This window comes from Sporichthya polymorpha DSM 43042, from assembly GCF_000384115.1.
GTDB lineage: Bacteria > Actinomycetota > Actinomycetes > Sporichthyales > Sporichthyaceae > Sporichthya > Sporichthya polymorpha.
In genome coordinates this window covers 1,250,012-1,307,364 of the sequence record NZ_KB913029.1, presented here as the reverse complement: position 1 = coordinate 1,307,364, position 57,353 = coordinate 1,250,012, and the positions used below count along the sequence as shown (strand labels likewise).

Here is a 57,353-nt window from a genome sequence, read left to right as displayed (position 1 = left end):
AAGGCGCTCGAGGTCGAGGAGGACGACGGCGCGGGCCTCGAGGCGGATCCAGCCGCGGCCGGCGAAGTCGGCGAGGGCCTTGTTCACGGTCTCGCGGGAGGCGCCGACGAGCTGGGCCAGTTCCTCCTGGGTGAGGTCGTGGCCGACGTGGACGCCGTCGTCGGACTGGACGCCGAAGCGGCTCGACAGGTCGAGCAGGGCCTTGGCGACGCGGCCGGGGACGTCGGAGAAGACCAGGTCGCCGATGACCTCGTTCGTGCGGCGGAGCCGCGACGAGATCTGCTTGAGCAGCGACAGCGCGACCTCAGGACGGCCCGAGACCCAGGTGGTGAGCTCGGTGTGCCCGAGCGCGAAGATCTGCGTGTCGGTGACCGCGGTGGCGGTGGCCGTCCGGGGACCCGGGTCGAACAGCGACAGCTCGCCGAACATCTCACCCGGCCCGAGGATCGCCAGCAGGTTCTCGCGGCCGTCGCTCGACGTGCGGCCCAGCTTCACCTTGCCGTCGGCAACCACGTACAGCTTGTCGCCGGCGTCCCCTTCGCGGAACAGCACCTGGCCGCGACCGAGGTTGATCTCCGCCATCGAACGACGCAGTGCCCCGGCGGCCTCGTCGTCGAGGGCCGAGAACAGCGGCGCCTTACGAATCATGTCGTCCACGGCACGCCTCCTCTTCCTCCCGCAGCGTAGTGCCCAACGGGGTTGTTCTCGCAGGTGGGCGGCTCCGTGATCCGGTGTCAGTATCCCGAACTACTCTGACGAGGTGCCGCGAAAGTTCGCCGGCGAGTCGCCCCTCGCCCTCACCCGCCGTGCCCGGCGGATCTCGCGCGTGCTCGCCGAGACCTACCCGGACGCGCACTGCGAGCTCGACTTCACCACTCCGCTCGAACTTCTCGTGGCCACGATCCTGTCCGCTCAAACCACCGACGTCCGGGTCAACCTCGTGACGCCGGTGCTGTTCGCCAAGTACCGGACCGCCGCGGACTACGCCGCCGCCGACCGCGCGGAGCTGGAGTCGATCGTCGCCTCGACCGGGTTCTTCCGCGCGAAGACGAATTCGGTCATGGGCATGGCCCAGGCCCTGTGCGACCGCTTCGGCGGCGAGGTGCCCAACCGGCTCGAGGACCTGGTGACCCTGCCCGGCGTCGGCCGCAAGACCGCCAACGTCGTCCTCGGCAACGCGTTCGGGGTCCCCGGCATCACGGTCGACACCCATTTCGGCCGGCTCTCGCGCCGCTTCGGGTTCACGACCGAGGACGACCCGGTCAAGGTCGAGCACGCCGTGGGGGCGCTGATTCCGAAGAAGGACTGGACCGACTTCTCCCAGCGGATGATCTGGCACGGCCGCCGGATCTGCCACGCCAAGAAGCCGGCCTGCGGGGCCTGCCCGGCCGCGGCCCTGTGCCCCGCCTACGGCGAGGGCGAGACCGACCCGGAGAAGGCGGCCAAGCTCGTCCGGACCTCGGGCCCCCGATGAGGCGCGCGCTCGCGGCGGCCCTGTCGGCGCCGCTGCTGCTCGCCGCGTGCGGCGGCGACGGCGGAACGGCCGCGAGCGGCCCCGGTGGCGCCCGGGGGGCCGATGCCCCCGTCCTGACCTGCCAGGGCCTCGACAGCCCCCTCCCAGGTGCTGCTCAGCCCTCGCCGCGACCGTCGGGGAACACGACCGCGCTGCCGAACCTGACGCTCGACTGCCTCGGCGGTGGCGACCCGGTCGGACTGCGGACGCTGCGAGGGCCGATGGTGATCAACGTGTGGGCGAGCTGGTGCAAGCCGTGCCTCGCCGAGCTGCCGTACCTCACCGAGGCGCACGCCGAGCTGGGGGAGCGGGTCCGCTTCCTCGGGGTCGCGGTCCAGGACGCGGACACCCCGTCCCGGGAGTGGCTCTCGTACCACGGGGTGCCGTGGCCGTCGCTGGCCGACCGTAAAGGATCGGTCCGCGGTCCGCTGCGGATTCCCGGCCCGCCGGTCACCCTCTTCGTCAACTCCGCGGGGAGAATTGCCGCGGTCCACTATGGTGCGTTCACGAGCGCACGCGCCGTCCGGGACGCGGTCGCGGAGCACCTCCAGGTCTCCTGAGGGAGCGGGGTCCGAGGGGACGTGGGTGAACAGGGTCGAGCTGCCGCAGTGGTTGGCTCCCCTCGTCGACCTCGCCGGGACGATCCAACCTGCTGACTTCGGTCCCCTCGTGCCGGCGCAGCCGATGTCCGGCGCCCGGGCCTCGGCCGTGCTCCTGCTGTTCTGGGAGGACACGTCCCAGGGCACTCCCGGCACTCCCGGGGACATCTGCATCCTGCTGATCCAGCGCGCGCCCGACCTGCGCAACCACGCCGGCCAGCCGGCCTTCCCGGGCGGGGCGGTCGACCCCACCGACGCCGACGTCTCGGAGGCCGCGGTCCGCGAGGCCGTGGAGGAGACGGGCCTGGACCCGACCGGGGTCGAGGTGTTCGCGACCCTGCCCGAGGTCTCGGTGCCGGTCAGCGGCTTCACGGTGACGCCCGTCCTGGCCTGGTGGCGCGAGCCGAGTCCGGTGCGCCCGGCCGACCTCGCCGAGGTCGCCTCGGTCCACCTGGTCCGCATCGCGGACCTCGTCGACCCGGCCAACCGTCTCACCGTGCGGCACGTCTCGGGGCGGATGTCGCCCGCCTTCGACGTCGACGGCATCCGGGTCTGGGGGTTCACCGCCTTCGTGCTCGACCGGGTCCTGCACCTGGCCGGCTGGGAGCGGCCGTGGGACCGGGGCCGGATCGAGGAGATGTCGTGAGCGTGATCGACGTCGTTCTCCTCGTTGCCTGCGTCTCCTTCGCGGCGGCGGGATACCGGCAGGGCTTCATCATCGGTCTGACGGCGTTCGTCGGATTCCTCGCCGGCGGCATCCTCGGGGTCTTCCTGGCCCCCGAGATCGTGCAGGTCCTCGACGACGAACTCGGGCAGGCGATCTTCGCCGTCGGCATCGTGCTGACGATGGCGACGGTGGGTCAGTTGATCGGGGCCGCCGCGGGTGCGTACCTCCGCGGGCTGGTGACGTGGCATCCCGCCCACGCGATCGACGCCGGCGCCGGGGCGGTGCTCGGCGTCGTCTCGCTGCTCGTCGTGTCCTGGTTCGTCGGGTCCGCGCTCGCGAGCGCGCCGGTGTCGGACCTGTCGCAGAAGGTGCGCGAGTCCGAGGTCCTCGCGTTCGTCGACGACTACATGCCCGACAGCGCCGACCGGCTCTACGCCTCGCTGGCGCGGGTGCTCGACAAGAACGGCATCACGCAGGTCTTCGGGCCGTTCGACAACGAGAAGATCATCCCGGTCGAGGAGCCGGACTCCGGCCCGCTCGCCGCCCCCGCGATCCGCGCGGTCAAGCGCAGCATCGTCAAGGTCGAGGGCGCCGCCCAGTCCTGTCGCAAGGCGCTCGAGGGCACCGGCTTCGTCTACGCCCGCGAGCGGGTCATGACGAACGCCCACGTGGTCGCCGGCGTCGACGAGCCCACCGTGTCCGTCGGCGGCACCGAGACGCGTCTGCAGGGCCGCGTCGTGCTCTTCGACGAGGACCGTGACGTCGCGATCATCTACGTCCCCGGCCTGAACGCCCCGGCGCTGTCCTTCGACACCTCCGGCAAGCGCCGGGACTCGGCCGTCGTGGCCGGCTTCCCGCTCAACGGCCCGTACCACCTGGAGAAGGCCCGCATCCGCGAGGAGATCAACGCCCGCGGCCCGGACATCTACAACGCCGGCGTCGTCGAGCGGAACGTGTTCTCGATCTTCGCCCGCATCGAGCCCGGCAACTCCGGCGGTCCGCTGCTCTCCCCGGAGGGCAAGGTCTACGGCCTGATCTTCGCCAAGAGCGTCCAGGACTCGCAGACCGGCTACGCCCTCACCGCCGCCGAGGTCGCCGAGGACGCCCGCAAGGGCATTGCCACGACCGCCAAGGTCTCCACCAAGGAATGCGTCTAGACAGTCGGGGGGCTCCGCCCCCCGACAACCCCCCGAGAACGTCCCGTCAGGAGCTCTCGAGCCAGTGCAGTAACAGCCTGGTGACGGTCTCGGGAGATTCCTCGTGCGGGAAGTGCCCGACCTCGGGGACGACCGACCAGGAGTACGGCGCGGCGACGTAGCGGCCGGACCCCGCGGCGGTGCTGGGGCGGACCACCGGATCCCGTGCGCCGTGCAGGTGCAGGACCGCACGGGGGATCGGCGTCCGCATGCGCCGGGCGTACCGGAGGCCGTCCGGCCGGGCCAGGGAGCGGAACGCCCATCGGTGGTACTCCAGCGCGCAGTGCGCGACCGGCTTGACCCGGATCGCCCGGCGGTAGATCCGCTCGGTCTCGGCGTCGGGCCAGGCGGGCGCGGCGCCCCAGGCGTGGAGCAGCTCCCCGACCGCGGCCGCGTCGTCGGCGATGAGCTTCCGCTCCGGGATCCAGGGCCGCTGGTAGCCGAGCAGGTACGACGACGCCGTCAGTTGCCGCCGGTCGAGGACGGCCGCGCGCATCCGCCGGGGGTGCGGGGCCGAGACGGCTGCGAGGCGCGTGACGACCTTGGGCTGGAAGACCGCGCTCGTCCACGCGAGCAGCCCGCCCCAGCCGTGGCCCACGATCGTGGCCTCGGCCTCCCCGAGGGACTGCACGACGCCCGCGACGTCGCCGGTCAGCGTCATCGGGTCGTACCCGCGGGGTGTCTTGTCGCTGCCGCCGTAGCCGCGCAGGTCCATCGCGACGGCGCGGTAGCCGGCCTCCGCGAGCGCGACGAGCTGGTGCCGCCACGTCCACCAGAACGTGGGGAAACCGTGGAGCAGGAGGACGAGCGGTCCCTCGCCGATGTCAACGACGTGGAACCGGGCTCCGTTCGCAGCGATCTGACGGTGCGTCCACGGGCCCTCCAGGGCCCAGGCGACGTCGGCCGGACTGCTGCCGTCGCTGCGCACTCACGCGTCCGCGGGCTGTTTCTTGCCCCGGCTCTTCAGCGTCGCGACGGTGTCCTTGATCGTCCGCTGCGTCCGCTCGGGCGGGCCCATCTTCTTCAGCGACTTCAGACCGATCCCGGCCAGGATCCCCGCGAGGAGCAGGTACGCGCCGGCGACGATCAGGTAACAGGCCCACAGGGGGAGCGAGGTCTGGTCCAGGCCGTAGACGGCGCCGAACGAAAGGAAGATGAACCCGAAGAAGCCGAACAGGCCCGCCCCGCCGAACATGCCGCCGCCGAGGGCCGCCTTCTTCGCCTCGGCCGCGAGCTCGGCCTTGGCCAGCTCGATCTCACTGCGGACCAGGATCGACGCGTTCTGGCTCGCCGCCGCGACGAGCTCGCCGAGCGACGGCTCCCGCAGCGACCCGTCGCCCGTGGGCGCCGCGGCGGAGCCGTTGCGGATCTCGGCCATGGGGTCCTCCCGAATGCTGGTTCGCCCTACGAGGCGCCACGGTCGCGCTACCGGGCAGCGCGGTGGTCACACAGTCTGCCCGGTTTGTCCGTCGGCACGCTCCCCGCCCCGCCGCCGGACGTGCCGCTCCCGGAACCGCAGCTGCACGACCGCGATCGCGGCGGCCACCAGGGAGGCGGCCAGCACCGCGACCTTGACCGCCGCCGACCGGGTCGGGTCCTCCCCGTAGGCCAGGTCGCCGATCAGCAGGGAGACCGTGAAGCCGATGCCCGCCAGCGTCGCCACGGCCGCCACGTCGCTCCAGGCCAGGTCGGGGCTGAGCTGGGCCCGCGTCCAGCGCGCCGCCGCCCACGTCCCGCCCAGGACGCCGAGAAACTTGCCGACGACCAGCCCGACGGCCACGCCGGCCGCCACCGGGTCCTCGGCCGCCGCCCGCAGGTCCCCGCCCGAGACGGCGACCCCCGCCGCGGCGAAGGCGAAGATCGGCAGCACCAGGCCGGCCGAGATCGGCCCCAGCCGGTGCTCCAACCGCTGCGCGGGCGAGGAGGCCTCGCCCTCGTCCGGCCGGACCCGCGTGAGCAGCCCGAGGGCCACGCCGGCCACCGTCGCGTGTACGCCGCTGTCGTGAACCAGCCACCACACGCCCAGCGCCAGCGGGACGTAGACCCACCAGGCCCGGACCCGACGGCGCTGCAGGACGGCGTAGGCCGCCAGGGCCGCGATCGCGCCGGCGAGGGATCCGAGCTCGATCTGCTCGGTGTAGAAGATCGCGATGATCGTGATCGCCCCGAGGTCGTCGACGACCGCGAGCGTCAGCAGGAACGCCCGCAGGGCGGTCGGGAGCGACGACCCGGCCACCGCGAGCACCGTGAGCGCGAACGCGATGTCCGTCGCGGTCGGGATCGCCCAGCCCTCGCCCGCCCCGGGCTCCCCGAGGCTGACCACCACGTACAGCAACGCCGGTACGGCCATCCCGCACCCGGCGGCGACCACCGGCAGCAGGGCCGTCGCCGGCGTCCGCAGCTCGCCGACCACGAGTTCGCGCTTGAGCTCCAGGCCGGCCACGAAGAAGAACAGCGCGAGCAGGCCGTCCGACGCCCAGTGGGCCACGGTCAGGTCCAGCCCGATCGAGCTGGGCCCGACGTGGCTGTGGAGCAGCTCGGCGTAGGCGTCGGACCAGGGCGAATTCGCCCAGACCAGGGCGACCACGGCCCCGGCCAGGAGCAGGAACCCACCCACGGTCTCGTCGCGCAGGACGTGCGCCAGGTAGCGGGCCTCGCGGGTCGGCAGGCGGCCGAACAGGACGCGGGACGCAGCGGGGCGGGGCGCGGGCGGCGGCCCGGGCGGGGTGAGAGACAAGGAGACTCCGGGGTCGGGAACACGATCGCCGACCAGACTTCCCGGCACTCCTGATCGATCAGTCTAGGCGTGGCCTCACAATCGTGCTCGACGACCCGATCGGTACGGCCGAGTACCGCCCCGCGTCACCCACCCCACCAGCGCACCGGTTCTTCGTCCACCGGTCCGGAACAAGGAGCACCACCATGGCCCGACCCCGCCGCCGCACGGCCGCCTTCCGGGCGGTCGTGGCCGCGTCGTGCGCGGTCCTCGTCCTGAGCGCCTGCGCGAACGACGACGACGACAACGAGGCGGTCAGCACGCCCGCCGCGACCGCCTCCGCGAGCGCCACTCCCGAGCCCACGCCGTCGGCGTCGGAGGCCGACGTCGAGGCGCTGACCACCCTGACCGTCGAGATCCTCACCACCGACGACCTGAAGCGGAAGTGCGAGGAGCTCGCCACCTCCGGGTTCGTGCTCGCCGTCTTCGGCGGCCAGGAGAGCTGTCAGGAGGAGGACGACGACTCCGACGACGACAACGACCCGACCGGCGCCGAGCTGAGCGACGTCGTCGTCACCGGCGACTCCGCCTCCGCCGTCGTGGCGATCAAGGGCGGCAGCACCGACGGCGCCGAGGGCGCGTGGCGGTTCACCAAGGACGCGACCGGCTGGCGTCTGTCCGAGTGGAGCATCGACTACCTGCGTTCGGTCCTCGCCACCGGGTTCGGGACGAACTACCAGGAGGGCGAGGGCGGCCCGATCGACGACCCCGACGTCCGCAGCTGCTTCGTCGCCAAGCTCCAGTCCCTCGACGACCAGAACTTCCGCACGACGATGTACACCCTCATCGCCGGCCGCGACGACGCCGACCAGTACATCGGCGAGACGCTGATCGCCTGCGGTTACGAGGAGGACGGCGGTTCGTCGGGCAGCGGCAGCGAGACCGCCAGCCCCTCTGGGACCTGACGGGCCGTTAACGGTCACGGCCCCCCGCCCGGCTGAGCCGGACGGGGGGCCGCGCGTGCACCCCCGAGTGGTGCGCGACTAGCTCGTTACATCTTGCTCGCGGCGTACTTCACAGCCTCGCGGATGCGGGGGTAGGTGCCGCAGCGGCAGACGTTGCGCAGCGTGTCGAGGTCGGCCTCGGAGATCTTGCGGCCGGACTTCTTCACACGGTTGATCAGCGCAGTCGCGGCCATGATCTGGCCGGGCTGGCAGTAACCGCACTGGGCGACGTCGTACTTGATCCAGGCTTCCTGGACCGGGTGCAGGCTGCCCTTGGCCGTCTTGGCGAGGCCCTCAATCGTGGTGATCCGGTCGGAGGACTTGATGTCCGAGACCGGAACGGAGCACGGGTTGAAGTGCTTGCCGTTCAGGTGGGAGGTGCAGGCCTGGCACACACGGATACCACAGCCGTACTTCGGGCCGGTCACACCAAGGACGTCACGCAAAACCCACAGCATGCGGACGTTGTTCTCGATGTCAACGCTGACCTTCTTACCGTTCAGGACGAACGAGTGCTTAGGCACGGATCTCTCCTTTCTTCGTAGTCAGGTCAGCGCGCGAACCGACGGCCATTGACGGGCGACTGCGGGATCGGCGGAACCTTGGGCTTGACCACGAACCCGAGGGGGTCGTTGAAGTTGACCGGGTTGATGGTCGGGAGCGTGCCCTTGGCGCGGCCCCACGCGATGGAGGCAGCCGCCTGGCCGGCGGCCACACCGGTCTCGCCGGCGCCACCACCGATCTCACGGTTGTCCGGCATCAGGTGGCACTCGAAGACGTAGGGAACGTTCCACTGCCGGGTGTACCGGTAGTTGTCCCACGACGCCTCGAGCGGCAGGCCGTCCTCGATGTGGCAGCTGGCGGTCAGCGCCTGCGCGATGCCGTCCATGCAGCCACCCATCATGTTGGCCTGGAAGTTGCGCGGGTTGATCACGCGGCCCGCGTCAACGGCCATGATCGCCTTGGTGATACGCGGACCGGTGTAGGCCTCCCGGATCTTCCGGTTGACCATGGCCGGCCGAGCGTCGATCTCCATGAAGCAGGCGACCTTGCACTGGTACTCACTGTGCAGCGCGATGGCCTGGGCAGTGCCCTCCGGCATCGTGCGGCCCCAGTTACCGGCCTCGGCGGCCTTGTCGAGCACCGCACGCCAGCCGTCGTCCTTGGCGAACGCACGACGGAACTCGTAGTCGTCCATGCCAAAGGCGTCAGCCACCTTCGAGACGTGGATCTCGCGGGCGCAGCCGGTGTCCGGCGAGTACACGTTGCGGACCGCGGAGGTCGGCAGCGTGTCGTACGCGAAGATCTCGTTCAGGTAGACGGCCGTGCTGCCGAAGTTGTACGGCACGCTCGTCACGAGCTGGTAGAAGGCCACGGCTATCGAGAGGTTGCCGATCTCCTTGTTGCCGGAGAAGCCAAGACGCGGGTCCTGGGCGGTCGCCGAACCGGAGATGATCTCGCCGAGACCGTGGGTCCAGTCGCAGGCGCTGGAAGCGCTGCTCATGGTGAAGCTGGTGATGCTGTTGCCGTTCTTGGTCATGCGAACCCGGTTGACCATCATCGGGTGCATGCGGCCGTGGCGAGCGTCGTCCGAGCGGTGGTACATGAGCCGGACCGGCTTGCCGAACAGCTTGCTGGCCTCGACGGCCTCGTAGGAGGCGTCCGAGAACAGGTGCCGACCGAAGGAGCCACCCGCGGTGGTGCAGTGCACGACCACGTTGTCCTCGGGGATGTTCAGCATCAGCGCGATGCGCTGGAGGGTGACGATCGGCATGTTGTGAGCGGCCCACACCTCAGCGGTGTCGCCACGCACGTCGGCCACGGCGCAGTTCGTCTCCAGGGGAGAACCGCTGCGGTAGTGGTAGACGTAGTCCTCTTCGATGACCTCGTCCGAGGGGAGGGCCGGGGCGATCGGAAGGAGGACCGAGGCCACCTTGGCGGTGAGCGACTCGTTGTTCTCGTTGTCGATGGTGCCGGCGCCCCACGTGACCTTCAGGGCGCGGATGGCGTCGATGCACTGACCGAACGTGCGCGCACGGACGGCCACACCGCGGGAGATCGCGCCGACGTCGGTGACACCCGGCATCGCCTTGACCTGCTCGAGGTTCTCGATCGACTGCACGGTGCCGTTCAGTGTCGGCGGACGGCAGACCATCGTCGGCATCGCGTTCGGGACCTTGAGGTCCATCGCGAACTGCTTCTTGCCCTGCACGATGTCGAGAGCGTCGACGCGGCCGATGCTCTGACCCATGTACTTGCCGGGCTTGCTCTTGAGCTTGACGTCGAGCGGCTTGGTGACGCGCGACGCGGCGAGCTCGGAGAGGGAGCCGTAGGTGGCCATCTGACCGTCGGGGCCGAACACGGCGCCGTCACGGGTCTTGACCGAGGACACCGGAACGCCCCACTTCTCGGCCGCGGCGGTGGCGAGAGCGGTACGGGCGGTGGCGGCCATGGTCTTCATGGGCATCCACAGCGAGAAGTGCGACGTCGAACCACCGGTCAGCATGTTGAAGACCAGCTCGGGACGGGCGTCCTCGAGGGTGCACACGACGTTCTCGATCGGCATGTCCATCTCGTCGGCAATGACCTGCGCGAACGAGGTGGTGATGCCCTGGCCGGCTTCCTGGCGCGGAATCGCGAAGTGCGCCTTGCCGTCAGGCGTGACGTCGATCTTCAGGTGGTGGTTCGTCGGAAGGCACGAATCCCGGTACGCGTCCAGGAAGTCGTAGTTGTCCGAGAGGGTCGGGTTGCTCGGAATGGGCGATGCACCGGCTGCGTGGGCGGTGCTGGGGGCGGCGGTCTCCCAGGCGACATCAGCGGTGACGGCCAGCGTGGTGCCGGCCAGGACGTATCCGACGAACTGACGACGGGTGGTACCCCTCGGCGTCTCGACGGGTGACTCAGCGATGGCCGCGGAGTCGGGGCTGGGTGTTGGTGACATGAACCGTTCCCTTCACGCCGGCTCGGGGGAGACCGGCATCAGGCTCGTCGCGGTGTACGGGGAGGTTCGCTCCGCCGGGCGACGAGGTGGATAGGAGCGTGCAGCCCTCCGGGCGAAGGGCTTGGTGACGTATCGCTCCGGATGTGTCCGATGTAACAGGGGCTGAACACGGACATGGAACTTCCGGGGCGGGACGCCTCCAACCAGGACGGTTTCTCAGGAAAGTCCGGACGGCAATGTCGGACATTCCTGGCATCGACGAGCGGTAGGTTTTTGCGCCGAACGGGGGGTGTGGCGTACATCATTTGTACGGACGAACAAGTATTGACCGCTTTCCCCTCAAAACGGTGGTATCCGCGGCGGTTTTGCTCGCACCTGCGAGCACGGTGCGCTGAATCACGCCGAGATGCGGCCGTGACCCAGGTCTCAGGCTCGCGGCTGCGGTCCGCGAGACGATCTCTTGACGTCGAGACGTATTCCCGCGCTTCCTGAGAAAGATCGTCCACTGGGCGCAGGAAACGTGACCATTCGTCGTAACAGACGGCTCGCCCAACGGGCGCGGAGCACCGTCCGGCGCACGTATGGGGCGCGCGAACGTTTGGCCGTTGCGACAACGGTCACAGCGTGATGCAGCGCACCTAAGGTGTCGCGCGACCCCGCACGAGTGCGAACAACCGCGACAAAGGGAGTACCCCCGTGGCCCAAGTCGATGAGCCGGGCCGGTCGCCGACCGGCATGGACCGCGAACACGAAGCCATCTACAACGACCCCGAGTTCGCCGAACTGAGGCGCAGATTCAAGCGCCTGGTCTTCCCCCTCGTGCTGGGCTTCATGGCCTGGTACTTCCTGTACGTCATCTGTGCGACGTACGCCCACGACTTCATGGGCGAGGAGGTGCTCGGCCACATCAACGTCGGGCTGATCTTCGGCCTGCTGCAGTTCGTCTCGACGTTCGGCATCGCGTACTTCTACGCGAAGCGCGCTGAGGTCGAGCTCGACCCGCGCTCGCAGGGCCTGCTCGCCCGGCACACCGGGGGAGGTGCCCAGTGACCGGTACCGAGACCCTGACCGTCTGCCTGTTCGGCGCGGTCGTCGCGCTCACGCTCTACATCACGATGATCGCCTCGCGGCAGAACACCGCGGCCGGCGACTTCTACCACGGTGGCCGCGGGTTCAGCGGCTTCCAGAACGGCCTCGCGATCTCCGGCGACTACATGTCCGCCGCGAGCTTCCTCGGCATCTCCGGCGCCATCGCCCTCAACGGGTACGACGGCTTCCTCTACTCGATCGGCTTCCTCGTCGCGTGGCTGGTCGCGCTGCTGCTCGTCGCCGAGCTGCTGCGGAACACCGGCCGCTACACGATGGCGGACGTCCTCTCCTACCGGATGAAGCAGAAGCCGGTCCGGACGGCGGCGGCGACCTCGACCGTCGTGGTCTCGATCTTCTACCTGCTGGCGCAGATGGCCGGCGCGGGCAAGCTCGTCGCGCTGCTCATCGGTGCCGAGAGCGACGCCGCGAAGAACCTGACGATCGTCGCCGTCGGCGCGCTGATGATCGTCTACGTCACCGTCGGTGGCATGCGCGGCACGACCTACGTGCAGATCGTCAAGGCGTGTCTGCTCATGACCGGCACGATCATCGTCGTCTTCCTGACGCTGCTGAAGTTCGACTTCAACATCTCCCGCATGCTCGCCGAGGCCTCGGAGCGGGACGCCCAGGAGAAGTTGGGTGACGGCTTCAACGCGGCCGCCGCCGAGGTGCGCGAGTTCCTCTACCTCGGTGGTGGTGCGCAGTACGGCCTCACCGGCACGACGAAGATCGACTTCATCTCGCTCGCGCTGGCCCTGGTGCTCGGCACCGCCGGTCTGCCGCACATCCTGATCCGCTTCTACACCGTGCCGACCGCCAGGGACGCGCGGACCTCGGTCCTGTGGGCGATCGGGATCATCGGCTCCTTCTACCTGATGACCCTGGTCCTCGGGTTCGGTGCCGCGGCGCTGCTCGGCCGCAACGCGATCATCGCGGAGGACTCCTCCGGCAACCTGGCCTCACCACTGCTCGCGGAAGAAGTCGGTGGCGGTGAAGGCAGTGCCGGTGGCGCGATCCTGCTGGCGTTGATCTCCGCGGTCGCGTTCGCGACGATCCTCGCGGTCGTCGCCGGCCTGACCCTGGCGTCCTCGTCGTCGTTCTCGCACGACCTGTACGCCAACGTCATCAAGAGCGGGAACTGCTCCGAGCAGGAGGAGGTCCGGGTCGCCCGGATCTCGGCCTTCGTCATCGGTGGCGTGGCCATCGTGCTCAGCCTGTTCGCGCAAGACCTGAACATCGCGTTCCTCGTCGCCCTGGCCTTCGCGGTCGCGGCGTCGGCGAACCTGCCGTCGATCCTGCTCAACCTGTTCTGGCCCCGCTTCAACACGCGAGGCGCGACCTGGGCGATCTACGGCGGTCTCATCGTGTGCGTCGGCCTGATCGTGTTCTCGCCGAACGTGTCGGGCAACGCCACTGCCCTGTTCGAGAACAACGACTGGTCGTACTTCCCGCTGAAGAACCCGGGCATCATCTCGATCCCCGCCGGCTTCCTCTTCGGGATTATCGGCACCCTCACCTCGAAGGAGCCGGAGACCATCGAGAAGTACCGCAACTTCGAGGTCCGCGCGCTCACCGGCGCCGGTGCCGAGAAGGCGGCCCAGCACTAGGCCTGCCCCGGCGGCCCTCGTGCTTCGTTCACCGCGGCTCTCCCGGTGCCCCAACGGCGGGGTACCGGGAGGTCGCGGTCGCCGGCAGCGCCTCGCTGCCGGATCCACAGTTGTGCCCCTTGTACGACCCCGGAGGACCCCGACGTGAGCTCAGACGCCCTGTCCAACCTGATGCACGAGAACCGGCGCTTCGAGCCGCCGGCCGAGTTCGCGGCGGCGGCCAACGCCCAGGCCGACCTCTACGACCACGCCGCCAAGGACCGCCTCGCCTTCTGGGCCGAGCAGGCCGACGCCCTGGCCTGGGAGCAGAAGTGGGACTCGGTCCTCGACTGGTCCGGCGCCCCGTTCGCCAAGTGGTTCGTCGGGGGCAAGCTCAACGTCGCCTACAACTGCGTGGACCGGCACGTCGAGGCCGGCCACGGCTCGCAGGTCGCCTTCCACTGGGAGGGCGAGCCGGGCGACACCCGCACCATCACCTACTCCGACCTCCAGCGTGAGGTCAGCAAGGCCGCGAACGCGCTGATCGCGCTCGGCGTGCAGACCGGTGACCGGGTCTGCATCTACATGCCGATGATCCCGGAGACGGTCGTCGCGATGCTCGCCTGCGCGCGCATCGGCGCCCCGCACTCGGTGGTCTTCGGCGGGTTCTCCGCGGACGCGCTCGCGTCCCGCGTCCAGGACGCCGACGCGCGGGTGATCATCACCGCCGACGGCGGCTACCGGCGCGGGGCCCCGGCCGCGCTGAAGCCGGCCGTGGACGAGGCGCTCACGAAGTGCCCCGACGTCCGCAGCGTCCTCGTCGTCCGGCGCACCGGGCAGGACGTCGCCTGGACCGAGGGTCGCGACGTGTGGTGGCACGACGTGGTCGACTCCGCGTCGGACCAGCACACCCCGGAGGCGTTCGACTCCGAGCACCCGCTGTACCTGCTCTACACCTCCGGCACGACGGGGAAGCCCAAGGGCATCCTCCACACGACCGGTGGCTACCTGACGCAGTGCGCGTACACGCACAAGTACGTCTTCGACATCAAGCCGGACAGCGACGTCTACTGGTGCACCGCCGACGTCGGCTGGGTGACCGGGCACTCCTACATCGTCTACGGGCCGCTCGCGAACCGGGCGACGTCGGTGATGTACGAGGGCACGCCGGACACCCCGCACCAGGGCCGCTGGTGGGAGGTCGCCGAGAAGTACGGGGTCACGATCCTCTACACCGCGCCCACCGCGATCCGGACGTTCATGAAGTGGGGCGACGACATCCCCGCGAAGTTCGACCTGTCGAAGATCCGTCTGCTCGGTTCGGTCGGCGAGAACATCAACCCCGAGGCCTGGATCTGGTACCGCCGGGTCATCGGCGGGGACTCGGCCCCGATCGTCGACACGTGGTGGCAGACCGAGACCGGGGCGATCATGATCAGCCCGCTCCCGGGCGTCACCGCCACGAAGCCGGGCTCGGCCATGCGGCCGCTGCCGGGCATCGGCGCCGACGTCGTCGACGACAACGCGAAGTCGGTCCCCAACGGGCACGGCGGCTACATGGTCCTCACCGAGCCGTGGCCGTCGATGCTGCGCGGCATCTGGGGCGACCCGGAGCGGTTTCGGGAGACCTACTGGTCCCGCTTCGACGGCCTCTACTTCGCCGGCGACGGCGCGAAGAAGGACGAGGACGGCGACGTCTGGCTCCTCGGACGCGTCGACGACGTCATGAACGTCTCCGGCCACCGCATCTCGACCACCGAGGTCGAGTCGGCACTCGTGTCGCACGAGAAGGTCGCGGAGGCCGCCGTGGTCGGCGCGACCGACGCCACCACCGGTCAGGGCATCGTCGCCTTCGTGATCCTGCGCAAGAGCGCCGGCGACGGCGGCGCCGACGTGATCGCCGAGCTCCGGGCCCACGTGGCCAAGGAGATCGGCCCGATCGCGAAACCGCGGCAGATCATGGTCGTCCCCGAGCTGCCCAAGACGCGGTCCGGGAAGATCATGCGCCGCCTGCTGCGCGACGTCGCCGAGAACCGGGACATCGGCGACGTGACGACCCTCGCCGACTCGTCCGTCATGAACCTGATCTCCGAGAAGCTGCCCAGCGCGGCGAGTGAGGACTGATCCGACCATGGAAGACACCGTGCGGGGGCGTGAGGAGACGCCCCCGCACGTCTCGGCCCGAACCGGCACGTCGGACGCCGGCCACCCGATCCTCGGACTGATCCGATCGATCGCGGCCGAACGTCCCGAACTGCTGGGTGGCCCGGTCGCCACGCTGCGTCGGATGGACTCCGCGGGGCGGTCGGACTACATCCGCTCCCTGCGTGCGTTCTTCGACCACGCCGGCGACGTGCCCAAGGCCGCCGAGGCGTTGCTGCTGCATCCCAACACCCTTCGATACCGCCTGCGGAGGATGCAGGAACTGACCGGTCTGGACCTCAAGGACCCGACCGACCGGCTCGTCGCCGAGCTGCAGCTCCACATCCTCGAGCACGCCGACGAATCCCCCGCGTCGCAACCGCCCCCAGCGCAACCCGGACCCGCCGACCGCGGATAGTTTGGCGGGCATGTCACCACGCTCCCCGCTGCTTGCTCCTGAGGTCTTCGACTACGTCGCCGCGCACGCGCCCGCCCCGGACGACGTCCTGCGCGACCTCGCGGCCGAGACTGCGGCGATGGGTGGAATCTCGAGCATGCAGATCTCGCCCGACCAGGGCGCGTTCCTCGGCCTGCTCGCCCGCCTCGTCCGTGTCCGGTTCGCGGTCGAGGTCGGCACGTTCACCGGGTACTCGTCGATCTGTCTCGCCCGCGCGCTCTCCCCCGGCGGCCGCCTGCTGTGCTGCGACGTCAGCGAGGACTACACGGCGACCGCACGGAAGTACTGGGACCGCGCGGGCGTGGCGGACCGGATCGACCTGCGCATCGCGCCGGCGATCGAGACATTGCAGTCGCTGCCCGCCGAGGAGTCGATCGACCTCGCCTTTATCGACGCCGACAAGCAGGGCTACGCGGGCTACTGGGGCGAGATCGTGCCGCGGCTGCGGCCGGGCGGACTGGTGCTCGTCGACAACACCTTGTGGTCGGGGAAGGTCGTCGACCCGGCGGTGACCGACGCCGACACCGAGGCGCTGCGCGCGTTCAACGACGCCGTCCTCGCCGACGAGCGGGTCGAAGCTGTGCTGCTCCCGGTGGCCGACGGCCTGACGGTGGCCCGCAAGCTCTGACGAACCTCAGGCGGAGAGGATCAGCGGCGGAAGTCGCCGCGGTCCTGCCCCAGGCCCTCCGGGACATGCAGGCGGACCATGATCCGGTGCACGTTCGATGGAATATGACTCGGGGTCAGAAGTGAGACCACGATCATCACGACGAAGGCGATCGGGACCGTGAGCGCCGCCGGCTGGGCGAGCAGGGCGCCGGGCCAGCCGTCGTAGGGGCCACCGATGACGGTCGCGAGCACCGCGATGCCCGCGAGGACGCCGCCGACGACCATCCCGGCGGCCGCACCCACCGTGGACAGCCGGCGCCACCACACCCCGAGCACGAGCAGTGGGCAGAACGTCGACGCGGCGACGGCGAACGCCAGGCCGACCGCGTCACCGACCGGGATGCCGCCGGCGAGCAGCGCGAACGCCAGCGGCACCAGCGTCGCGGGCAGGGCGGAGAGCTGGAAGGTGCGCACGGCGCCGCTGCGGAACACGTCCTGGGACAGCACGGCCGCCGCGGACAGCGTCAGGCCGGCCGCGGTGGACAGGAACGCGGCGAACGCGCCCGCGGTCACGAGCGCGAACAGCAGGTCACCGGCGACGCCACCGATCATGCGGGACGGCAGCTCCAGGACGACGGAGTCCACCCGTCCGGTCAGCAACAGGTCCGGGGCGTAGATCCGCCCGAGCGCCCCGAACAGGGTCGGGCCCAGGTAGAAGAGCCCGAGCAGCGCGAGCACGGCCAGCGTCGTGCGCCGGGCGGCGCCGCCGTCGGGGTTCGTGTAGAAGCGCACGAGGATGTGCGGCAGCCCCATCGTCCCGAGCATCGTCGCGATGATCAGTGAGTACGTCGCGTAGAGCGAGTGCTCACGACCCTCGGTCAGCGGCTCGGCCCAGTTCTTGTCGGTGGCCGTGGGCAGGTCCTCCTGCACCGGCACCGGGGCGTCGGCAGGGAAGTCGAGCCGCGCGCCCCGTTCGACGGTGTGTGAGCCGGGGGCGAGGACGGCGACGCCCCCGATGTAGCGCTGACCGTCGATCACCCCGGTCACCCGCGGGACGACCGGTTGGGTGACGACGATCCGCAGGTCCTCCGGGACGGTGACCGTGGTGGCCTCGGCAAAACGCGGTTGCGAGTCGCGGGTGAGCGGTGGCGAGCCGTCGGACTGCCACGACAGGAAGAGGAACGCGGCGGGCAGCAGGATCGCCGTCACCTTGAGCCAGTACTGGAAGGCCTGGACGAAGGTGATCGACCGCATGCCGCCGGCCGCGACGGCGGTCACGACGACGACCGCGACGATGACCTCGCCGACCCAGCGGGGCGCGCCGGTGACGGTGCGCAGGGTCAGACCCGCGCCCTGGAACTGCGGCATCAGGTACAGCCAGCAGATGCCGACGACGAGGATGCTGGCGATCATCCGCAGCCGGGTCGAGCTCAGCCGCAGTTCGGCGAAGTCGGGGAGCGTGTAGGCCCCCGAGCGCCGCAGCGGAGCCGCGACGAGCACGAGCATCATCAGGTACCCGCCGGTGAAGCCGACCGGCAGCCAGAGCAGGTCCGCGCCGTAGGCGAGGATCAGCCCCGCGACGCCGAGGAACGACGCCGCGGACAGGTACTCGCCGCCGATCGCCGAGGCGTTCCACAGCGGCGAGACGGTGCGGGACGCGACGTAGAAGTCCGACGTGGTGCGGGAGATCCGCAGACCGAACGCACCGATGACGACGGTGAGCGCGGCGACGAGGGAAATCGCGGCGATGCCGTACGTCTCGTTCACGGGAGCCGGACCTTCAACGGCGCTCGACGAGGTCGGCGAACTGACGCTCGTTGCGTTCGGCTGCGCGCACGTAGGCCCAGCCGCCGAGGATCAGGGCCGGGTAGGCGAGGAAGCCGAGGGCCAGCCAGGGCACCCCGAGCCCGAACACCCGCGCGCTGCGGGTGGCCGGCCAGAGTTCGAACAGCAGCGGCAGGCCGGCGACGACGACGAGCACGCCGAGGCACACCGTCAGGGCGAGACCGAGCTGGGTGCGCATCAACGACCGGAGGTACACCTCACCGACGGTCGTCTCCTCGTCGAGGTCGAGCGCGCGCTGCACGGGGCCGGTCACCCGGGCGCGCGGGCTGGTGACGATGACGCGGCCGGACTTGTCGACCTCGTTCACCCGCGCGCCTCAGGACGTTCGGTCGAGGTGTTGTTGGCGGCGGCCGCCGAGCCCACCGAGCCCGACGAGCCCGACCCTGACGAGCCGGCTGACGAGGACGTCGGCCGGGAGCGGCGGACCAGAACCTCGCGCAGGTCGCGGGTGTGACGCCGGCTCACGGTCAGCTCCTCGTTACCGAGGACCACGCTGGAGCGGCCTGTCGCGAGGCGGACCTCGGTGACGTGCGCGAGCGAGACGAGGTAGCTGCGGTGGATGCGGATGAAGCCCGCGTCGCGCCAGCGCTCCTCGAGCGTCGCCATCGGGACACGGACCAGGTGGGTCGCGTCGGAGGTGTGGAGGCGCGCGTAGTCACCGTGCGACTCGACGTAGCGGACGTCGCTGCGCGAGATGAACCGCGTGACACCGCCCAGCTCGACCGGGATCGTCTCGTCGTCGGGCGTGGCCGGGGTGGCGGCCGGGGCGGGGGCGGCCGGGGCGTTCGCGGAGTTGACCCGCGCGACGAGCCGCCGCACCGCCTCGGCGAGCCGCTCGGGGCGCGCCGGCTTGAGGACGTAGTCGACGGCCTTGAGCTCGAACGCGTCGACGGCGTGCGAGTCGAAGGCGGTCACGAACACGATCGGCGGCGGGTTGCGGAACTGGGCGAGCACGGTGGCCAACTCGACGCCGGACAGGCCGGGCATCCGGATGTCCATGAAGATGCCGTCGATCGTGTGGAGCCCGAGCTGCCGCAGCGCTTCCGCCCCGCTGTCGGCCGAGAGCACCGTGCCGATGTGCGGGTCCTGCCGCAACAGATACACGAGCTCGGACAAGGCGGGTGCCTCGTCGTCGACGGCGAGCACGGTCAGCTTGCGGTCGCCACTGGCGTCGGTGGTCACGCATGCACTCCCGGCTGGAACTTGGGCACCCGAAGACTGACCTTGGTGCCCGCGCCGGGCGCAGTCGCCACCGTCAGGCCGTAGGCGTCGCCGAAGATGGTACGCAGTCGCTCGTCGACGTTGCCGAGACCGACATGGTCGGAGCCCGGTTCGCCGGACAGAGCCTCCCGGACGCGCTCGGGCGCCATGCCCACCCCGTCGTCCTCGACGCTGATCAAACAGTGGGCACCCGCGTCCTCGGCGAGGATCGTCACCGTTCCCTGTCCGTTCTTCGTCTCGAGCCCGTGGCGGACGGCGTTCTCCACCAACGGCTGCAGGCACAGGAAGGGGATGGAGACCGGCAGGACCTCGGGCGCGACCCGGAGGGTGACGCCCAGTCGCTCGCCGAATCGTGCCCGCTCCAGCAGCAGGTAACCGTTGATCGCGCGCAATTCGTCGGCCAGCGTCGTGAAGTCGCCCGCCCGGCGGAACGTGTAGCGGGTGAAGTCGGCGAACTCCAGGAGGAGTTCGCGGGCACGGTCCGGGTCGGTACGCACGAACGAGGCGATCGCGTTCAGCGAGTTGTAGATGAAGTGCGGCGAGATCTGCGCGCGCAGCGCCCGCACTTCGGCCTCCGCGACGCGGGTGCGGGTCGCGTCGAGCTCCGAGAGCTCGAGCTGGCCGGAGACCCAACTCCCGACCTCGTCGACGGCGCGGATCAGGTTCGCCGAGCTGGAGTCGACGTAGGCCGCGAGCGTGCCGATGACGGTGGTGCCGGAGACCAGGGGGGTGACGACGACCTCGCGGATCGGCTCGCTGTTCGGGCACGCCGCCATCAGCACCTGGCTGCGGCCGGTGTCCATGACCGCCTGGGCGTGCTCGACGGCACAGCTGCCGAGGGAGTCCTGGGCGGCGCCGTCCCACGCGAGCAGCCGCTGCCCGTCGGTGATGGCGACCGCGCGCGAACCCAGCAGGGCCCGGAGGTGCTTGACCGCCCGCGTCGTGCCCGCCTGCGTGAGCCCGCCGCGGAGCGCGGGCGCGGCGAGCGAGGTGAGGTGGAGCGTCTCGTACGCCGCGCGGTCGGCGGTCGTGCCGAGGTCGGGCCGCCACCAGTTGAAGCGACGCAGGCCGAGCACCGCCACCGCGACCGCTGCTGCGGCGATCGCGAGGGTCAGAGCACCCGTCAGGTCGCCCACGGACCTGAATCTAATTTGGTCGGCACTCCTGCGTCAGCCTGCGCCGCGCGGGCTCCCATCGAAGGTGGGCACGTCGGTCGCGTCGGCGGGCCCGCTAGCGTGACCGCTCGTGTCCGTCGCCGACCCGTTCGCAGCAGTTGCCGCCCTCCCCGGGGTCGCCGAGCTCGGCCTCCGCGCCCGGGCCGCGGTCGACCGCCTGGCCGGCCTGCCGGCCCTCAAGCTGCGCGGCCCCGAGGTCGTGGCCGTGACCGCGCTGCGCGGGGCACGGGCCTCGGCCGCGCTCTCCGGCGTCGACGTCAGCGAGGAGGACCTGCGCTCGGGATCGGCGCTGACCGACCCCGCGGCCGGCTCGGTCGCGCGCGGGGCCGTGCGCCTGTCGACCGAGATCGGTCTCGTCGCCCCGGTGTGGGAGAAGGCCCCGCTGCAGGCCCTCGCCCGGCTGCACGCGGTCGCCGCGGCGGACGTCGACGTCCCCACGGACTCGCTCGGCCGACCCGCCACCGCGGCGGCCGCGGCGCGGCTCGACGTCCTCGCCGACGCCCTGACCTCGCCGACCCGTGCACCGGCGATCGTGGTCGCCGCGATCGTCCACGCGGAGGTGCTCACAACCGAGGCGTTCGGCCCGTGGTCGGGCCTCGTCGCGCGGGCCGCGGCCCGCTGTCTGCTTCTCCAGCGCGGCCTCGACGCCGGGGGTGTCGTCGCGCCCGAGGTGGGTCACCTCGAGCTCGGTCTGACGGAGTATCAGATTGCGGCGGCGGGGTACTCGTCCGGGACGGCCGAAGGCGTCGCGAGCTGGGTCGTGCACTGTGCCCGTGCGCTCGAGATCGGAGCCGGCGACGCTCTGCAGGTGTGCATCGCGCACGGCTGAGAGCTCTTCAGTGGACCGGCCGTAAGTTACTGATGGTTCGTCAGGTAGTAGACGTGGCAGCGAACATGCGAACGGCGCCCCTGTCTCCAGGGACGCCGTCGCGAAGGGTGCGTCGAAACGGGCTACCAAGCGTGCAGTTCCGAAATCGCCGGACCAGGACCAGCCTGTCTCGGCGGCCCGTACATGGGCAGGTCGCCGCGTGGGTACCCGAGTGGCGCTCGATGAAATCGGGTCGGACCCGTCGCGCGACCGGTGTCCGGTCCAACTTCATCGAGTTCAGGTCTACCCCTCTTCGCGCCCGGACGGAAGGGTGAACCTGCCTTCTTTGCAAAGGATCTCGGCGTGGCGCGGGTGAACTTGCGACGGTGTCCGATTTGTCGGCCCGGTCGCGAGGTTCGCTCGCGGATCGACTGGGCTCGACTCAGGCGCGACGGCTGACCCAGAGCACGGCGGCCGCGGCCGCCGCACCCGCGGCGACGGCCGTCGCGGCGACCACCGACCGCGACGGCTTGGGGATCGACGGCATCCGACTGCGCATCGACACCGGCTTGCTGAACACCAGGACGGGCCAGCCGCGCGTGCCGGCCTCCTTGCGCAGGGCGCGGTCCGGGTTGACCGCGTGCGGGTGACCGACCGTCTCGAGCATCGGGACGTCGGTCTCGGAGTCGGAGTACGCGTAGGAGCGCTCGAGGTCGATGTTGTGCCGCTCGGCGAACTCGCGGATCGCCGTCGCCTTGTGCTCACCGTAGGCGTAGAACCCGATCTCGCCCGTGTACCGACCGTCGTCACCGACAGCCATTCGGGTGGCGATGACATGGTCGGCCCCGAGCATCTCGCCGATCGGCTCCACGATCTCCGAACCGGACGTGCTGACGAGGACGACGTCCCGCCCGGCGAGCCGGTGCTGCTCGAGGAGTTCGGCGGCCTCGTCGTAGATCAGCGGGTCGATCAGGTCGTGCAGGGTCTCGCCGATGATCTCCCGCACCTGCGCGACGTCCCAGCCGACGCAGAGCGAGGACAGGTACTTCCGCATCCGCTCCATCTGGTCCGCGTCGGCGCCGCCGGCGAGGTAGACGAACTGCGCGTAGGCGCTCCGTAGCACCGCGCGACGATTGATCAGACCGCCCCGGTAGAAGGGCCGCGAGAACGCCAGCGCACTCGACTTCGCGATGACCGTCTTGTCCAGATCGAAGAACGCCGCGGCGCGGGGCACCGGCTGGGGCAGGGACGCGGACACGGCGTCGAGGATAGGTCGGCGGGTGAAGTTTTTACGCACTCACGTCCGGCCCCTGTTTACGAGACATACCCAGGGGGTACACCATGTGTGGTGCCGGTCGATATGACCGTGCCTATCCCGGTTCGGCTCCTCCCCCCCGAGTCGGACTGTGGTGACGGCCCCCGCTCTCCCCCCCGGCGGGGGCCGTCCTTTTTAACCGGCCCGTTTTGACCGCCCCGTTTTGACCGGCCCGTTCTGACGAGTCCGTCCGACTCTCGTCCGGACCGCGGGGGTGGCCCGTTGTCCACAGGTCGGCACACCCCCGAAGTTGTCCACAGGTCGCCCCGGTGAGGTCTGCCCCGGGGTCCAGGGTGTGGTGCCACGCACCGACCTGGGGAGGCCCGCATGTCACTCGACCCGTCCCTGTCCGGATCGCCGGGGGAACCCGACCGGCCCCTGATCGTCACCGGCGACCCACTGCTGCTGGAGGACCTGCTCCGCCTGGCCGGGGCGGCCGGCAGTGAGCCCGAGGTCGCCGTCGACGTCGGGGCGGCGCTCGTGTCCTGGCGGTCCGCGCCGCTCGTTGTCGTCGGCGCCGACCGGGTCGCCGAGGCGGCGCGGCGGGAGCTGCCCCGGCGGCCGGGCGTCGTCGTCGCCGGGTTCGATCCGGTCGACCCCGCGGTGTGGCGGCCCGCCCTCGCGCTCGGGGCGGAGCAGGTCGCGCTCCTCCCCGACGGCGAGACCTGGCTGACCGACCGGTTCGCGGACGCGATCGACGGACCGCAGGCGGCGGGCCGGGTGGTCTGCGTCCTCGGCGGTCGCGGGGGCGCCGGGGCGAGCACCCTCGCCGCCGCGCTCGCGGTCACGGCCGCGAGCCGGCACGTCCCGACCGCGCTCGTCGACGGCGACCCGCTCGGTGGCGGCCTGGACCTGCTGCTCGGCGAGGAGCAGGCCGAGGGACTGCGCTGGCCCGACCTCGCGGCGATCCGCGGCCGCGTCACCGCCACCGCGCTGTCCCGGGCGGTGCCGCGGTTCGGGCCGCTGAGTCTGATCTCGTGGGACCGCGGCCGTGTGCTGCACGTGCCGCCCGAGGTCATGGCAACGACCCTCGCCGGCGTCCGCCGTGGGCACGACCTCGTCGTCGTCGACCTGCCCCGGCGCCACCCCGACCGCACCGTGGAGGCGGCGCTCGCGGCCGGCGGTCCGGTGCTGGTGGTCGTCCCGGCCGACGTGCGCTCGGTGGCCGCGGCGGGCCGCGTCGTCGCGACGCTGGCGGGCCAGCCCAACGACCGCTGGCTGGTCGTCCGTGGCCCGTCGCCGTCCGACCTCGCGCCGGAGGTCATCGCGAACACGCTGGGGATCCCGCTGCTCGGAGCCGTCCGGCCCGAGCCCCGGCGGGCGGTACGGCAGGACTGGGGCGAGCCGCCGGGGATCGGGCGGCGCAGCCCGCTCGCCGGGCTCTGCGGCCGGTTCCTCGACTCGCTCGCGCTCGGGGTGGCCGCGTGAACGCGCCGGCCGGGGCGCTGGAGCCGCTGCTGGCCGAGCCCGGCGTCACCGACGTCCTCGTCAACGGTCCCCAGGAGGTCTGGGTCGACCGCGGCGCCGGACTGGTCCGGGTCGCGGTCGACCTCGGCGACGAGGCGGCGCTGCGCCGGCTCGCGCAGCGGCTCGTGGCGGCGGCCGGGCGGCGGCTCGACGACAGCTGCCCGTTCGCGGACGCCGTCCTCCCCGACGGGACCCGGCTGCATGCCGTGCTCGCGCCGGTCGCGGTGCGGGGCACCGCGCTGTCGCTGCGGGTGCCGCGGCGCAGCCGGTTCACGCTCGCGGACCTCGTGGCCGCCGGGACGATCCCGGCCGACGGGATGCGCTGGCTCCGGGCGCTGGTCGAGGCCCGGCTCGCAATCCTGGTCTCGGGTGGAGCCGGGACCGGGAAGACCACGCTGCTCGCGACGCTGCTCGGGCTCGTCGCGCCGGACGAGCGCATCGTCCTGGTCGAGGACACGCGCGAGCTCGACCCCGACCACGCGCACGTCGTGCGGCTGGAGGCGCGCCCGCCGAACGTCGAGGGCGCGGGAGCGATCGGGCTCCGGGAGCTCGTCCGCCAGGCGCTGCGAATGCGGCCGGACCGGCTGGTGGTCGGGGAGGTCCGCGGCGGGGAGGTCATCGACCTGCTGGCCGCGCTCAACACCGGTCACCGCGGGGGTGGGGGCACCGTGCACGCGAACGAGGCCGCCGCCGTGCCGGCCCGGCTGGAGGCGCTCGCCGCCGCGGCCGGGATGAGGCGGGACGCCCTGCACGCCCAGCTCGCCGCCGGGATCGACGCCGTCGTGCACCTGGAGCGGGAGGAGGACGGCCGCCGGGTCACCGGCATCGCGGTCCCGCGACGGGGCCCGGACGGCCTCGTCCGGCTGGTCCGGGCGGTCGGGTTCCGGCGCGGCCGGCGTGGCGGAGAGGTGGTCGTCGGCCCGGCTTATCCACAGCTCGGGGCGCTGCTGGAGGCCCGCTCCATCCCGGTCCCGGAACCCCGGTGACGGTTCTGGCCGCCCTCGCCGCGGCGGTGGCCGCCGCGCTCGCGTGGCCGGGGTCCGGGCGGGGCCTGGCCCGCCTCGATCCGGCCGAACGGTCCGGCCCGGGATCCACGGCGTGTCGGCGGCCGCGGGCCGCCTGGCCGGGCCGGTTCGCCCGTCCGAGTGATCTTGGTCGCCGGCGTGTTCTCGAGGCCCGCCGGACCGCGGTGGTCGAATTCGCGGGCGCGCTCGGGTCCGAGGTCCGCGCCGGGCGGCCCCCGCGGGCCGCGGTGGTGGCCGCCCTGGCCGAGCTGCCGCCCGGCGGCGGGGACGACGGGGCGGGCGACTGGGTGGGGGAGGTCCGGGACGCCGCGACGGGCGACGGGGACGTCGGTGCGGCGCTGCTCCGCGCGGCCGCGCAGCCCGGCGCCGGCGACCTGCGGGACGTGGCGGCGTGCTGGGAGGTGGCCGAACAAACCGGTGCCGGCCTCGGCGGGGCGCTGGACCAGGTCGCCGCGGCGGCGGGGGAGCGGGTCGTCCACCAGGCGCGGGTGCGGGCCCAGCTCGCCGGCGTCCGCACGACGGGCTGGCTGCTCGCGGGGCTGCCGCTGGTCGGGATGGTGCTGGCCGCGACGGCCGGAGCGCACCCGTGGCGGGTGCTGCTGGCTACGCCGTCCGGGTTCGCGCTGCTCACGCTCGGTGTCGGCCTCGACGCCGCTGGAGTGGTGTGGCTGTACCGGCTCGCGCGCCGGGTCGAGGAGACGCTGTGAGGGCCGGCCGGACGGTACGGGCGAGTGCGCGGGACCTCGCCGAGGCGGCGGCGCTGGCCGACCTGCTCGCCGCCTGCCTCGCGGCCGGGTGCGCGCCGCTCGACGCCGCCCGCGCGGCCGCCCGCGCCCGGCCGGGGCCGGTCGCCGCCGCCCTGGCGGAGGCCGCCGCCCGCGTCGCGGGCGGGGCCGACCCGGCGCGGGCCTGGCGCGAGCTCGGGGAGCGCCCCGAACTGGCCGGCCTGGGGCGGGCCCTCGCCCGCACCGCGGAGTCCGGCACCGCGGCCGCGGCGGCCGTGAGCGCCGAGGCCGCCCGGCACCGGGTCGCGCGTCGCCTCGCCGCGGAGGCCGCTCTCGCGCGGGTGGCCGTGCTCGCGGCTCTCCCGCTCGGCCTCTGCTTCCTGCCGGCGTTCCTGTGCCTCGGGGTCGTCCCGGTGGTGCTCGACCTCGGCGGCGGGCTGCTCTCGAACTGACGCAATGTCAGAAGCATCGATCAACACACACTCAGGGGAAGGGATTTCCATGAAGCTGCGCAGGCCGCGATGGGTGCCGGAGGACGACGCCGGCATGAGCACGGTGGAGTACGCGATCGGGACGCTGGCTGCGGCCGCGTTCGCGATGGTGCTGATGAAGGTCCTGACGTCCGACGCCGTCGGGGCGCGGATGAGCGAGTTGGTCACCCAGGCGCTCTCCGGGTCGTTCTGAGGTGGGCGGGCGCGCTCGGCGGGCCGGAGACCGCGGCGCCGTGACCGTCGAGGTCGCGCTCGCGGTGCCGGCGCTGGTCGCGGTGCTCGGCCTCGCGCTGTGGGCCGTCGCCGCGGCCGGGCTCGCGATGGACTGCACCGACGCGGCCCGGGCGGGGGCCCGCGCCGCTGCCCGCGGCGACAGCGAGGCTGTGGTCCGGGCGCTGATCGCGCGGACCGGACCGGACGGTGCCGCGGTGACCCTCGAGCGGGCGGGCGACCTGGTGACGGTCACGGTGCGGGCGCGCACCGCCTCGCCCGGCCCGGTCCCGCTCCCGGCTCTCACCGTCCGCGGGTCCGCGGCCGCGCAGGTCGAGCGGTGAGGTCGGACCGGGGCGCGGGCATGCTCCTCGTCCTGGCGGCGGTGGCGGTCGTGGCGTTCGTGGGATTGGCGGGGGTCACCGTGACGCGCGCCCTGACGGTCCGTCACGAGGTCGCCGGAGCCGCGGATCTGGCCGCGCTGGCGGCCGTCACCGACGGGTGTTCCGCGGCCGCGGAGGTCGCCGCGGCGAACGGGGCCGATCTGCGGACGTGCGTGCCCGAGAACGGCACGGTCCGGGTCGAGGTGGTCCGCCGGGTCGTGGCGTGGGGCCGGGCGACGCTCGTACGCGCCGCGGCCCGCGCGGGCCCGTCAGCCGGCCGCGGCGAACTCGACGCCGTCGGCGGTCTCGGTGTCCTCGGCGGCACCGGCGGTCTCGATGCCGTCGGCTTCGGTGAGGACCCGGTCGAGGAGCCGGACCGCACCTGCCTTGTCCAGGGGGTTGTTGCCGTTGCCGCACTTGGGCGACTGCACGCACGACGGGCAGCCGGTGGCGCACTCGCAGGAGGCGATGGCGTCACGGGTGGCGCTCAGCCACTGCTCGGCCGCGGCGAAGCCCCGCTCCGCGAAGCCGGCGCCGCCCGGGTGGCCGTCGTAGACGAAGACCGTCGGCAGCATCGTGTCCGGGTGCAGGGCGGTCGAGACGCCGCCGATGTCCCAGCGGTCGCAGGTGGCGAACAGGGGCATCAGGCCGATCGAGGCGTGCTCGGCGGCGTGGGCGGCGCCGGGCAGGTCGGCGATCTCGACCGCGGCCTCGGCCACGGCGTCGGGGGTCACGGTCCACCAGACCGCGCGGGTCCGCAGGTGCCGCGGCGGCAGGTCGAGCGGGGTCTCGTCGAGAACCTCGCCGGTGACCAGACGCTTCCGCAGGTACGAGACGACCTGGTTGGTCACCTCGACCGTGCCGAAGCAGACCTCGACCGCGTCGCCCCAGGAACGGCGGTGGACGGTGTCGACGATCGCGATGTCGGTGACCTCGCGCGCCGAGGTCGAGTAGTCGGGCTCGGCCGGCTCGACGAGGGCGACGCACTCGGCGAGGTCGAGGGAGCGGACCAGGTACTGGCGGCCCTGGTGCAGGTAGACCGCGCCGGTGTGGGCCTGGGTGTGGGAGGCGGCGCCGTCCACGGTGCCGAGCAGGCGACCGGTGTCGACCTCGCACACCCGGATCTGTGCGCCGCCGGTGCCCCGGATGTCGGCGAGGGCGGACGCCGGGTCGCGGCGGGTCCAGAACCAGCCGGCCGGGCGCCGCCGCAGCAGGCCACGTTCCTCGAGCGTCGGGAGCAGGAGCTCGGCGGTGGGCCCGAACAGGTCGAGGTCCCGCTCGGTCAGCGGCGACTCCGACGCGGCGGCGCACAGGTGCGGCGCGAGCACGTAGGGGTTGTCCGGGTCGAGCACGGTCGCCTCGACCGGGCGGCCGAACAGCGCCTCGGGGTGGTGGACGAGATAGGTGTCCAGCGGGTCGTCGCGGGCGACCAGCACGGCGAGCGCGCCCTGCCCGGCGCGCCCGGCCCGCCCGGCCTGCTGCCACATCGACGCCCGGGTGCCGGGGTAGCCCGCGAGCACCACGGCGTCCAGACCGGCGACGTCGATGCCGAGTTCGAGCGCGTTGGTCGCGGCGAGCCCGCGCAGCAGGCCGGCGCGCAGACGGTGCTCGAGCGCTCGGCGTTCCTCGGGCAGGTAACCCCCGCGGTACGAGGCGACCTGCCCGGCCAGCGCCGGGTCGACCTCGGCGAGGCCGTCGCGGGCGAGGAGCGCGACCACCTCGGCGCCGCGCCGGGAGCGCACGAACGCCACGGTCTGCGCGTCGTTCAGCACGAGGTCGGTGAGCAGGTCCGCGGTCTCGGCGATCGCGGTCCGCCGGACCGGCGCGCTGCCCTCGCCCGTGTGGTCGGTCAGCGGCGGCTCCCAGAGCACGAAGGCCGCCTCGCCGCGCGGGGAGGCGTCGTCGGTGACCTCGGCGACGGGCAGGCCGGTCAGCCGCCCCGCGGAACCGGCCGGGTCCGACACCGTCGCCGACGTCAGGACGAACACCGGCGAGGACCCGTACCGGGCGCAGACCCGGCGAAGCCGCCGGAGCACCTGGGCGACGTGGGAGCCGAACACGCCGCGGTAGGTGTGGCACTCGTCGACGACCACGACCGACAGGTTCTTGAGGAACCGCGCCCAACGGGCGTGTCCGGGCAGCAGCGTCCGGTGGAGCATGTCGGGGTTCGTCAGCAGGTAGTTCGCGTGGCTGCGGATCCAGTCGCGCTCCGCGTACGGCGTGTCACCGTCGAAGCAGGCCGGGCGCAGCGCGGGGCCGAGCTGGAGCCGCGTGAGGTTCGCGAGCTGGTCGGCGGCCAGCGCCTTGGTGGGGGAGAGATAGAGGACGCCGGGGCACGCGGTGGCCGGGCCGTCCGCCGCGTCGAGGACCGCGGTCAGGGCCGGGAGCAGGTAGGCCAGCGACTTGCCCGACGCCGTCCCGGTGGCCAGCACCACCGACCGCCCCGCGTGGGCGTGCTCGGCCGCCGCCACCTGGTGGGCCCAGGGCCGATCGATCCCGCCGGCACCCCACCGCTCGACCAGCACCGGCGGGGTCCAGGCCGGCCAGTCCCCGGGCCGGGCCGTCCGGGCCGGAGCCCGGTGGACGTGCGTGATCCGTTCCCGCCGACCCGGGGCCAGCAGCAGCCCGGCGAGGAGCTGGTCCGCCCGGCCGGCGGAGTCGGTCACGTCGAGGGCCACGGGGGCAGTGTCGCAAACCGGTCCGACGGGTAGTGGGGAGCCGCAATGGTTGAATGACCGGGTCGACCCCCGGCAGCAGCAGGAGGACTCGTGGACCTGTCCCTCACCACCCGCGACGAGGGTGACCGCACTGTCGTCGCCGTCGGCGGAGAGATCGACGTGTACACCGCCCCGAAGCTGCGCGAGCAGCTCGTCGACCTGGTGAATGCGGGCCGCTACCACCTGATCGTCGACATGGAGGGTGTCGAGTTCCTCGACTCCACCGGTCTGGGTGTCCTGGTCGGCGGGCTGAAGCGGGTGCGCGCCCACGACGGTTCGCTGCGCCTGGTCTGCACCCAGGAGCGCATCCTCAAGATCTTCCGGATCACCGGACTGACTAAGGTCTTCCCCATCCACGACACGGTGTCCGAGGCACTCACCGCCACCGGGTGACCGGGCCGGGGATCCCACCAGTTCCGACTTCCGAGACCGGGGGCAACGCCGTGCCCACCGTGCATCTGCGGTTCAGTGCGCTGCCGGCGCACGTGCGTACCGCGCGCCTGGTCGCTGCGACCGTGGCGCGCCGCTCCGGCGTGGACGACGACCTGCTCGACGAGGTCCGCCTCGCCGTGGGCGAGGCGTGCTCCCGCGCCGTCGGCCAGCACGCCCGCTCCGGGCTGCACGAGCCCGTGTCGATGAAGCTGCACACCGAGGACGGGCGCTTCTGCGTCGAGGTCGCCGACGTCGTGCCGATCGGGCTCCCCCTGGCCGAGATGCTGCCGGAGATCACGTCCCCGGCCGACCTGCTCGACGCCGACCCCGCCGACATGGACACCTCGCTCGGTCTGGCCCTGATCTCCGGCCTCGTCGACGACGTCGCCGTGGTCCCGGGCTCGGACGGCACCGTCGTCCGGATGACCTGGCCCGCGACCTCGCTCTGAGTCGCACGCCCTCACCCGGGCCGGGCGTTTTCGCTTTTGCACAAACCCCGGACGCCCACGGTGGGCCGCGTCACTTTGGGCAGATCCACTTGCGTAGACTCCGCAGCGCTCCATAGCCGCGGGCGCGCTCGCCCCGTTTAGTAGAGCGACCCGACGGCCTCCCCTCGTGTGTGTCGGCCTGGTCCGGCGCCGTCCCGGAACAGCAACGTTGCTGCTCCACATCTAGGAGGACTTGATGTCAGGGATCAACCTCGCCGCCGAGAGCGGCGAGACGGTCTCCCTGTCGGGCGGGAACCTGACCATCGTCGTTGTGGTCGCGCTCGTCGCCGTACTCGCGTTGGGTGTCGCGGGCTTCCTGGTCAAGGAAGTTCTGCGCGCCGATCAGGGCACGGAGAGAATGCAGGAGATCGCGGGTGCCGTGCAGGAAGGCGCCGCCGCTTATCTGACCCGTCAGTTCCGGACGCTGGGCATCTTTGCCGTCCTGGCGTTCTTCGTGCTGTTCGCCCTGCCGGCCAACAGCACGAACGAACGCATCGGGCGGTCCATCTTCTTCGTGGTCGGCGCGGTGTTCTCCGCGATCACCGGCTACGTGGGCATGTGGCTCGCCGTCCGTGCGAACGTGCGTGTCGCCGCGGCCGCTCGCGTCGGCAAGGCCGGTGAGCTCCCCGCGACCCGGATCGCGTTCCGCACCGGTGGCGTCGCCGGCATGTTCACCGTCGGCCTCGGTCTGCTGGGTGCCGCGACGGTCGTGCTGATCTACGAGGACGAGGCTCCGAAGGTTCTCGAGGGCTTCGGCTTCGGCGCCGCGCTGCTCGCCATGTTCATGCGTGTCGGTGGCGGCATCTTCACCAAGGCCGCCGACGTCGGCGCCGACCTCGTCGGCAAGGTCGAGCAGGGCATCCCCGAGGACGACCCGCGCAACGCCGCCACCATCGCCGACAACGTCGGTGACAACGTCGGTGACTGCGCCGGTATGGCCGCCGACCTGTTCGAGTCCTACGCCGTCACGCTCGTCGCGGCGCTGATCCTCGGTGTCGCCGCCTTCGGTGACGACGGTCTGGTCTTCCCGTTGATCGTCCCGATGATCGGTGTGCTCACCGCGATCATCGGCATCTTCGCGGTGTCCCCGCGTCCGAACGACCGCAACGGCATGGCCGCCATCAACCGCGGCTTCTTCATCTCGGCCGTCGCCTCGGCGATCTTCTGCACGATCGCCGCGTTCATCTTCCTGCCCGACGAGTACGAGGGCCTGTCGGCGTCGAGCCAGCTCCTCGACGACACCGGTGCCGCGATCGTCGACGGCGACCCGCGGATGTTCGCGGTCGTCGCGGTCCTCATCGGCATCGTGCTCGCGGCGGCGATTCAGCAGCTGACGGGCTACTTCACCGAGACCAACCGCCGTCCGGTCATGGACATCGGCAAGACCTCGCTGACCGGTCCGGCGACCGTCATCCTCGCCGGCATCTCGGTGGGTCTGGAGTCCGCGGTCTACTCCGCCGCCCTGATCGGTCTCGCCGTCTACGCGGCCTACATGCTCGGCTCGGGTGTCCTGATCCTCGCCCTGTTCGCGGTGGCGCTGGCCGGTACCGGTCTGCTCACCACGGTCGGCGTCATCGTCGCCATGGACACCTTCGGCCCGGTCTCGGACAACGCCCAGGGCGTGGCCGAGATGTCGGGCGACGTCCACGGCGAGGGCGCTCAGGTCCTCACCAGCCTGGACGCGGTGGGCAACACGACCAAGGCCATCACCAAGGGCATCGCGATCGCGACCGCCGTCCTCGCCGCGACCGCGCTGTTCGGGTCGTACTACAACGAGGTCGTCAAGGCGGTCGACGAGACCGGGGTGGACCCGTCCGAGGTCGGCCTGCGCACGCAGCAGGCGCTGGCCACGTTCGACATCATCAACCCGAACATCCTGGTCGGCCTGATCCTCGGTGCCTCCGCGGTGTTCCTCTTCTCCGGTCTGGCGATCAACGCGGTCGCCCGTGCGGCCGGCGCCATCGTGTTCGAGGTCCGGCGCCAGTTCCGCGAGATCCCCGGGATCATGGAGGGCACGGCCAAGCCGGAGTACGGCAAGGTCGTCGACATCTGCACCCGCGACTCGCTGCGGGAGCTGGCCACGCCGGGCATCCTCGCGGTCATGGCGCCGATCGCCGTCGGCTTCGGCCTCGGCACGGCTCCGCTGGCCGGCTTCCTCGCCGGCGCCATCGGCGCCGGTGTCCTCATGGCGGTGTTCCTGGCCAACTCCGGTGGTGCCTGGGACAACGCCAAGAAGCTGGTCGAGGACGGCCACCACGGCGGTAAGGGCTCGGAGGCCCACGCGGCCACCGTCATCGGTGACACCGTCGGTGACCCGTTCAAGGACACCGCCGGTCCGGCCATCAACCCGCTGATCAAGGTCATGAACCTGGTCGCGCTGCTGATCGCCCCCGCCGTGGTCAAGCTGACCGTCGGCGAGGACGAGAACGACCTGCTCCGCGGCACCATCGCGGGTCTGGCCACGCTGATCATTGTCGGCGCGGTCGTGAACTCGAAGCGGAAGAGCATCGCCGTCAGCGACGAGAGCACCTCCGGCAAGTCCACCGCCGGGGTTGCTGGCTGACCTGCGTAAACGTAGAACGCGGACCCGCCGTCCCTCCTCGGGGCGGCGGGTCCGTCGCATCCGCCGGGCCGGGCGGTCAAGCGTGAATCGGCCGACCGGGAGCTATGGTGTCGCTGCGTCGCCTCGGAGCCGGGGTGGGACGATCCGAGGACGAGGAACCGGGGAGTGCGGAAGTGGCCGCTGAGAAGAAGGCTCGCTCTGGAGCCGGATCCGGTCGTGCCCTGGTCATCGTCGAGTCGCCCACCAAGGCGAAGAAGATCGCTGGTTACCTAGGCAGCTCCTACGTCGTCGAGTCCTCCTACGGGCACATCCGCGACCTGCCGAACGGCGCCGCGGAGGTTCCGGCCAAGTACAAGGGCGAGGCGTGGGCCCGGCTCGGCGTCAACGTCGACAACGGCTTCGAGCCGCTCTACGTCGTCGCGGCGGAGAAGAAGGCCCAGGTCAAGAAGCTGAAGGACGCCATGGACGGCGTCGACCGGCTCTACCTCGCGACAGACGAGGACCGCGAGGGCGAGGCCATCGCCTGGCACCTCCACGAACTGCTGCAGCCCAAGGTCCCCGTGCACCGGATGGTGTTCCACGAGATCACCGAGCGGGCGATCCGCGAGGCCGTGGAGAATCCGCGCACGTTGGACCAGGGACTGGTCGACGCCCAGGAGACCCGGCGCATCCTCGACCGGCTCTACGGCTACGAGGTCTCGCCGGTCCTGTGGAAGAAGATCATGCCCCGGCTCTCGGCCGGCCGCGTGCAGTCCGTCGCCACCCGGCTGGTCGTCGAGCGCGAGCGCGAGCGCATGGCGTTCCGCGCCGCCGCCTACTGGGACCTCGACGCCGAGTTCGACACCGGCCGCGCGCGCAACGCCGACGAGCCGACCACCGTGACCGCCCGGCTGGTGCAGGTCGACGGCAAGCGCGTCGCCACCGGCCGTGACTTCTCCTCCCTCGGTGAGCTCAAGAGCGACCTCAGGAACGGGGGCGTCCTGCACCTCGACGAGGCCGCGGCCGGCGCGCTGGCCGGCCGCCTGTCGTCCTCGTCGTTCACCGTGCGCAAGGTCGAGCGCAAGCCGTACACCCGCAAGCCGTACGCGCCGTTCCGCACGACGACCCTGCAGCAGGAGGCGTCGCGCAAGCTCGGCTTCGGCGCGAAGCGGACGATGCAGGTCGCGCAGCGCCTGTACGAGAACGGCTACATCACGTACATGCGTACCGACTCCACGACGCTGTCGGAGACGGCGGTCGCGGCGGCCCGGTCGCAGGCGACCGCGCTGTACGGGCGCGAGTACATCCCGGACACCCCGCGGCGCTACGAGTCCAAGTCCAAGACCGCGCAGGAGGCCCACGAGGCGATCCGGCCGGCCGGTGACGAGTTCCAGACCCCCGCGCAGACCGGGCTCTCCGGCGACGAGTTCCGCCTCTACGAGCTGATCTGGATGCGCACCGTCGCGTCGCAGATGAAGGACGCGACCGGGCAGTCGGTGTCGGTGCGTATCGGTGGCCGTTCGTCCTCGGGTGAGGACGCCGAGTTCTCCGCCTCCGGCAAGACGATCACCTTCCCGGGCTTCCTCAAGGCCTACGTCGAGGGCGCGGACGACCCCGACGCCGAGCTCGACGACCGCGAGAAGCGGCTGCCGGTCCTCACCGAGGACGATGCTCTGACGGTCCTTCAGATGAGCGTCGAAGGTCACGAGACCCGGCCGCCGGCGCGGTACACCGAGGCCTCGCTGGTTGCGGAGCTCGAGCAGCGGGACATCGGCCGGCCGTCGACGTACGCGTCGATCATCGGCACGATCCTCGACCGCGGGTACGTGTTCAAGAAGGGCACCGCGCTGGTGCCGGCGTGGTTGGCCTTCTCGGTCGTCGGGCTGCTGGAGAAGCACTTCCCGCACCTCGTCGACTACGACTTCACCGCCCGCATGGAGGACGTCCTCGACGACATCGCCAACGGCGAGGCGCAGATGGTCGACTGGCTGTCGCGCTTCTACTTCGGCCCGCCCGGGGACGGCGCGGCCAGTGCCAATGGTGACGGCTCGTCAGGTCCGTCCGGCTCCGACGCGATCGTCGGCCTGAAGCAGCTGGTCTCCGAGCACGTCGGCGACATCGACGCCCGCGAGGTCAACTCGATCCCGATCGGCAACGGCATCTTCGTCCGGGTCGGCCGGTACGGGCCGTACGTCGAGCGTGAGCGCGACGGCGAGCTGCAGCGCGGGAACGTCCCCGACGAGATGCCGCCGGACGAGCTGACCGTCGAGAAGGCGGAGGAGTTGTTCTCCGCGCCGTCGGACGACCGCGTCCTCGGCGTGCACCCGGAGACCGGGCTCGAGGTCGTCGCGAAGAACGGCCGCTTCGGCCCCTACGTCACCGAGGTCCTGCCGGAGGGCTCGAAGGACAAGCCGCGCACCGCCTCGCTGTTCAAGTCGATGGCGCTGGACGAGGTGACCCTGGAGCAGGCGCTGGACCTGCTGAGCCTGCCCCGCACGCTCGGCGAGGTCGACGGCGAGCCGGTCGTCGCGTCCAACGGCCGCTACGGCCCGTACGTGAAGAAGGGCAGCGAGACCCGGTCGCTGGGCGCGGAGGAGCAGCTGCTCACCGTCACCCTCGACGAGGCGCTCGCCCTGCTCGCCCAGCCCAAGCAGCGCGGCCGGCAGGCCTCGGCCGCGGCCCCGCTCAAGGAGCTCGGCAACGACCCGGTCTCGGGCAAGCCGATGGTGGTCAAGGACGGCCGGTTCGGCCCCTACGTCACCGACGGCGAGACCAACGCCTCACTCCGCAAGGGTGACGACGTCGAGACCCTGACCGACGAGCGCGCCGCCGAGCTCCTCGCCGACCGCCGCGCCCGCGGGCCGGCGAAGAAGGCCGCCCGCAAGGCTCCCGCGAAGAAGGCGGCCGCCAAGAAGACCGCGGCCAAGACCACGGCGGCGAAGAAGACGGCGGCGAAGAAGACTCCCGCCAAGAAGACCGCCGCGAAGAAGACCGCGGCCAAGAAGTAACCCGCGGAGCGTCGTCGGGGGCGCTCACTAGGGTGGGGAACGTGCCGGACCAGCCGCTGGACCACGACGTACGGGGGGTCCTGCAGATCGCCCCGTTCCGGCGGCTGTGGATCTCGCTGTCGTTCTCGAGCCTCGGGGACTGGCTGGGGCTGCTCGCGATCACCGCGATGGCGGCCGAGCTCACCACCGACAGCTCGGCGGACCAGAACTACGCCGTCGCCGGCGTCTTCATCCTCCGGCTGATCCCGGCGCTGCTGTTCGCCCCGATCGCCGGCGTGGTCGCCGACCGGTTGGACCGCCGGCTGACGATGGTCGTCACGGACATCCTGCGCGCGGGGTTGTTCATCTCGATCCCGGTCGTCGGGTCACTGTGGTGGCTGCTGGTCGCCACCTTCCTGATCGAGGCGCTCAGCCTGTTCTGGATCCCGGCCAAGGAGGCCACGGTCCCGAACCTCGTGCCCCGGGAGCGCCTGGAGGCGGCCAACCAGATCAGCCTCGTCACCGCCTACGGGTCCGCTCCGATCGCGGCGGGCATCTTCACCGTCCTGTCGCTGATCACCGCGGCGCTCGGTGCGCGGTTCGAGTTCTTCGTGACGCACCCGGCCTCGCTCGCGCTCTGGCTCAACGCCGGGACGTTCCTGTTCGCGGCGGCGACGATCGCGACGCTCGAGATCCCGCGGGACAACGTCGACCGGGCGAAGGCCGAGAACCCGTGGCGGAACCTCGTCGAGGGCTGGAAGTTCGTCGCGCAGACGCCGGTCGTGCGCGGCCTGCTGATCGGCATGCTCGGCGCGTTCGCCGCCGGCGGCACGGTGGTCGGCCTGGCGCCGACGTTCGTGCGCGGCCTCGGCGCCGGCAACCCCGGCTACGGCCTGCTCTTCGGTGCGGTCTTCGTCGGCCTCGCGCTCGGGATGCTGCTCGGACCGCGCCTGCTCGCCGGGCTGTCCCGCCGTCGGCTGTTCGCGATGTCGATCGTCGCGGCCGGTCTGTTGCTCATGGTGATCGCGGTGATCCCGGAGCTGCCGGTCGTCGTGCTGTTCACCGTCGCGCTCGGGCTCGCGTCCGGCGTCGCCTGGGTCACCGGCTACACGCTGATCGGCCTGGAGGTCGCGGACGAGCTGCGCGGGCGGACGTTCGCGTTCGTGCAGTCGATGGTCCGCCTGACGCTCGTCGCGGTGCTCGCAGCCTCGCCGGCGCTGGCCGGCGCCGTCGGCCACGTCGACTTCCACCCGACCGACGACGTCACGGTGGCCTACAGCGGGGCCGCCGTCGTGTTCCTCGGCGCGGGCGCGGTCGCGGCCGCCGTCGGGTTCTTCTCCTACCGGCACATGGACGACCGCAAGGGCATCTCCCTGGCGCGCGACGTCGTCTCCGCGCTGCGGCACGAGACCCCGCTCGCGGACCCGATCACGTCCGGCTGGTTCGTCGCGTTCGAGGGTGGGGACGGCGCGGGCAAGTCGACGCAGGTGGCCCGGCTCGCGGAGTGGCTGACCGCTCGCGGGCACGAGGTCGTCGTGACCCGCGAGCCCGGGGCCACCGCGATCGGCCGGCGCCTGCGGCAGATGCTGCTCGACACCCAGGACCTCGGCCTGTCCCCGCGCAGCGAGGCGCTGCTCTACGCCGCGGACCGGGCCCAGCACGTCGAGGAGGTCATCCGCCCGGCGCTCGAACGGGGCGCGGTGGTCATCACCGACCGGTACGTGGACTCCTCGATCGCCTACCAGGCCGCGGGACGGGCACTGTCGGCGTCGGACGTCGAGCGGCTCTCCCGCTTCGCGACCCGCGGCCTGATGCCGACGCTGACGATCGTGCTCGACGTCCCGCCCGAGGTCGCGGCCGAGCGGCGCCTGCTCCCGCCGGACCGGATCGAGTCCGAGTCGATGGACTTCCACCACCGTGTCCGCCAGGGCTTCCTGGACCGCGCGGCCCGGCGGCCGCGCTCCTACTTCGTCGTCGACGGGACGAAGACGCCGACCGAGATCACCGCCGCCGTCCTCCAGCGGGTGGGGCAGTTGCTGGCGGAGTCGCCGGCGCCCCCGGTCGAGGAGCAGCAGCAGCCCGAAGGGAGCACGCCGTGACGTTGGGCGGGGTCTGGACGGACGTGGTCGGTCAGGAGTCGGCGGTGGCGGCGCTCGCGGCCGCCGTCGCGGGGGAGCCGGGAGCGATGACCCACGCGTGGCTGGTGACCGGCCCGCCCGGCTCGGGCCGCTCGGTCGCGGCGCGCGCGTTCGCCGCGGCGCTGCAGTGCCCGCAGGGCGGGTGCGGCGAGTGTCCCGAGTGCCACACGGTCCTGACCGGCACGCACGCCGACGTCGAGGTCCTGACGACCGAGCTGCTCAGCATCGGCGTCAAGGAGACCCGCGAGCTCGTGCGCCGGGCCGCGCTCTCGCCGTCGAACGGGCGGTGGCAGGTGATCATCGCCGAGGACGCCGACCGGCTCACCGACCAGGCCGCCAACGCGTTGCTGAAGGCGATCGAGGAACCGCCGCCGCGGACCGTGTGGATCCTCTGTGCGCCGGCCACGGACGACGTGCTCCCCACGATCCGCTCCCGCTGCCGTTCGGTGCACCTCGTCACGCCGAGCACGACGGCGGTGGCCGAGGTGCTCACCCGCCGGGACGGGATCGACCCGGAGACCGCGCGCGTCGCCGCCCTCGCCTCGCAGGGCCACATCGGCCGGGCCCGGCGGCTCGCGACCGACGCCGACGCCCGCTCCCGGCGGGCCGATGTACTCGCCCTGCCGCGCGGCATCACCGACGTCGGGTCGTGTCTGCGTGCCGCGGAACGGCTGATCGAGGCGGTGAAGGCCGACGTCGCCGCCGCGTCCGAGATCTCCGACGCCGCGGAGCGGGAGGCGCTGAAGTCCGCGCTCGGGATCGGGACCGGCGCCAAGCAGCCCCCGGGCGCCGCGACCGCGCTCAAGGAGCTGGAGAAGCGGCAGAAGGCCCGCGCCACCCGCGCCCAGCGGGACGGCCTCGACCGCGCCCTGGTCGACCTCGTCGCCTTCTACCGGGACGTCCTCGCCGTGCAGCTCGGCGCCGACGTGGAGCCGGTGAACGCCGCCGAGGCGGCGGCCGTCCGCGAGATCGCGGCCGACAGCACGCCGGAGAGCACCCTGCGCCGGATCGAGGCCGTCCTCGCCTGCCGGACCGCCCTGGAGACCAACGCCGCACCCCTTCTCGCGGTCGAGGCGATGACGTTGGCCCTGCGCTGACGGGGATCTCCGCCGAGCCCGCCGACGGCTCGCATAAGGTCGCGCCATGACGAACCGGCGGGGGACCCGCGTCCGCGCGGCAGCAGTGATCGCGGTGCTGGGTCTGGTCGCCGCGGGCTGCAGCGGCGGGTCGGACCGCCTGCCGTCGGCCAGCCCGGCCCCGGCGCCGACGTCGGCGGTAGACGGCACCCCGGTCCCCACGCCGGCCCCGGCGGTCGCCGCCGCGCTCGCGAAGTTCTACGACCAGAAGCTCAGCTGGAGCGCCTGCGGCGGCGGGTTCCAGTGCACCAAGGTCAAAGTGCCGGTCGACTACGAGAAACCGGACGGCGCGACGCTGAACCTCTCCGTCACCCGGCTGCGGACCAACGGCAAGCGCCTCGGGTCGCTGCTGCTGAACCCGGGCGGGCCCGGCGCGTCCGGCGTGGGCTATCTGCAGGCGGCCTACCAGGGCATCACCGAGCCGGTGCGGGCGAACTACGACCTCGTCAGCTTCGACCCGCGTGGCGTCGGCAAGAGCAAGCCGATCGACTGCGTGACGGACGGTCAGCTCGACGAGTTCCTCTCCGCCGACGTCACGATGGACGACGCGAACGACATCGCGGCCTGGGACCGGATCGCCAAGCGGTTCGCGGCCGGCTGTTCGCAGCGCACCGGGCCGCTGCTCGGCGAGGTCGACACCGACAACGTCGCGCGCGACCTCGACGTCCTGCGGGGCGTGCTCGGGGACGAGACGCTGCACTACCTCGGCTACTCCTACGGCACCTTCATCGGCGCCCGCTACGCCGAGCTGTTCCCCGACAAGGTCGGGCGGATGGTCCTCGACGGCGCGATCGACCCGGGTCTGTCCGCGGTGGAACTCTCCCTTGCGCAGGCTCAGGGGTTCCAGATCGCGTGGGAGGCGTTCGTCGCCGCGTGCCTGAAGGACAAGAAGGACTGTCAGATCGGCGGCAAGCGCGGGGAGATCGAGACCCGTCTGCGCGGCATGCTCGCGGCGGCGGACAAGAGCCCGCTACGGTCGCGCTCCGGTCGTCCGGTACCCGAGGCGATGGCGACGCTCGGCGTCGTCTCGGCGCTGTACAGCACGCAGCGGTGGGAGTTCCTGCGCGCGTCGTTGCTCTCGGCCTACAACGGTGACGGCACCGGGCTGCTCTACCTGGCCGACGCCTACCTGCAGCGCAACGACCGGGGCGGGTTCCCGGACAACTCCAACGAGGCGATCTACGCGGTCAACTGCCTGGACCGCCCGTTCACCGGCACCCCGGCGCAGATCGAGGCGGACCTGCCGCGGTTCCAGGAGGCGTCCCCGCTGTTCGGCGAGTTCATCGCCTGGAGTCTGCTGCCCTGCACCTACTGGCCGGTCCAGCCGGCTCACGAGCCGGGCCCGGTGACCGGGGCGGGTGCCGCCCCGATCGTCGTCATCGGGACCACCCGCGACCCGGCGACGCCGTACGAGTGGGCCAAGGTCCTGGCCGACCAGCTGGAGAGCGGCATCTTCGTCTCGCACGACGGCGACGGGCACACGGTCTACGGCGACGACAACACATGCATCAACCGACTGGTCGAGGACTACCTCGTGAACGGCGAGGCGCCGCGCGACGGCGTGGAGTGCGACTGAGCTGCAGCTTCTGACGCTGCGTAGTGGCCGTTCGACCGAGTCCTGGCCGGGACCCATCCGAAACATTGCAAGTGATTCACCTTTTACTGTCTGGTGCCTTTCGTCACCGTCTGCATAGGTTTGCCCCGATTGGACGCGTGGGTCACCGTCAGCGTGCCCACGGCCGTCCGGCAGCGGCACGGTCTGGAGGACCCATGAGCACACTGACCCGAATCGGCGCCCTCGGGGGCGCGTCCGCCCTCGTGGCCACCGGCCTCGTCGTCCTCGCCTCGCCGGCCGAGGCGAACCACGTCTTCGTCATCCGCGTCGACGAGCGGCAGACCGACTACGACGACGACTTCTCCGGCATGCCGGAGAAGGGCGACCGCTTCGCCTGGAAGGCGAACCTGCGGCAGAACGGCAAGCGGGTCGGCACCGACCGGGGCGAGTGCGAGTTCGTCCGCTTCATCGGCAACCGGCGCGACCCGAGCGCCGCTGTGCTCGAGTGCAAGGTCAAGTACCGCTTCTTCGACACCGGCTCGGTGACGGCCCGCGGCAAGGTCCGCATCGACTGGGACGACCTGGTCGACTCGGACTTCACCGCCCGGCTCCCCGTCCGCGACGGCACCGGCAAGTTCGAGGACGCCGGCGGCTACGTCCGCAACACGCAGATCGACGAGAACGACGCGAAGCTGTACTTCCGCCTCACGCGCGTCAAGCACTGACGAACTCTCGCTGCCGAACACGAAGCGGCGGCCGCCCCCGCCGGGGCGCCGCCGCTTCTGTGTGTGCTGAGGCGGTGGACTGATGTGTCGTCAGGCCGGAACGGCCTCCCGCTCGCGCTGCTCGACCGGCGCCGCGGTGGCGGTGGCGGTGTTCAGCGGCCCGAACAGGTAACGGCCCATCAGGTAGGCGGACGCGCCGGCGATGCACACGCCGGACAGAGCGGCGAGGCTGCGCCACGCGCCGTGGATGTCCATGTTGATCGTGGCGTAGGTCGGCCAGCCGGCCCACAGCTGCCACGCGGAGAAGCAGCACGGCACGAGCGCGATCGACGTCAGGCCGCCCTTGACCACGCCCCACTGGCGGATCGCGATGCAGAGCAGGAATCCCGCCAGCATCTCGCCGTAGTTCACCGGCACCCACCACAGCGGGAAGTCGGTGCCGATCCGCCACGGCTGCTCGCCGTAGTAGTCGTAGGCGCTGGTGATGATGAAGCCCTCGAGCACGATGTTCATGACGGCCTGGCCGAGGACGGCGTAGCCGAAGATCTTCCAGCTGCGCGAGGCGAAGGCCTTGTAGAACACGAAGCAGGCGACGCCGCCGAAGCCCGTGTAGACGAACATCGCCCAGTACGGGTAGTGGACCGGCTGGGCGAAGTCAGGGAACTGCGTCCAGGCGATGTGGTTGCCCTCGTGGAAGCGGAGTTTGCCGAGCGCGTCCCAGATCGGCTCGTTGAGGTTGCAGAGCACGCTGCCGAGCAGGCAGAACGCCAGGATCGGCGAGCGGCGGAACACCACCTCGAACAGTGCCCAGAGCACGAACGCGCCGGCCATGATCGCCGAGAGCGTGAAGAACGCGTCAGCGCGTTCGGAGGAGATCGTCGGGATCTGGGTGATGTCCCGCTCAGCTGTCAGTGCCGCCACGATCATGGCCAGATTCCTTTGAAGTAGGGACCGGGGACCCCGGCCTCGGCGTAGTTCCCCTTGGGGTCGTAGACCTTCGTGTTCTCGTAGATCCAGGGCGCGAGCGTGTCGCCGCTGTCGGTCAGGCGGAACGACGCCCACACGGCGTTGTAGGGGAGGTAGGCGATCGCCGTGACGAGCACGGTGACGCCGAACTGCTTCAGGGCGCGGGTGTCGCGGGAGTAGCTGATCCAGAGCAGGACGCCGACGGCCGCGGTGATGAACGACAGCGACAGCGGGTCGTGCCACGAGTACTGCCACGGCGTTCCGCCGCGGACCGCGGCCCAGTCGGGGATCTGGGTGTAGGTCCAGTACCCGATGCGGCACATGAAGAGGTTGACCAGCACCCAGTTGATCGGGACCGCGATGACGAACGTGATGCCGAAGACCGTCCACAGCGGGCGCCGTGGTGAGCGGCCGGTCTCCCGGGCGCGCCGGCGCAACAGCGTCACGACCGCGAGCGCCGGGAAGAGAAACAGGTAGGGGTAGGCGACCTTGTTGATGATCGGTTCGGTCGTCGGGGAGACGTCGAGGATCGGCCAGTCCGTCGGGTAGTGCAGGAGTCCGGGGTTCATCGCCGCGGACGAGGTCCAGTTCGCGAACGTGTCGGCGAACGCGCCCATGACGAACAGGCCGGCGAGCACCGGGAACGCGGGGTGCAGGCGGGCGTTCCGGCGCGACCAGACGGTGAAGTACGCGAGGAACGACGTGGTGGCGATCAGCGTCGCGATCTGGACGGTGGAGATCCAGTGGTCGTAGCCCCACAACTGTGGCCACGACTCCGCCGGCCGGTCGGCGAGGATCCGGCCCTCGGGGCCCTTCTTCGCCGTGATCAGGATCGTGAGGACGAGCGCGCCGGCCGCGGCGGCCCCGAGAATCAGGCGCGGTCGGGGGACCGGGCGTCGGGTGACGTCCGGGCGTACCTCTTCGGCGAGGACGGCCACCGGACGAGCGTCCTCCAACACTGACGAATCTGTCAAGATGTCAGTAATTGTGGACGGGCAGGTCGGGCGGCAGAATGGGCGCCATGAACGAGGGCTACGACCCCCAGGTCGTCATCGACAACAGCACCGGTGGCCTCTCGATGGCCGTCATCCTCGTGCTCATGGCGGTCGCCGGCATCGGCGGCTACATGCAGTACGTGGGCGCGATCCGGCGTGGGGCGCGAGACCGGCAGTACTGCATCCCGCTGGTGACGAACCTCTGGAACTTCGCGCACGACGTGACGTTCGTGCTGAGTTTCGAGTCCTGGTACGACGACGAGAACGAGCTCTGGATCCTCAAGCTCTTCTGGGTCGGGCTGATCGTGTTCTCGCTCATGGAACTCGTGGTGATCTCGCACATCATCCGGTACGCGCGCGAGGACCTCTGGGGCGCCGGCTGCAGCGTGCCGCGGGCGATCGCGATCTACTCGGCGATGCAGGCCTTCGTGTTCGGGATCTTCTGGTGGTTCCAGGGGATCACCGACGATCCGCTGGAGTACTACGGCCTGACGACGACCGTGATCATGGCGTCGGCGTTCAACATCTCGATGATGCGGTCGCGCGGCGACCGGCGCGGGATGAGCGAGTTCATCCTGTGGGGTTATCTGACGCTCTCGTGCGGGTTCTGGCCCTGGATGATGGTCTCCGACCCGGACCACTTCACCCACCCGGTCTACATCCTGATCGCGGTCGGGAACATCGCGATCGACATCGTCTCGATCGCCTACTACCGCAGCCTTCCCGAGTACGCGCCGCCGGCGTCCGAGCGTCCGGCGGAGCGGGAATCGGTGCCTACCGGGTGATTCGTCCGATCTGAGCGGGCGTCAGTCAGGCGCCTCACAGCTGGTCTCGCTCAGGTCGGCCGCTCCGGTGTCCGAAGAGAGTCGCAACTGCCGATTCTCGATGACACCGGGGGATCCATGCGTGCCCGCGCGCCGCGGCTGTTGGCCGCCTTCGCTCTGACGTTCTCGCTGTTCGGGGGGACCCTCGGGGCGACTGTGGTCACCGCCGAGCCCGCCGAGGCGCGCAGCATGAGCATCAAGGAGCAGCGGCGCGCGATCGTCAAGAAGACGAACAAGATCCGCAAGGCCCACGGGTGCCGGGCGCTCAAGGTCCGGCCGAAGCTGAACCAGGCCGCCCAGCGCCACGCCAAGGACATGTCCCGCAAGCGGTACTTCAGCCACACGTCCAAGGACGGCACGAGCTGGGTCACCCGCATCCGCCGGACCGGCTGGCGGCAGCCCGGCGGCGAGAACATCGCCCGCGGGTACTACAGCGCGTCCTCGGTCATGTCGGCCTGGATGCACTCACCCGGCCACCGGCGGAACATCGTCAACTGCCAGTTCCGGAACATCGGCGTCGGGTACGTGAAGTCCGGCAACTACTGGGTCCAGGACTTCGGGTACTGACCCGCTCCGGCCATGCCGTAAACTCCCCGCGTCGGGGAGCTCGCTCCCCGTCCGCCGCCTTAGCTCAGTCGGCCAGAGCAGCTCACTCGTAATGAGCAGGTCGTCGGTTCGATTCCGACAGGCGGCTCCACCAGGGCTTTTACCCTTGCAGCAGGACCTCGCGGAGCCGGTCCAGCCCCTCGGGGCCGACCCCCGCGGCCGCCCGGTAGGCCTCGATCGAGCCGTGCTCGGCCGGCAGCCGGTCCCGGGCGCCGTCCAGGTACAGGAGCACCGCGATCACCAGGCCGCCGTCGGCAGGCACTCCGAACTCTCTAACGTCAGCGGAATCGCGCGCTATAGCGCACGATCCCGCTGACGTTACGGGGTCTCGGGCGCGGCAGTACGGTCATGCCGTGGCGTTGACGCGGGAGCAGATGGCGGCCCGGGCGGCGGCGGAGCTGCGGGACGGCTGGTACGTCAACCTGGGCATCGGGTTGCCGACGCTCGTGCCGAACTACGTCGCCGACGACGTCGAGCTCGTACTGCACTCGGAGAACGGCATCCTCGGGGTGGGCCCGTACCCGCGGGAGGACCAGCTCGACCCGGACCTCATCAACGCCGGCAAGGAGACCGTCACCGTCCGGCCGGGGGCGACGTTCTTCGACTCCGCGCTGTCGTTCGGGATGATCCGCGGCGGCAAGATCGACGTCGCGATCCTCGGTGCCATGCAGGTCTCCGCCGCCGGTGACCTCGCCAACTGGATGGTCCCGGGCAAGCTCGTCAAGGGCATGGGCGGGGCGATGGACCTCGTCCACGGCGCGAAGCGCGTCCTCGTCCTGATGGAGCACGTCGCGAAGGACGGCTCGTACAAGATCGTGAACGAGTGCTCGCTCCCGTACACCGGGCGCCGCGTCGTCCACCGGGTGATCACCGACCTCGCGGTCCTCGACGTCACCCCCGACGGGCTGGTTCTCCGCGAGACCGCGCCGGGCGTCACCGTCGACGAGGTCCGGGCGAAGACCGAACCCGACTTCGCCGTCGCGCTCACCCCGTAGCGCTGTCAAGAAAGGGTGACACCCCTTACTCCGCAGTAAGGGGTGTCGGCGCCCTTCTTGACACGGCGGGGGCCGGTTGGGCTACTCGTTCTCGACCCCGAAGTAGGACTGGTACGGGGCGAAGGCGGCGCGTTCGTAGGCGATGGCCTGGTCGGAGCCGAGCTCGTAGCTGTGGCGCCGGAACGGGGTGCTGGCCTGGTACTCGGCCATCGCGGCGCGGCCGGCGTCGGTGAGTTCCATGTCGAAGGTGGCGTAGATCCGCTCCACGACGCCGAGCGGGTCGTCGCGGAACTCGGGGAACTGAACGTTCATCAGTTGATCCTTCGGGACCACGCCGCCGGTGATCCACTGGATCGGCATGCAGAGCATGCCGTTCACCATCTGCGCGTTGGTGTGCTGCTCGAAGGCGCCGTCCTTGAGCGGGTGGTCGCTGCGGGCCCAGTTCATCGTGCCGACGAGGTCGACGAGCGACGCGAGAGCCTTCACCGGGTCGCGGTGCATGTAGACGAGGTTGGCGTCCGGGTAGACCTGCAGGACCGCGGGCAGCTCGAGCGTCGCGAACGGGGACTTCCACACCCAGCGCTTGCCGGGCTTGCGCCACTGCAGCATCTGCAGCAGGCGCTTCTCCTCGCGGTAGTTGATCGTCGGGTCCTGGCCGAACATGTAGCCCATGTAGCTCGGAACCTGGCCGACCACGGCGGACAGCCACGCCGGCGAGCGGAACGTGATCGAGTGCAGCAGGATGTTCTCCTGCGCCTCCCAGCTCGCGAAGACCTGCATGCCCGTGACCTCCGGGACGATGCGGTTCACCATCGTGACCATCGGGTCGAGCGCGGCGATGCGCGGGTCGGTCTCGTAGGTCGCGGTCTCCGGCGGCGGGCAGGGCGCGATGCTCTCCCAGGTGCGCAGGACGCGGTTGTCGGGGTCCGCGCTCATCAGCTGGTGCAGCGCGGTCGAGCCGCACCGGCCCTGACCGATGATCAGCAGCGGAGCGACGATCTCCTCGTCGTTGATCTCCGGGTGCTCCTTGAACACCTGGGCGACCTGGAGCCGGGCGCACAGCGCGTTGAGGATGTCGTTGCGGGCCATCAGGCGGCCGAGCGGGTTGAGCTCCGCCTCCTCCTCCAGCGCCTGAATCAGGACGCGGAACGGCTCACGCCAGGCGCCGTCGTTGAACTCGTCGTCGAAGTCCGACAGGCCGGTCCGGGCCATCGCCGAGTTCAGCAGCGACGCCTCGTCGAGCGGCACACACCCGACCATGTCGAGGTGGCCGAGCTCGGTGTTCAGCGTCGTCACCCACTCCGGGCGCTCACGGGGAACCCAGTGCGAGCGGCGGTCGGCGTCGGAGGAGTAGTCGGTCATGAGGGGGGCTCCAAAGGTTGGGACGACGGGTGAGGGATCGTCAGGTCACTGGGCGACGAGGCGGGCGGCCTCGGTGCGTCGACGTTCGATCGCGGCCGCCCGCTGCTTGGGCGTGCAGCGCGGGCTGTCGGCAGGTAGCAGGTTCGGCAGGTCCGCGGCCTTGACGACGCGCAGCTCGGGGACCGTCGTGTCGGCGGGCGAGCGGTAGTTCCGCATCACCACGGTGCCCTCACGACGTCCGCAGGTGTCGAGCCAGTTCGGCACGCCGGGGTCGCTCAGGCTGACGACGATGCGGACCTTGCCGTCCGCGTCGACGTTCGCGCGGTTCATGTTCAGGTCGGTCTGGTGGTTCAGGTAGTCGAGCGGACGCGACCAGACGTCGCCGACCTGGAAGCTCCAGTACGCCGAGACCGGGACGTCCCACTCGATGAGCAGGGCCTCGTCGGGTTCGATGCGGAAGGCGGCGGGGACGTAGACCGTCGAGCGGCTGCCGATCAGCGAGTCCTTGACCTCGGCACCCGGCATGGTCGCCCAGGTGTTCACGCCACCCGCGCGGGCGGCGTAGAGCGTGTGCAGCCCGATCGTGAACGCGTTGACCAGGTAGCGGACGAGGTGCGCCGCGGCGGCGATCGACTCCGCCGCCTCGGCCGTCGGATCGGTGACCTCGGGAGCCGGGGTCGCGGAGGTGAACTCGAAGCCGCCGAGGTCGTCGGTCCAGTTGCCCAGAATGCGGCGCATCACGAGCCAGTTGAACGCGGAGTCGGAGTCGAGGCGGATCCAGTTGCCCGGGTGCTCCTGCGCACTGAAGACCAGATCGATCGTGCCGTCGGGGTTCGCGGCGAAGTCGTCGTAGTCGTAGTTGCCGATCTCCTTGGACTCCGGATCGCCGAGGCACTTGTTGTGCACCTGCGTCAGCCAGAGCTTGCTCTCCCCGCGGCGGATGCGTGCGGAGTAGGTCCGCCGGCCGTCGAGGAACAGGCCGGTGTACTTGAAGTCCTGGATCGGTTGGCCCAGTGCGAGCAGGTTGTCGTGCCAGGTCGAGTGGTTGAACACCCGCGGGTGCTCCATGTACCGCCGCGGGGCGACCGCGATGTTGTACGCCATCGCCTGCGCCTCCAGCAGCGACTGGTACGCCGCACCCCGCTGGGCCGGGTCGTTCCGGAAGCGGTCGGTGTTCTCGATCGCCGCCCGCACGTCCTCCGCGGTGGAATGCCAGAGCTCCCACGCGGCCTTCAGCGCAGCGTCTGCCGAGAAATCAGTCACGACCAGCCCTTTCGTCGGGGGTTGTGGAGTGAGAGCCAGGTCACTACGGTACAAACCGAGCGCTCGGTCGGTAAAGACCCTGGAGGAGATTCGTGACGCTGACTCATCTGCAACGTCTGGAGGCGGAGAGCATCGCGATCCTGCGGGAGGCGGTGGCGGAGTCGCAGCGGCCGGTGATGCTCTACTCCATCGGCAAGGACTCGGCGGTGATGCTGCACCTGGCCCGGAAGGCGTTCGCGCCGGGGCGGTTGCCGTTCCCGTTGCTGCACGTGGACACGACGTGGAAGTTCCGGGCCATGTACGAGCTCCGGGACCGGGCGGCCGCGGCGGCGGGCGCGGAGTTGATCGTGCATGCGAACCCGGAGTGTGTGCGGCTGGGGATCAATCCGTTCGACCACGGCTCGGCGATGCACACCGATCTGTGGAAGACCGAGGGTCTGAAGCAGGCGTTGGAGGCGGGGCGCTTCGACGTGGCCTTCGGTGGAGCGCGCCGGGATGAGGAGAAGTCGCGGGCCAAGGAGCGCGTCTTCAGCGTCCGGACCAAGGACCACCGCTGGGACCCCAAGCAGCAGCGCCCCGAGCTCTGGCGGCTCTACAACTCCCGCGTGCACCCGGGCGAGAGCGTGCGCGTCTTCCCGCTCTCGAACTGGACCGAGCTCGACGTCTGGCAGTACATCGGGCGGGAGAACATCGAGATCGTGCCGCTGTACTTCGCGGCCGAGCGTCCGGTGGTCGAGCGGGACGGGACGCTGATCATGGTCGACGACGACCGGTTCCGGTTCCGGGACGGCGAGAAACCGACGATGCGCAAGGTGCGTTTCCGGACCCTGGGCTGCTACCCGCTCTCGGGCGCCGTCCCCTCCGAGGCGGACAGCCTGACCGGGATCGTGCAGGAGATGTTGCTGACCACCACGTCCGAGCGGCAGGGGCGGCTGATCGACCACGACTCGAAGGCGTCCATGGAGAAGAAGAAGCAGGAGGGGTACTTCTGATGGGCACCCCGCTGACCAACGCGACGCAGAACGCCGACCTGGACCTCGCGGCCACCGACATCGAGGCCTATCTGCACCGGCACGAGCACAAGACGCTGTTGCGGTTCATCACCTGCGGGTCGGTGGACGACGGCAAGTCGACCTTGATCGGGCGGCTGCTGTACGAGTCGCAGCAGATCTTCTCCGACCAGCTCGAGGCCGTCACCGCGGACAGCCGGACGATGGGCACGCAGGGCGGCGAGCTCGATCTCGCGCTTCTGGTCGACGGTCTGGCGGCCGAGCGGGAGCAGGGCATCACGATCGATGTCGCCTACCGGTTCTTCAGCACCGACAAACGCAAGTTCATCGTCGCCGACACCCCCGGGCACGAGCAGTACACCCGGAACATGGTCACCGGCGCCTCGACCGCGGACCTCGCGGTGATCCTCGTCGACGCCCGCAAGGGGGTGCTGACGCAGACCCGCCGGCACTCCTACCTGGTCTCCCTGCTCGGGATCCGCCAGGTCGTGCTCGCGATCAACAAGGTCGACGCCATCGACTACGACCAGGACCGGATCGCGGCGATCGACGCCGACTACCGCGAGTTCGCGGCGAGCATCGGCCTGGAGAACGTGACGACGATCCCGACCTCCGCCCTGCTCGGCGACAACATTCTGACGCAGTCTCAGAACATGCCCTGGTACGACGGTCCGACCCTGCTCGGGCACCTCGAGAACGTGCCGGTCCCGGACCTCACCGCCGAGGCGGCCTTCCGCATGCCGGTCCAGACCGTCATCCGCCCGGACCTGGACTTCCGCGGCTTCGCCGGGCAGCTCACCGCCGGACGGATCCGCCCCGGCGACGAGGTCCGCGTCCTCCCGGGTGGCCAGACCACCACCGTCGCAGGGATCCACACCCTCGACGGCGAGCTGCCCGAGGCCGAGGCCGGCCAGTCGGTGACGCTTACGCTGGCCGACGAGATCGACGTCAGCCGGGGCGACGTGCTCGCCGCCGCGGGGAATCCGCCGGAGGTGGCCGACCAGTTCGAGGCCGACGTCGTCTGGATGGCCGAGGAGCCGCTGGTGCCCGGTCGGCACTACCTGCTCAAGATCGGCACCCGCACGGTCGGTGCGACGGTGTCACCGCCGAAGCACCGCGTCGACGTCAACACCCTCGCCCACGTCGCCGCGAACACCCTTGAGCTCAACGAGATCGGCGTCGCGACGCTGACCCTCGACCGGGCCGTGCCGTTCGAGCCGTACACGCAGGACCGCAACCTCGGTGGCGGGATCCTGATCGACCGGCTGACCAACAACACCGTCGGGGCGGTGCTGCTGCACTTCGCCCTGCGGCGTTCGACGAACGTGCACTGGCAGGCGGTCGACGTCGACCGCGAGGCCCGTGCCTCGCTCGCCGGCCACCGCCCGCGCGTCGTCTGGTTCACCGGCATCTCCGGCGCCGGCAAGTCGACGCTCGCGAACCTGGTCGAGCGTCGCCTGCACGCCGACGGCGTCCGCACCTACCTGCTCGACGGCGACAACGTCCGCCACGGCCTGAACAAGGACCTCGGGTTCACCGACGCCGACCGCATCGAGAACATCCGCCGCGTCGGCGAGGTCGCCTCGATGATGGCCGACGCCGGGATCGTCGTCCTCGTCTCGCTGATCTCACCCTTCGCCGAGGAGCGTGACCAGGTCCGCGCGAAGCTGGCCGAGGGCGAATTCGTCGAGGTCTACGTCGACACCCCGTTCGAGGTCGCCGCGGCCCGGGACCGCAAGGGCCTGTACCGCAAGGCCGCGCAGGGCGAGCTGCCGAACCTGACCGGGACCGGCTCGGCCTACGAACCGCCCGCGGATCCGGAGGTCCACGTCCGGACCACCGAGGTCGACGCCGAGACCGCGGCGACGCAGGTCGTCGACTACCTGAACCGGACGGGGCTGCGCCCGTGACCGAGCCCATCACGACCGAGGCGCCCGCCCCGCGCGTCAAGCGGGTCCGCGACGCCGTGGCGACGGAGAAGCGGATCCTCGACACGGCCGAGGAGATGTTCGCCCGGCGCGGGCTCGATGCCGTCACCACCAAGGAGATCGCGGCCGGTGCCGGCGTCGCCGTCGGCGCGCTGTACCACCACTTCGCGAGCAAGGACGCGATCTACGCGGCGGTGGTGGAGCGGGCCTTCGGCGGCAGTTCGGTGATCCCGCCGGAGACCCGGGATCCGGCACGGTCGGCTCGGGACCGGCTCGAACTGCTGCTGACCTGGTACCTGCAGGCACTGGTGGACAACGAGATCTTCCGGGGCCTGCTGAACCGTGAGGTGCTCACCCCCCGGTCGAACATGCCGCAGTTGCTCGACCGTGGACTGTTCGCCGAGCCGCTCTCGTTGTTCTCCGAGATCCTGCGCGAGATCGACCCCGACCTGGACGCCGAGCTCGCGATGGCGTCGACGTTCGCGCTGCTGTTCGGGCTGACGAACCTGCGCTCGCTCTCGGGCTCCTACCCCGCCGTCCAACGACTGGCCACGGCGGAACAGATTGCCGCCCACACCGTGCGACTGGTGCTCGACGGATTGACCTGATGCCCCCTCAGGTCGTCGCACCGCACCACTGCTCCAGGAGGACGCATTGATGTTGAAACTCCGAACCCGCCAAGTCGCGGCGGCGGCGCTGATCGGCGCCCTCGCCCTCGCCGCCGGCTGCGGCAACCGCGTACCGCACGAGCAGGTCGCCGCTGTCGGCAACGGCTACGGTCCCGTCGACGCACAGTCCGACAACGCCGCCGGCGCGCCGGTCGCCCCCGGCGCGGTCCCGGGCGCCGACGCCGGTGCCGGCGTCGCCCCGGGCGTCGCCGTGCCGGGCGCAGGCCCGACCGCGGCTCCGGGGTCGAGCTCCGGGACGGGTGACACGCCGGCCCAGCCCGGGTCCCCGACCGCGCCGCGACCGGGCGCCGGCCAGAACCCCGCGCAGCCGGGCGGGGCGGCGGGCGGCGGCAGCAAGCCGTGCACGACGCCGCTGAAGCCGATCGTCCTCGGGCAGACGCTCGCGACCTCCGGCCTGGTCGGCGCCTCGATCTCGGGCCTGCGGACCGGCCTCGCCGTCTGGGCCAAGGAGGTCAACGCACGCGGTGGCGTGCAGTGCCACCCGATCCAGCTGATCCAGCTCGACGACGCCTCGGACCCCGCGCGCGTCGCGTCGAACTGGAACACGCTGGTGAAGGACCGCGGCGCGGTCGCCGTCGTCGGCGCCGGCGTCCCGATCGCGATCGCGGCCCTGCGAACGGCCGCCGAACGCGACAAGGTGCCGGTCGTCGGCGGTGACGTCGTTGCCGGCGACTGGACCCAGAGCCCGTACCTGTTCCCGCCCGGCGCGGCCCCGCTCACGGCGAACGACGGCGCCCTCGTCCAGGCCGCGCGCAACGCGCAGGGCGCGCCGAAGACCGGTCTCTTCTACTGCGTCGAGGCGTCGATCTGCTCGGCGATCAAGAACGGCTTCCAGCGCAGCACCGAACTGGCGAAGGCCGCGCTCGGCCCGATCCAGGCGGTCTCGCTGACCCAGCCGGACTTCACCTCCGAATGCCAGACGATGAAGTCCGCCGGGGTGAACACGCTCTTCCTCGGCCTCGACGGGTCGGCGATCATCCGGGCGGTCCGCTCGTGTGCGTCGCTGAACTACTTCCCGACGATCGCCACCGGAGCCGTTGGCGTCAGCGCCGCCGTGGCGGCCGACCCCGGCGTCCAACGCAACTCCATGTATCTCGGCAACGGCGTCGTGCCGTTCATGACCACCGACACCCCCGGCATCCGTGCGTTCCACGACGCGTTTGCCCGCTTCGCCCCCTCCGCGAAGGAGGAGCAGCAGGCCCTGCTGGGCTGGACCGCGGGGAAGCTGTTCGAGGCCGCGCTGGCCAAGGTTTCCGACCAGGCTCGTGCGGGCGACGTCAGCACCGCCCGCATTCTCGAAGGGCTGTGGAAGCTGAAGAACGAGAAGCTCGACGGCCTCAGCCCCGGCGCCACGTTCGCGAAGGGATCCACGGCCAAGGCGCTCGAGTGCTACTACCCGATCAAGCTCGACACCAAGGGCTTCTCCGCCCCCGCCGGCTCCAAGGTGGAGTGCTTCGGCAAGGGTTGACCCCGGCGTTTCGGTGTCACGAAAGGGTGACACCCCTTACTGCGGAGTACGGGGTGTCACCCTTTTTCGATGGCTCTCTGAGGCTGTGTCAGTTCCGCGGGTCAGGCGCGGTAGTCGAGCACGCGCCAGATGATGTCGGTCATGCCGGCGGCGGCGGCGTCGACGCGGGACGGGTCGCGCAGGATCTGGTGGCACGAGCGCTCGAACATCCAGGTGAACAGCTCGGCGATCATGTCGGGGTCGGGAGACTGGCCCGGCCGGCTCTCCCAGCGTCGGCGGAACTGCTCGGCGGCCTTCTCGGTGACCTCGCCCATCGAGGTCTTCCAGATGGTGGCCATGGCGGCGTCGTACTCGGCGACCTCGATGATCGCGGCGAGGACGCCCCAGTTCTCCGCCCACTGGCCGACGATCGTCCGCATCAGCAGGTGCACGGACTCGCGGGTCAGCTTGGGGTCCGCGAGCACCTCGGCGCCGATCTGGTCGCGCCAGGCGACCTGGTCCTCGGCGAGCGCCGCCATCAGCTCGGACTTGTCCTTGAAATGGAGGTAGAACGTCGCGCGGCCCATCCCGGCCTCCGCGACGATCTGGTCCACCCGCAGCGTGGCGACGGGAGCGCCGCCGGCCAGCAGGCGCTTCGTCGCCTCCAGAAGGTCGCTGCGCGTCGCGGGCCCCGTGCGACGTCGGTCCGTGCGGGGGCGCGCCGGCGAACTCATCGAACCTCCACGAATCGGGTCGAAGCCGCCCAAAGGCTTGACCGCTCCCAATTAGATAGACATAGTGTCTGTCTATCAAGTGACGCGGCCCACCACAAGGCGTACGTCGTTTCCCGAAACTTATGAGGAGGCCCCGGCATGGCCACCACACACCTGCCGCCGCGCAGTGGCCTGGACGCCTCGCGTCCGGTAGCGCCGACGGCGCCGAAGCGGATCCGTCCCATCACCTGGTGGGCGGCGCTCGGCTTCGGCTTCCTCGCCTTCGCGGCGTACTTGATCGTCGCGTGGCTGGTGGCCGGCGAGCCGCACCGCGTCGGCACCGGCGAGACCCCGCTGCCGACGTGGATGAAGATCTGCCTGAGCGTGCAGCAGTACGGCCTGTTCGCCGGGATGCTCGCCCTGATCCTGTTCAAGGCGGTCCTTCCCTTGCGCCGGACCGGGTCGGTCCCGCTCGACGGTCTGATCGTCATCTCGTTCTCGTTGATGTGGTGGTCCGACCCGCTCTACAACTACTTCTCTCCGGGCTTCAACTACAACACGTACTTCATCAACGCCGGCTCGTGGATCGGGCACACCCCCGGCTGGATGTCGCCGAACGCGGAAGAGATCCCGCAGCCCCTGCTCTGGCTGCCCGGCGTCTACACCTGCGCGTTCTTCCTGATGGTCCTGATCGTCACGACGCTCATGCGTAAGACCCGAGAGCGGTACCCGAGCATGAGCGCCATCGGGCTGTGCGCGGTCGCGTTCATCCCGATGATGGTCGTCGGCACGATGTGGGAAGCGGCCTTCATGGTCATGGGCTCGCACCAGTACGGCGCGAGCATCAGCTGGCTGACGCTGAACCACGGCAACTACTACGGCTTCCCGGTCTACCAGGGCATCACCGCGAGCCTGCTCTACACGAGCTGGGGTGCGCTGCGGTTCTTCCGCGACGACCAGGGGCGTTCGTTCGCCGAGGCGGGCATCGACCGCCTGAGCGTGTCCAAGCGGGTCAAGGGCGCGATGCGTTTCTTCGCGGTCTCGGGCGCGATCACCGCGATCTTCTTCGTCTTCTACCACCTGCCGAACGCGCTGATCTCGCAGCGCGGCGACGCGTGGCCGCAGGACGTCCAGGAGCGGTCGTACTTCATCAACGGCTACTGCGGTGCCGGCACGGATGTCGCCTGCCCGAACCCGGATCTGCCGATCCCGCGGGGCGAGTCGTCCCTGCGCGTCGGCCCCGACGGCAAGCTCGTCGTCCCCGACGGCACGACCATCCCGGTCGCCCCGGCGGTGAAGACGCAGTGACGACCCGCAGCCACCGGCGCCGTCCGCGGCGCCTGCGGCGAGCAGCGACCGGCGCGGCGGCGGTGTCCACCGCCGCGCTGGTCACGCTGCTCCCGACGAGCAGTGCACTCGGTTCCGCCACGGCGGAGCCGAGCAGCACCACGACGCTGAGCGCGTACCACGGACAGGCCTCCGCCAACGCTGCCTACTTCCTGGCCGCGCTGCCGCGCTTCCTCATCATCGAGAACCTCGTGAACGGCGGCGGTCCGACTGCCCAGGCCGCGCTGAACTCCCTGGGGTCCAGCACCGGCTTCGCGTCGTTCCCGTACCCCGGCGACCTCGCCATCGCGGCGCCCGGTCTGGCGGGCACGCTGTCGGGCAAGCCCGTCCCCACCTATCCGTTCGTCGTGACCAGCCAGTACCCGAGCGCCCAGGAAGTGAGCCTGGACCAGCCGGGGTACCACCTCGACTCGGTCGCGCGCGAGCGCGAGGCGCGCTCGGTCGCGCAGGCCGGCGCACGCCTCGCGCCGAGCGCCGATGAGGCTGGTGCCTTCGCGACCGCCGAGGTCGTCCGCACGGCGGAGAACTTCGTCTCCGCCGCGGAGTCGCGGCTCGACCTGCAGCTCGGTGTCGTGGCGATCCACGGCGCGGTCTCCCGCGCCGAGGTAGCCATCGACAACGCGGGCAAGGTCGTCCGCACTTCCGACTTCAAGGTCTCGAGCCTCTCCGTGAACGGCGTCGGCGTGGCCGTCACGGAGGAAGGTGTCAGCCTCATCGGGTCGGTGCACCCGGCGCAGAAGTCCCTGACGGTCGGCAACACGACGATCCGTTATGTGGAGGCATCCAGCACCGAGGACTCCGTGCTAGCTCCGGGTCTGCAGATCTCCACGCCCATGGACGTCCCGGCGCCGGTGGGGCGCACCGTGGTCACCGACTTCGTCATCGGCCGGTCCTTCGCTCAGGCGACCGGGAGCTCCGCTCCGGCCGTCGGCAGCACCGCGGGCAGCACGGACAACAGCGCTTCCGGTCTCGCGGCTCCAGTGTCCACGGTGGGCGGCGTCGACAACGTCGCCGCCGCGCCGGTCATCCCGGGCGTCGGCACCGGCGTCCTGCCGACGGGGGTCGCGCCGGTCACCCCGCCGGGTACGCAGGCCTTCGCCCTGGCCAACACGCAGCCGGGCGCAGTGTCGCTCCCGTCTCTGGGCGCCTACCCGTACATCGCGGGTGGCGCCCTTCTTTTTGTCCTCGTCAGCGTCGGAACGCGTTGGGTTGTGGGAGTGAGACGTTCATGGAGCTGATCCCCTGGTTCACGTTGCAGTGGGACCGCATCGTCGGAGCCGTCCTCGTGCTGCTCGGTGCCGTCG

At 71.0% G+C, this 57,353-nt stretch carries 53 protein-coding genes, 1 tRNA gene and 1 pseudogene (2 of these 55 running past the window's edge); 37 read left to right on the top strand and 18 right to left on the bottom strand.

Features of this window, described 5'->3' with window-relative positions:
- Positions 1-657, bottom strand: the 5' portion of a protein-coding gene (locus SPOPO_RS0106455) for a cyclic nucleotide-binding domain-containing protein (RefSeq protein ID WP_019873972.1). 18 nt of this gene lie to the left of the window's left edge; 657 of the gene's 675 nt are visible here — the first part of the coding sequence; it begins with the start codon at positions 655-657; its stop codon lies off the left edge, out of view.
- A gap of 103 nt (positions 658-760) precedes the next feature.
- Here SPOPO_RS0106455 and nth point away from each other — a divergent pair, with 103 nt between their 5' ends.
- From nth to SPOPO_RS0106430, 4 genes are read left to right on the top strand one after another with little or no spacing between them, the layout of a single operon-like run.
- Entirely contained in the window at positions 761-1,474 is a 714-nt protein-coding gene (gene nth / locus SPOPO_RS0106450; RefSeq protein ID WP_019873971.1) for an endonuclease III, read from the top strand.
- Positions 1,471-2,073 carry a TlpA family protein disulfide reductase gene (locus SPOPO_RS0106440; protein WP_019873970.1) on the top strand — a complete coding sequence of 201 codons (603 nt, stop codon included), beginning with the start codon at positions 1,471-1,473 and terminating at the stop codon, positions 2,071-2,073. The genes nth and SPOPO_RS0106440 overlap by 4 nt, the downstream gene beginning before the upstream one ends.
- Before the next feature lie 25 nt (positions 2,074-2,098).
- Positions 2,099-2,758 (top strand): NUDIX hydrolase, encoded by a 660-nt coding sequence (locus tag SPOPO_RS0106435; protein ID WP_019873969.1) that lies wholly within the window; start codon positions 2,099-2,101, stop codon positions 2,756-2,758.
- A complete protein-coding gene (locus tag SPOPO_RS0106430) occupies positions 2,755-3,936 on the top strand; it encodes a MarP family serine protease (RefSeq protein ID WP_019873968.1) in 1,182 nt (393 codons plus the stop codon). The genes SPOPO_RS0106435 and SPOPO_RS0106430 overlap by 4 nt, the downstream gene beginning before the upstream one ends.
- Positions 3,937-3,982: 46 nt before the next feature.
- Here SPOPO_RS0106430 and SPOPO_RS0106425 read toward each other — a convergent pair whose 3' ends face one another.
- The 3 genes from SPOPO_RS0106425 to nhaA form a co-directional block, all read right to left on the bottom strand.
- Positions 3,983-4,903 carry an alpha/beta fold hydrolase gene (locus tag SPOPO_RS0106425; protein ID WP_019873967.1) on the bottom strand — a complete coding sequence of 307 codons (921 nt, stop codon included), beginning with the start codon at positions 4,901-4,903 and terminating at the stop codon, positions 3,983-3,985.
- Positions 4,904-5,353 (bottom strand): phage holin family protein, encoded by a 450-nt coding sequence (locus tag SPOPO_RS0106420; RefSeq protein WP_019873966.1) that lies wholly within the window; start codon positions 5,351-5,353, stop codon positions 4,904-4,906.
- A 66-nt stretch (positions 5,354-5,419) separates the two neighbouring features.
- Positions 5,420-6,712, bottom strand: a complete 1,293-nt coding sequence (gene nhaA / locus SPOPO_RS0106415) for a Na+/H+ antiporter NhaA (RefSeq protein ID WP_019873965.1) — start codon at positions 6,710-6,712, stop codon at positions 5,420-5,422.
- Between the two features lie 185 nt (positions 6,713-6,897).
- Here nhaA and SPOPO_RS0106410 point away from each other — a divergent pair, with 185 nt between their 5' ends.
- Entirely contained in the window at positions 6,898-7,656 is a 759-nt protein-coding gene (locus tag SPOPO_RS0106410) for a hypothetical protein (protein ID WP_019873964.1), read from the top strand.
- Positions 7,657-7,742: 86 nt separating this feature from the next.
- Here SPOPO_RS0106410 and SPOPO_RS0106405 read toward each other — a convergent pair whose 3' ends face one another.
- On the bottom strand, positions 7,743-8,219 hold the full coding sequence (locus tag SPOPO_RS0106405; protein ID WP_019873963.1) for a (2Fe-2S)-binding protein: 477 nt from the start codon (positions 8,217-8,219) through the stop codon (positions 7,743-7,745).
- Positions 8,220-8,245: 26 nt separating this feature from the next.
- Positions 8,246-10,636 carry a molybdopterin cofactor-binding domain-containing protein gene (locus tag SPOPO_RS0106400; protein ID WP_019873962.1) on the bottom strand — a complete coding sequence of 797 codons (2,391 nt, stop codon included), beginning with the start codon at positions 10,634-10,636 and terminating at the stop codon, positions 8,246-8,248.
- 696 nt (positions 10,637-11,332) lie between these two features.
- Here SPOPO_RS0106400 and SPOPO_RS0106395 point away from each other — a divergent pair.
- The 5 genes from SPOPO_RS0106395 (at position 11,333) to SPOPO_RS0106375 (ending at position 16,538) form a co-directional block, all read left to right on the top strand.
- A complete protein-coding gene (locus SPOPO_RS0106395) occupies positions 11,333-11,686 on the top strand; it encodes a DUF485 domain-containing protein (protein ID WP_033384929.1) in 354 nt (117 codons plus the stop codon).
- Positions 11,683-13,332, top strand: coding sequence for a solute symporter family protein (locus tag SPOPO_RS0106390; RefSeq protein ID WP_019873960.1), 1,650 nt, complete (start codon positions 11,683-11,685; stop codon positions 13,330-13,332). The genes SPOPO_RS0106395 and SPOPO_RS0106390 overlap by 4 nt, the downstream gene beginning before the upstream one ends.
- Before the next feature lie 171 nt (positions 13,333-13,503).
- On the top strand, positions 13,504-15,435 hold the full coding sequence (acs, locus tag SPOPO_RS0106385) for an acetate--CoA ligase (protein ID WP_211210996.1): 1,932 nt from the start codon (positions 13,504-13,506) through the stop codon (positions 15,433-15,435).
- Between the two features lie 7 nt (positions 15,436-15,442).
- The gene (locus SPOPO_RS0106380; protein WP_019873958.1) at positions 15,443-15,871 is read left to right on the top strand and encodes a PucR family transcriptional regulator; all 429 of its coding nucleotides are present in this window, start codon (positions 15,443-15,445) and stop codon (positions 15,869-15,871) included.
- Positions 15,872-15,881: 10 nt separating this feature from the next.
- Complete coding sequence (locus tag SPOPO_RS0106375; RefSeq protein WP_019873957.1) at positions 15,882-16,538, top strand: O-methyltransferase; 657 nt, start codon at positions 15,882-15,884, stop codon at positions 16,536-16,538.
- Between the two features lie 20 nt (positions 16,539-16,558).
- Here SPOPO_RS0106375 and SPOPO_RS0106370 read toward each other — a convergent pair whose 3' ends face one another.
- The 4 genes from SPOPO_RS0106370 to SPOPO_RS0106355 are packed head-to-tail and all read right to left on the bottom strand — an operon-like array spanning position 16,559 to position 20,721.
- Entirely contained in the window at positions 16,559-18,286 is a 1,728-nt protein-coding gene (locus tag SPOPO_RS0106370) for a sodium/solute symporter (RefSeq protein WP_019873956.1), read from the bottom strand.
- Positions 18,287-18,299: 13 nt separating this feature from the next.
- Positions 18,300-18,671, bottom strand: coding sequence for a DUF485 domain-containing protein (locus SPOPO_RS0106365; RefSeq protein ID WP_019873955.1), 372 nt, complete (start codon positions 18,669-18,671; stop codon positions 18,300-18,302).
- Complete coding sequence (locus tag SPOPO_RS0106360) at positions 18,668-19,546, bottom strand: LytR/AlgR family response regulator transcription factor (RefSeq protein ID WP_019873954.1); 879 nt, start codon at positions 19,544-19,546, stop codon at positions 18,668-18,670. Before SPOPO_RS0106360 ends, SPOPO_RS0106365 begins: the two co-directional genes overlap by 4 nt.
- On the bottom strand, positions 19,543-20,721 hold the full coding sequence (locus SPOPO_RS0106355) for a sensor histidine kinase (RefSeq protein ID WP_019873953.1): 1,179 nt from the start codon (positions 20,719-20,721) through the stop codon (positions 19,543-19,545). The genes SPOPO_RS0106360 and SPOPO_RS0106355 overlap by 4 nt, the downstream gene beginning before the upstream one ends.
- 109 nt (positions 20,722-20,830) lie before the next feature.
- Here SPOPO_RS0106355 and SPOPO_RS0106350 point away from each other — a divergent pair, with 109 nt between their 5' ends.
- Positions 20,831-21,589, top strand: coding sequence for a Fic family protein (locus SPOPO_RS0106350; RefSeq protein ID WP_019873952.1), 759 nt, complete (start codon positions 20,831-20,833; stop codon positions 21,587-21,589).
- A 421-nt stretch (positions 21,590-22,010) separates the two neighbouring features.
- On the opposite strand, the gene SPOPO_RS0106345 is transcribed toward SPOPO_RS0106350, so the two are convergent.
- Positions 22,011-22,826 (bottom strand): HAD family hydrolase, encoded by an 816-nt coding sequence (locus tag SPOPO_RS0106345; protein WP_019873951.1) that lies wholly within the window; start codon positions 22,824-22,826, stop codon positions 22,011-22,013.
- Positions 22,827-23,210: 384 nt separating this feature from the next.
- Here SPOPO_RS0106345 and ssd point away from each other — a divergent pair, with 384 nt between their 5' ends.
- The 7 genes and pseudogenes from ssd to SPOPO_RS36130 all read left to right on the top strand — a co-directional run.
- Complete coding sequence (gene ssd, locus SPOPO_RS35050) at positions 23,211-24,311, top strand: septum site-determining protein Ssd (RefSeq protein WP_019873950.1); 1,101 nt, start codon at positions 23,211-23,213, stop codon at positions 24,309-24,311.
- Positions 24,308-25,336, top strand: a complete 1,029-nt coding sequence (locus SPOPO_RS0106335; protein ID WP_019873949.1) for a TadA family conjugal transfer-associated ATPase — start codon at positions 24,308-24,310, stop codon at positions 25,334-25,336. The genes ssd and SPOPO_RS0106335 overlap by 4 nt, the downstream gene beginning before the upstream one ends.
- The gene (locus SPOPO_RS34740; RefSeq protein ID WP_019873948.1) at positions 25,333-26,082 is read left to right on the top strand and encodes a type II secretion system F family protein; all 750 of its coding nucleotides are present in this window, start codon (positions 25,333-25,335) and stop codon (positions 26,080-26,082) included. The genes SPOPO_RS0106335 and SPOPO_RS34740 overlap by 4 nt, the downstream gene beginning before the upstream one ends.
- On the top strand, positions 26,079-26,552 hold the full coding sequence (locus SPOPO_RS34735) for a type II secretion system F family protein (protein WP_019873947.1): 474 nt from the start codon (positions 26,079-26,081) through the stop codon (positions 26,550-26,552). The genes SPOPO_RS34740 and SPOPO_RS34735 overlap by 4 nt, the downstream gene beginning before the upstream one ends.
- A gap of 49 nt (positions 26,553-26,601) precedes the next feature.
- Positions 26,602-26,784, top strand: coding sequence for a DUF4244 domain-containing protein (locus SPOPO_RS0106320; RefSeq protein ID WP_028984562.1), 183 nt, complete (start codon positions 26,602-26,604; stop codon positions 26,782-26,784).
- 40 nt (positions 26,785-26,824) lie between these two features.
- Entirely contained in the window at positions 26,825-27,145 is a 321-nt protein-coding gene (locus tag SPOPO_RS0106315) for a TadE family type IV pilus minor pilin (protein WP_019873945.1), read from the top strand.
- A gap of 20 nt (positions 27,146-27,165) precedes the next feature.
- Positions 27,166-27,393 (top strand): annotated as a pseudogene (locus SPOPO_RS36130) (Rv3654c family TadE-like protein); the annotation flags it as partial.
- Positions 27,394-27,453: 60 nt separating this feature from the next.
- On the opposite strand, the gene SPOPO_RS0106310 reads toward SPOPO_RS36130, so the two are convergent.
- Positions 27,454-29,862, bottom strand: coding sequence for a DEAD/DEAH box helicase (locus SPOPO_RS0106310; RefSeq protein ID WP_019873944.1), 2,409 nt, complete (start codon positions 29,860-29,862; stop codon positions 27,454-27,456).
- Between the two features lie 90 nt (positions 29,863-29,952).
- Here SPOPO_RS0106310 and SPOPO_RS0106305 point away from each other — a divergent pair, with 90 nt between their 5' ends.
- The 8 genes from SPOPO_RS0106305 to SPOPO_RS0106270 all read left to right on the top strand — a co-directional run bounded on the left by SPOPO_RS0106305 (position 29,953) and on the right by SPOPO_RS0106270 (position 41,904).
- Complete coding sequence (locus SPOPO_RS0106305) at positions 29,953-30,294, top strand: STAS domain-containing protein (RefSeq protein WP_019873943.1); 342 nt, start codon at positions 29,953-29,955, stop codon at positions 30,292-30,294.
- 50 nt (positions 30,295-30,344) lie between these two features.
- Complete coding sequence (locus tag SPOPO_RS0106300; RefSeq protein ID WP_019873942.1) at positions 30,345-30,782, top strand: ATP-binding protein; 438 nt, start codon at positions 30,345-30,347, stop codon at positions 30,780-30,782.
- A 235-nt stretch (positions 30,783-31,017) separates the two neighbouring features.
- Complete coding sequence (locus tag SPOPO_RS0106295; RefSeq protein ID WP_019873941.1) at positions 31,018-33,384, top strand: sodium-translocating pyrophosphatase; 2,367 nt, start codon at positions 31,018-31,020, stop codon at positions 33,382-33,384.
- 173 nt (positions 33,385-33,557) lie between these two features.
- Entirely contained in the window at positions 33,558-36,371 is a 2,814-nt protein-coding gene (topA, locus tag SPOPO_RS0106290; RefSeq protein ID WP_019873940.1) for a type I DNA topoisomerase, read from the top strand.
- A 41-nt stretch (positions 36,372-36,412) separates the two neighbouring features.
- A complete protein-coding gene (tmk, locus tag SPOPO_RS0106285; RefSeq protein ID WP_169577165.1) occupies positions 36,413-38,449 on the top strand; it encodes a dTMP kinase in 2,037 nt (678 codons plus the stop codon).
- On the top strand, positions 38,446-39,585 hold the full coding sequence (locus SPOPO_RS0106280; RefSeq protein ID WP_019873938.1) for a DNA polymerase III subunit delta': 1,140 nt from the start codon (positions 38,446-38,448) through the stop codon (positions 39,583-39,585). Before tmk ends, SPOPO_RS0106280 begins: the two co-directional genes overlap by 4 nt.
- A 46-nt stretch (positions 39,586-39,631) precedes the next feature.
- Positions 39,632-41,200, top strand: coding sequence for an alpha/beta hydrolase (locus tag SPOPO_RS0106275; RefSeq protein WP_028984560.1), 1,569 nt, complete (start codon positions 39,632-39,634; stop codon positions 41,198-41,200).
- A 194-nt stretch (positions 41,201-41,394) separates the two neighbouring features.
- Complete coding sequence (locus SPOPO_RS0106270) at positions 41,395-41,904, top strand: hypothetical protein (protein ID WP_019873936.1); 510 nt, start codon at positions 41,395-41,397, stop codon at positions 41,902-41,904.
- Between the two features lie 90 nt (positions 41,905-41,994).
- On the opposite strand, the gene SPOPO_RS0106265 is transcribed toward SPOPO_RS0106270, so the two are convergent.
- The gene (locus SPOPO_RS0106265; protein WP_019873935.1) at positions 41,995-42,831 is read right to left on the bottom strand and encodes a hypothetical protein; all 837 of its coding nucleotides are present in this window, start codon (positions 42,829-42,831) and stop codon (positions 41,995-41,997) included.
- Positions 42,828-43,808 (bottom strand): spirocyclase AveC family protein, encoded by a 981-nt coding sequence (locus tag SPOPO_RS0106260; RefSeq protein ID WP_019873934.1) that lies wholly within the window; start codon positions 43,806-43,808, stop codon positions 42,828-42,830. The genes SPOPO_RS0106265 and SPOPO_RS0106260 overlap by 4 nt, the downstream gene beginning before the upstream one ends.
- An 83-nt stretch (positions 43,809-43,891) precedes the next feature.
- Between SPOPO_RS0106260 and SPOPO_RS0106255 the strand changes: the two genes are divergently transcribed.
- The 3 genes from SPOPO_RS0106255 to SPOPO_RS0106245 all read left to right on the top strand — a co-directional run bounded on the left by SPOPO_RS0106255 (position 43,892) and on the right by SPOPO_RS0106245 (position 45,386).
- Positions 43,892-44,650: a transmembrane-type terpene cyclase gene (locus SPOPO_RS0106255; RefSeq protein WP_156869615.1), complete on the top strand. Its 759-nt coding sequence runs from the start codon at positions 43,892-43,894 to the stop codon at positions 44,648-44,650.
- Between the two features lie 117 nt (positions 44,651-44,767).
- The gene (locus tag SPOPO_RS0106250; protein ID WP_019873932.1) at positions 44,768-45,256 is read left to right on the top strand and encodes a CAP domain-containing protein; all 489 of its coding nucleotides are present in this window, start codon (positions 44,768-44,770) and stop codon (positions 45,254-45,256) included.
- A gap of 53 nt (positions 45,257-45,309) precedes the next feature.
- Positions 45,310-45,386 (top strand) — tRNA-Thr (locus SPOPO_RS0106245).
- Positions 45,387-45,395: 9 nt separating this feature from the next.
- On the opposite strand, the gene SPOPO_RS34215 is transcribed toward SPOPO_RS0106245, so the two are convergent.
- On the bottom strand, positions 45,396-45,557 hold the full coding sequence (locus SPOPO_RS34215) for a hypothetical protein (RefSeq protein WP_019873931.1): 162 nt from the start codon (positions 45,555-45,557) through the stop codon (positions 45,396-45,398).
- A gap of 91 nt (positions 45,558-45,648) precedes the next feature.
- On the opposite strand from SPOPO_RS34215, the gene SPOPO_RS0106235 reads away from it, so the two are divergent.
- Positions 45,649-46,290, top strand: coding sequence for a CoA transferase subunit B (locus SPOPO_RS0106235; protein ID WP_028984559.1), 642 nt, complete (start codon positions 45,649-45,651; stop codon positions 46,288-46,290).
- Positions 46,291-46,371: 81 nt separating this feature from the next.
- Here SPOPO_RS0106235 and SPOPO_RS32465 read toward each other — a convergent pair whose 3' ends face one another.
- Positions 46,372-47,652, bottom strand: coding sequence for a sulfotransferase family protein (locus SPOPO_RS32465; RefSeq protein ID WP_019873929.1), 1,281 nt, complete (start codon positions 47,650-47,652; stop codon positions 46,372-46,374).
- A 45-nt stretch (positions 47,653-47,697) separates the two neighbouring features.
- A complete protein-coding gene (locus SPOPO_RS32460; RefSeq protein ID WP_019873928.1) occupies positions 47,698-48,915 on the bottom strand; it encodes a DUF1214 domain-containing protein in 1,218 nt (405 codons plus the stop codon).
- Between the two features lie 92 nt (positions 48,916-49,007).
- Here SPOPO_RS32460 and cysD point away from each other — a divergent pair, with 92 nt between their 5' ends.
- Genes cysD through SPOPO_RS0106205 form a run of 4 tightly spaced genes read left to right on the top strand, consistent with a single transcriptional unit; the run spans position 49,008 to position 54,010 of the window.
- Positions 49,008-49,907, top strand: coding sequence for a sulfate adenylyltransferase subunit CysD (gene cysD, locus SPOPO_RS0106220; RefSeq protein WP_019873927.1), 900 nt, complete (start codon positions 49,008-49,010; stop codon positions 49,905-49,907).
- Positions 49,907-51,835 carry a sulfate adenylyltransferase subunit CysN gene (cysN, locus tag SPOPO_RS0106215; RefSeq protein WP_019873926.1) on the top strand — a complete coding sequence of 643 codons (1,929 nt, stop codon included), beginning with the start codon at positions 49,907-49,909 and terminating at the stop codon, positions 51,833-51,835. Before cysD ends, cysN begins: the two co-directional genes overlap by 1 nt.
- Positions 51,832-52,461: a TetR/AcrR family transcriptional regulator gene (locus SPOPO_RS0106210; protein ID WP_019873925.1), complete on the top strand. Its 630-nt coding sequence runs from the start codon at positions 51,832-51,834 to the stop codon at positions 52,459-52,461. The genes cysN and SPOPO_RS0106210 overlap by 4 nt, the downstream gene beginning before the upstream one ends.
- 49 nt (positions 52,462-52,510) lie before the next feature.
- Positions 52,511-54,010, top strand: a complete 1,500-nt coding sequence (locus SPOPO_RS0106205) for an ABC transporter substrate-binding protein (protein ID WP_019873924.1) — start codon at positions 52,511-52,513, stop codon at positions 54,008-54,010.
- Positions 54,011-54,111: 101 nt separating this feature from the next.
- Here SPOPO_RS0106205 and SPOPO_RS32455 read toward each other — a convergent pair whose 3' ends face one another.
- Positions 54,112-54,723 carry a TetR/AcrR family transcriptional regulator gene (locus SPOPO_RS32455; protein WP_019873923.1) on the bottom strand — a complete coding sequence of 204 codons (612 nt, stop codon included), beginning with the start codon at positions 54,721-54,723 and terminating at the stop codon, positions 54,112-54,114.
- Positions 54,724-54,861: 138 nt separating this feature from the next.
- Here SPOPO_RS32455 and SPOPO_RS0106195 point away from each other — a divergent pair, with 138 nt between their 5' ends.
- The 3 genes in view from SPOPO_RS0106195 to SPOPO_RS35045 are tightly spaced (each overlapping or abutting the next) and all read left to right on the top strand, a layout consistent with a single transcriptional unit that may run on beyond the window.
- A complete protein-coding gene (locus SPOPO_RS0106195) occupies positions 54,862-56,010 on the top strand; it encodes a spirocyclase AveC family protein (RefSeq protein ID WP_019873922.1) in 1,149 nt (382 codons plus the stop codon).
- Positions 56,007-57,287, top strand: a complete 1,281-nt coding sequence (locus SPOPO_RS0106190; protein ID WP_020629228.1) for a hypothetical protein — start codon at positions 56,007-56,009, stop codon at positions 57,285-57,287. Before SPOPO_RS0106195 ends, SPOPO_RS0106190 begins: the two co-directional genes overlap by 4 nt.
- A protein-coding gene (locus SPOPO_RS35045; protein ID WP_028984558.1) for a hypothetical protein crosses the window boundary here: on the top strand, positions 57,278-57,353 show its start. The gene runs 290 nt beyond the window's last position; the window shows 76 of its 366 coding nt (coding positions 1-76); the start codon lies at positions 57,278-57,280; its stop codon lies beyond the right edge, outside the window. Before SPOPO_RS0106190 ends, SPOPO_RS35045 begins: the two co-directional genes overlap by 10 nt.

Coding starts and splice junctions, on each gene's coding strand:
- acs (WP_211210996.1), top strand. CDS start 13,504: ATGCACGAGAACCGGCGCTTCGAGCCGCCGGCCGAGTTCGCGGCGGCG.
- SPOPO_RS32455 (WP_019873923.1), bottom strand. CDS start 54,723: ATGAGTTCGCCGGCGCGCCCCCGCACGGACCGACGTCGCACGGGGCCC.
- SPOPO_RS0106255 (WP_156869615.1), top strand. CDS start 43,892: ATGAACGAGGGCTACGACCCCCAGGTCGTCATCGACAACAGCACCGGT.
- SPOPO_RS0106410 (WP_019873964.1), top strand. CDS start 6,898: ATGGCCCGACCCCGCCGCCGCACGGCCGCCTTCCGGGCGGTCGTGGCC.
- SPOPO_RS0106265 (WP_019873935.1), bottom strand. CDS start 42,831: ATGATCGTGGCGGCACTGACAGCTGAGCGGGACATCACCCAGATCCCG.
- SPOPO_RS0106375 (WP_019873957.1), top strand. CDS start 15,882: ATGTCACCACGCTCCCCGCTGCTTGCTCCTGAGGTCTTCGACTACGTC.
- cysN (WP_019873926.1), top strand. CDS start 49,907: ATGGGCACCCCGCTGACCAACGCGACGCAGAACGCCGACCTGGACCTC.
- SPOPO_RS0106205 (WP_019873924.1), top strand. CDS start 52,511: ATGTTGAAACTCCGAACCCGCCAAGTCGCGGCGGCGGCGCTGATCGGC.
- SPOPO_RS0106320 (WP_028984562.1), top strand. CDS start 26,602: ATGAAGCTGCGCAGGCCGCGATGGGTGCCGGAGGACGACGCCGGCATG.
- SPOPO_RS0106195 (WP_019873922.1), top strand. CDS start 54,862: ATGGCCACCACACACCTGCCGCCGCGCAGTGGCCTGGACGCCTCGCGT.
- SPOPO_RS0106270 (WP_019873936.1), top strand. CDS start 41,395: ATGAGCACACTGACCCGAATCGGCGCCCTCGGGGGCGCGTCCGCCCTC.
- SPOPO_RS0106380 (WP_019873958.1), top strand. CDS start 15,443: ATGGAAGACACCGTGCGGGGGCGTGAGGAGACGCCCCCGCACGTCTCG.
- SPOPO_RS0106295 (WP_019873941.1), top strand. CDS start 31,018: ATGTCAGGGATCAACCTCGCCGCCGAGAGCGGCGAGACGGTCTCCCTG.
- SPOPO_RS0106250 (WP_019873932.1), top strand. CDS start 44,768: ATGCGTGCCCGCGCGCCGCGGCTGTTGGCCGCCTTCGCTCTGACGTTC.
- SPOPO_RS32465 (WP_019873929.1), bottom strand. CDS start 47,652: ATGACCGACTACTCCTCCGACGCCGACCGCCGCTCGCACTGGGTTCCC.
- SPOPO_RS0106275 (WP_028984560.1), top strand. CDS start 39,632: ATGACGAACCGGCGGGGGACCCGCGTCCGCGCGGCAGCAGTGATCGCG.
- ssd (WP_019873950.1), top strand. CDS start 23,211: ATGTCACTCGACCCGTCCCTGTCCGGATCGCCGGGGGAACCCGACCGG.
- SPOPO_RS0106400 (WP_019873962.1), bottom strand. CDS start 10,636: ATGTCACCAACACCCAGCCCCGACTCCGCGGCCATCGCTGAGTCACCC.
- SPOPO_RS0106440 (WP_019873970.1), top strand. CDS start 1,471: ATGAGGCGCGCGCTCGCGGCGGCCCTGTCGGCGCCGCTGCTGCTCGCC.
- SPOPO_RS0106420 (WP_019873966.1), bottom strand. CDS start 5,353: ATGGCCGAGATCCGCAACGGCTCCGCCGCGGCGCCCACGGGCGACGGG.